The sequence below is a fragment of the Pseudomonas delhiensis genome (assembly GCF_900187975.1).
In the GTDB taxonomy this organism is placed as follows: Bacteria; Pseudomonadota; Gammaproteobacteria; order Pseudomonadales; family Pseudomonadaceae; genus Pseudomonas; species Pseudomonas delhiensis.
Map to the genome: position 1 here is coordinate 1 of NZ_FZPC01000039.1, position 53,460 is coordinate 53,460.

General features: G+C 68.8%; 58 protein-coding genes (1 of these 58 only partly in view). 34 read left to right on the forward strand and 24 right to left on the reverse strand.

Going from position 1 to position 53,460, the window contains the following annotated elements:
* Positions 1–359: 359 nt before the first annotated feature.
* Both CHC02_RS26445 and CHC02_RS26450 read right to left on the reverse strand, forming a co-directional pair.
* Positions 360–551 (reverse strand): SEC-C metal-binding domain-containing protein, encoded by a 192-nt coding sequence (locus CHC02_RS26445; RefSeq protein ID WP_009620699.1) that lies wholly within the window; start codon positions 549–551, stop codon positions 360–362.
* 7 nt (positions 552–558) lie between these two features.
* Positions 559–1,044 (reverse strand): LEA/WHy family protein, encoded by a 486-nt coding sequence (locus CHC02_RS26450; RefSeq protein ID WP_089394366.1) that lies wholly within the window; start codon positions 1,042–1,044, stop codon positions 559–561.
* A 125-nt stretch (positions 1,045–1,169) separates the two neighbouring features.
* Between CHC02_RS26450 and CHC02_RS26455 the strand changes: the two genes are divergently transcribed.
* Positions 1,170–1,709 carry a hypothetical protein gene (locus CHC02_RS26455; protein ID WP_089394367.1) on the forward strand — a complete coding sequence of 180 codons (540 nt, stop codon included), beginning with the start codon at positions 1,170–1,172 and terminating at the stop codon, positions 1,707–1,709.
* Between the two features lie 6 nt (positions 1,710–1,715).
* On the opposite strand, the gene CHC02_RS26460 is transcribed toward CHC02_RS26455, so the two are convergent.
* The 3 genes from CHC02_RS26460 to CHC02_RS26470 form a co-directional block, all read right to left on the reverse strand.
* Positions 1,716–2,342, reverse strand: coding sequence for a trimeric intracellular cation channel family protein (locus tag CHC02_RS26460; RefSeq protein ID WP_089394368.1), 627 nt, complete (start codon positions 2,340–2,342; stop codon positions 1,716–1,718).
* 121 nt (positions 2,343–2,463) lie between these two features.
* The gene (locus CHC02_RS26465; protein WP_089394369.1) at positions 2,464–2,937 is read right to left on the reverse strand and encodes a YchJ family protein; all 474 of its coding nucleotides are present in this window, start codon (positions 2,935–2,937) and stop codon (positions 2,464–2,466) included.
* Positions 2,938–2,939: 2 nt separating this feature from the next.
* Positions 2,940–3,428 (reverse strand): DUF6231 family protein, encoded by a 489-nt coding sequence (locus CHC02_RS26470; protein WP_089394370.1) that lies wholly within the window; start codon positions 3,426–3,428, stop codon positions 2,940–2,942.
* 140 nt (positions 3,429–3,568) lie between these two features.
* On the opposite strand from CHC02_RS26470, the gene CHC02_RS26475 reads away from it, so the two are divergent.
* The 3 genes from CHC02_RS26475 (at position 3,569) to CHC02_RS26485 (ending at position 5,351) form a co-directional block, all read left to right on the forward strand.
* A complete protein-coding gene (locus CHC02_RS26475) occupies positions 3,569–4,195 on the forward strand; it encodes an OmpA family protein (protein ID WP_089394371.1) in 627 nt (208 codons plus the stop codon).
* A 123-nt stretch (positions 4,196–4,318) separates the two neighbouring features.
* Positions 4,319–4,594, forward strand: a complete 276-nt coding sequence (locus CHC02_RS26480; protein WP_089394372.1) for a DUF1145 domain-containing protein — start codon at positions 4,319–4,321, stop codon at positions 4,592–4,594.
* The gene (locus CHC02_RS26485) at positions 4,587–5,351 is read left to right on the forward strand and encodes a hypothetical protein (protein ID WP_089394373.1); all 765 of its coding nucleotides are present in this window, start codon (positions 4,587–4,589) and stop codon (positions 5,349–5,351) included. Before CHC02_RS26480 ends, CHC02_RS26485 begins: the two co-directional genes overlap by 8 nt.
* A gap of 37 nt (positions 5,352–5,388) precedes the next feature.
* Here CHC02_RS26485 and CHC02_RS26490 read toward each other — a convergent pair whose 3' ends face one another.
* Positions 5,389–5,853 carry a CopD family protein gene (locus tag CHC02_RS26490; protein ID WP_089394374.1) on the reverse strand — a complete coding sequence of 155 codons (465 nt, stop codon included), beginning with the start codon at positions 5,851–5,853 and terminating at the stop codon, positions 5,389–5,391.
* Between the two features lie 108 nt (positions 5,854–5,961).
* Here CHC02_RS26490 and dinG point away from each other — a divergent pair, with 108 nt between their 5' ends.
* From dinG to CHC02_RS26525, 6 genes are all read left to right on the forward strand, one after another.
* Positions 5,962–8,106 (forward strand): ATP-dependent DNA helicase DinG, encoded by a 2,145-nt coding sequence (gene dinG, locus CHC02_RS26495; RefSeq protein WP_089394375.1) that lies wholly within the window; start codon positions 5,962–5,964, stop codon positions 8,104–8,106.
* A gap of 86 nt (positions 8,107–8,192) precedes the next feature.
* Complete coding sequence (locus CHC02_RS26500; RefSeq protein ID WP_089394376.1) at positions 8,193–10,481, forward strand: beta-galactosidase; 2,289 nt, start codon at positions 8,193–8,195, stop codon at positions 10,479–10,481.
* Between the two features lie 107 nt (positions 10,482–10,588).
* A complete protein-coding gene (locus CHC02_RS26505; protein ID WP_089394377.1) occupies positions 10,589–11,734 on the forward strand; it encodes a serine hydrolase domain-containing protein in 1,146 nt (381 codons plus the stop codon).
* 265 nt (positions 11,735–11,999) lie between these two features.
* Positions 12,000–12,788 (forward strand): OmpA family protein, encoded by a 789-nt coding sequence (locus CHC02_RS26510; protein ID WP_089394378.1) that lies wholly within the window; start codon positions 12,000–12,002, stop codon positions 12,786–12,788.
* An 83-nt stretch (positions 12,789–12,871) separates the two neighbouring features.
* Entirely contained in the window at positions 12,872–13,519 is a 648-nt protein-coding gene (gene pdxH / locus CHC02_RS26515; RefSeq protein WP_089394379.1) for a pyridoxamine 5'-phosphate oxidase, read from the forward strand.
* A gap of 858 nt (positions 13,520–14,377) precedes the next feature.
* Positions 14,378–15,517 (forward strand): glycerate kinase, encoded by a 1,140-nt coding sequence (locus tag CHC02_RS26525; RefSeq protein ID WP_089394381.1) that lies wholly within the window; start codon positions 14,378–14,380, stop codon positions 15,515–15,517.
* Here CHC02_RS26525 and CHC02_RS26530 read toward each other — a convergent pair.
* Positions 15,502–15,738: a hypothetical protein gene (locus CHC02_RS26530; protein WP_089394382.1), complete on the reverse strand. Its 237-nt coding sequence runs from the start codon at positions 15,736–15,738 to the stop codon at positions 15,502–15,504. The genes CHC02_RS26525 and CHC02_RS26530 overlap by 16 nt on opposite strands.
* A gap of 185 nt (positions 15,739–15,923) precedes the next feature.
* Here CHC02_RS26530 and CHC02_RS26535 point away from each other — a divergent pair, with 185 nt between their 5' ends.
* The 9 genes from CHC02_RS26535 to CHC02_RS26575 all read left to right on the forward strand — a co-directional run bounded on the left by CHC02_RS26535 (position 15,924) and on the right by CHC02_RS26575 (position 24,571).
* Positions 15,924–16,388 carry an outer membrane lipoprotein gene (locus tag CHC02_RS26535; protein ID WP_009620666.1) on the forward strand — a complete coding sequence of 155 codons (465 nt, stop codon included), beginning with the start codon at positions 15,924–15,926 and terminating at the stop codon, positions 16,386–16,388.
* A gap of 208 nt (positions 16,389–16,596) precedes the next feature.
* Positions 16,597–19,392, forward strand: coding sequence for a monovalent cation/H+ antiporter subunit A (locus CHC02_RS26540; protein ID WP_089394383.1), 2,796 nt, complete (start codon positions 16,597–16,599; stop codon positions 19,390–19,392).
* Positions 19,392–19,724, forward strand: coding sequence for a Na+/H+ antiporter subunit C (locus CHC02_RS26545; protein WP_089394384.1), 333 nt, complete (start codon positions 19,392–19,394; stop codon positions 19,722–19,724). Before CHC02_RS26540 ends, CHC02_RS26545 begins: the two co-directional genes overlap by 1 nt.
* Positions 19,721–21,220 carry a monovalent cation/H+ antiporter subunit D gene (locus tag CHC02_RS26550; RefSeq protein ID WP_089394385.1) on the forward strand — a complete coding sequence of 500 codons (1,500 nt, stop codon included), beginning with the start codon at positions 19,721–19,723 and terminating at the stop codon, positions 21,218–21,220. The genes CHC02_RS26545 and CHC02_RS26550 overlap by 4 nt, the downstream gene beginning before the upstream one ends.
* Positions 21,217–21,717 (forward strand): Na+/H+ antiporter subunit E, encoded by a 501-nt coding sequence (locus CHC02_RS26555; RefSeq protein ID WP_089394386.1) that lies wholly within the window; start codon positions 21,217–21,219, stop codon positions 21,715–21,717. The genes CHC02_RS26550 and CHC02_RS26555 overlap by 4 nt, the downstream gene beginning before the upstream one ends.
* Positions 21,702–21,971, forward strand: coding sequence for a K+/H+ antiporter subunit F (locus tag CHC02_RS26560; protein WP_089394387.1), 270 nt, complete (start codon positions 21,702–21,704; stop codon positions 21,969–21,971). Before CHC02_RS26555 ends, CHC02_RS26560 begins: the two co-directional genes overlap by 16 nt.
* Entirely contained in the window at positions 21,968–22,294 is a 327-nt protein-coding gene (locus CHC02_RS26565; protein WP_089394388.1) for a Na+/H+ antiporter subunit G, read from the forward strand. The genes CHC02_RS26560 and CHC02_RS26565 overlap by 4 nt, the downstream gene beginning before the upstream one ends.
* A gap of 257 nt (positions 22,295–22,551) precedes the next feature.
* Complete coding sequence (locus tag CHC02_RS26570) at positions 22,552–23,454, forward strand: DMT family transporter (RefSeq protein WP_089394389.1); 903 nt, start codon at positions 22,552–22,554, stop codon at positions 23,452–23,454.
* Positions 23,455–23,473: 19 nt separating this feature from the next.
* Positions 23,474–24,571, forward strand: coding sequence for a PLP-dependent cysteine synthase family protein (locus CHC02_RS26575; protein ID WP_089394390.1), 1,098 nt, complete (start codon positions 23,474–23,476; stop codon positions 24,569–24,571).
* 9 nt (positions 24,572–24,580) lie between these two features.
* Here the strand turns inward: CHC02_RS26575 and CHC02_RS26580 are convergent, their stop codons facing one another.
* Positions 24,581–25,249, reverse strand: a complete 669-nt coding sequence (locus CHC02_RS26580) for a COG3650 family protein (protein ID WP_089394391.1) — start codon at positions 25,247–25,249, stop codon at positions 24,581–24,583.
* A 97-nt stretch (positions 25,250–25,346) separates the two neighbouring features.
* Here CHC02_RS26580 and CHC02_RS26585 point away from each other — a divergent pair, with 97 nt between their 5' ends.
* The gene (locus CHC02_RS26585; RefSeq protein ID WP_089394392.1) at positions 25,347–25,745 is read left to right on the forward strand and encodes a DUF488 domain-containing protein; all 399 of its coding nucleotides are present in this window, start codon (positions 25,347–25,349) and stop codon (positions 25,743–25,745) included.
* Positions 25,746–26,214: 469 nt separating this feature from the next.
* On the opposite strand, the gene CHC02_RS26590 is transcribed toward CHC02_RS26585, so the two are convergent.
* Positions 26,215–26,814 (reverse strand): short chain dehydrogenase, encoded by a 600-nt coding sequence (locus CHC02_RS26590; RefSeq protein WP_089394393.1) that lies wholly within the window; start codon positions 26,812–26,814, stop codon positions 26,215–26,217.
* Between the two features lie 102 nt (positions 26,815–26,916).
* Here CHC02_RS26590 and CHC02_RS26595 point away from each other — a divergent pair, with 102 nt between their 5' ends.
* From CHC02_RS26595 to CHC02_RS26605, 3 genes are all read left to right on the forward strand, one after another.
* Positions 26,917–27,831, forward strand: a complete 915-nt coding sequence (locus CHC02_RS26595) for a LysR family transcriptional regulator (protein ID WP_089394394.1) — start codon at positions 26,917–26,919, stop codon at positions 27,829–27,831.
* Between the two features lie 125 nt (positions 27,832–27,956).
* Positions 27,957–28,439 carry an outer membrane lipoprotein gene (locus CHC02_RS26600; RefSeq protein ID WP_089394395.1) on the forward strand — a complete coding sequence of 161 codons (483 nt, stop codon included), beginning with the start codon at positions 27,957–27,959 and terminating at the stop codon, positions 28,437–28,439.
* A gap of 9 nt (positions 28,440–28,448) precedes the next feature.
* A complete protein-coding gene (locus CHC02_RS26605) occupies positions 28,449–28,907 on the forward strand; it encodes a sn-glycerol-3-phosphate transporter (RefSeq protein ID WP_089394396.1) in 459 nt (152 codons plus the stop codon).
* A gap of 13 nt (positions 28,908–28,920) precedes the next feature.
* Here the strand turns inward: CHC02_RS26605 and CHC02_RS26610 are convergent, their stop codons facing one another.
* Both CHC02_RS26610 and CHC02_RS26615 read right to left on the reverse strand, forming a co-directional pair.
* Positions 28,921–30,243, reverse strand: a complete 1,323-nt coding sequence (locus CHC02_RS26610) for an aspartate aminotransferase family protein (protein WP_089394397.1) — start codon at positions 30,241–30,243, stop codon at positions 28,921–28,923.
* The gene (locus CHC02_RS26615; protein ID WP_089394398.1) at positions 30,240–31,304 is read right to left on the reverse strand and encodes a phosphotransferase; all 1,065 of its coding nucleotides are present in this window, start codon (positions 31,302–31,304) and stop codon (positions 30,240–30,242) included. The genes CHC02_RS26610 and CHC02_RS26615 overlap by 4 nt, the downstream gene beginning before the upstream one ends.
* 146 nt (positions 31,305–31,450) lie before the next feature.
* Between CHC02_RS26615 and CHC02_RS26620 the strand changes: the two genes are divergently transcribed.
* Both CHC02_RS26620 and CHC02_RS26625 read left to right on the forward strand, forming a co-directional pair.
* Positions 31,451–32,185 carry an SDR family NAD(P)-dependent oxidoreductase gene (locus tag CHC02_RS26620; RefSeq protein ID WP_089394399.1) on the forward strand — a complete coding sequence of 245 codons (735 nt, stop codon included), beginning with the start codon at positions 31,451–31,453 and terminating at the stop codon, positions 32,183–32,185.
* A 62-nt stretch (positions 32,186–32,247) separates the two neighbouring features.
* Positions 32,248–32,943, forward strand: coding sequence for a GntR family transcriptional regulator (locus CHC02_RS26625; protein WP_089394400.1), 696 nt, complete (start codon positions 32,248–32,250; stop codon positions 32,941–32,943).
* A gap of 67 nt (positions 32,944–33,010) precedes the next feature.
* Here the strand turns inward: CHC02_RS26625 and CHC02_RS26630 are convergent, their stop codons facing one another.
* From CHC02_RS26630 to CHC02_RS26660, 7 genes are all read right to left on the reverse strand, one after another.
* Positions 33,011–33,397, reverse strand: coding sequence for a type II toxin-antitoxin system VapC family toxin (locus CHC02_RS26630; protein ID WP_089394401.1), 387 nt, complete (start codon positions 33,395–33,397; stop codon positions 33,011–33,013).
* Positions 33,394–33,639 (reverse strand): type II toxin-antitoxin system Phd/YefM family antitoxin, encoded by a 246-nt coding sequence (locus CHC02_RS26635; protein WP_089394402.1) that lies wholly within the window; start codon positions 33,637–33,639, stop codon positions 33,394–33,396. Before CHC02_RS26635 ends, CHC02_RS26630 begins: the two co-directional genes overlap by 4 nt.
* Positions 33,640–34,072: 433 nt before the next feature.
* Positions 34,073–34,774, reverse strand: coding sequence for an ATP-binding cassette domain-containing protein (locus CHC02_RS26640; RefSeq protein ID WP_089394403.1), 702 nt, complete (start codon positions 34,772–34,774; stop codon positions 34,073–34,075).
* A 3-nt stretch (positions 34,775–34,777) separates the two neighbouring features.
* Complete coding sequence (gene livG / locus CHC02_RS26645) at positions 34,778–35,545, reverse strand: high-affinity branched-chain amino acid ABC transporter ATP-binding protein LivG (protein WP_089394404.1); 768 nt, start codon at positions 35,543–35,545, stop codon at positions 34,778–34,780.
* Complete coding sequence (locus tag CHC02_RS26650) at positions 35,542–36,795, reverse strand: high-affinity branched-chain amino acid ABC transporter permease LivM (protein WP_089394405.1); 1,254 nt, start codon at positions 36,793–36,795, stop codon at positions 35,542–35,544. Before CHC02_RS26650 ends, livG begins: the two co-directional genes overlap by 4 nt.
* Complete coding sequence (livH, locus tag CHC02_RS26655) at positions 36,792–37,709, reverse strand: high-affinity branched-chain amino acid ABC transporter permease LivH (protein WP_089394406.1); 918 nt, start codon at positions 37,707–37,709, stop codon at positions 36,792–36,794. Before livH ends, CHC02_RS26650 begins: the two co-directional genes overlap by 4 nt.
* A gap of 118 nt (positions 37,710–37,827) precedes the next feature.
* Complete coding sequence (locus CHC02_RS26660; protein ID WP_089394407.1) at positions 37,828–38,949, reverse strand: branched-chain amino acid ABC transporter substrate-binding protein; 1,122 nt, start codon at positions 38,947–38,949, stop codon at positions 37,828–37,830.
* A 305-nt stretch (positions 38,950–39,254) separates the two neighbouring features.
* On the opposite strand from CHC02_RS26660, the gene CHC02_RS26665 reads away from it, so the two are divergent.
* The 4 genes from CHC02_RS26665 to CHC02_RS26680 all read left to right on the forward strand — a co-directional run bounded on the left by CHC02_RS26665 (position 39,255) and on the right by CHC02_RS26680 (position 41,062).
* Positions 39,255–39,572 (forward strand): DUF2288 domain-containing protein, encoded by a 318-nt coding sequence (locus tag CHC02_RS26665; protein ID WP_089394408.1) that lies wholly within the window; start codon positions 39,255–39,257, stop codon positions 39,570–39,572.
* Between the two features lie 65 nt (positions 39,573–39,637).
* Positions 39,638–40,003: a DUF5064 family protein gene (locus tag CHC02_RS26670; protein ID WP_089394409.1), complete on the forward strand. Its 366-nt coding sequence runs from the start codon at positions 39,638–39,640 to the stop codon at positions 40,001–40,003.
* A 283-nt stretch (positions 40,004–40,286) separates the two neighbouring features.
* The gene (locus CHC02_RS26675; RefSeq protein ID WP_089394410.1) at positions 40,287–40,787 is read left to right on the forward strand and encodes a DUF2778 domain-containing protein; all 501 of its coding nucleotides are present in this window, start codon (positions 40,287–40,289) and stop codon (positions 40,785–40,787) included.
* A complete protein-coding gene (locus CHC02_RS26680) occupies positions 40,784–41,062 on the forward strand; it encodes a hypothetical protein (RefSeq protein WP_089394411.1) in 279 nt (92 codons plus the stop codon). The genes CHC02_RS26675 and CHC02_RS26680 overlap by 4 nt, the downstream gene beginning before the upstream one ends.
* Positions 41,063–41,531: 469 nt before the next feature.
* Here the strand turns inward: CHC02_RS26680 and phnE are convergent, their stop codons facing one another.
* The 4 genes from phnE to CHC02_RS26700 are packed head-to-tail and all read right to left on the reverse strand — an operon-like array spanning position 41,532 to position 44,783.
* A complete protein-coding gene (gene phnE / locus CHC02_RS26685; protein WP_089394412.1) occupies positions 41,532–42,314 on the reverse strand; it encodes a phosphonate ABC transporter, permease protein PhnE in 783 nt (260 codons plus the stop codon).
* Positions 42,311–43,132: a PhnE/PtxC family ABC transporter permease gene (locus tag CHC02_RS26690; RefSeq protein WP_089394413.1), complete on the reverse strand. Its 822-nt coding sequence runs from the start codon at positions 43,130–43,132 to the stop codon at positions 42,311–42,313. The genes phnE and CHC02_RS26690 overlap by 4 nt, the downstream gene beginning before the upstream one ends.
* Complete coding sequence (locus CHC02_RS26695) at positions 43,126–43,929, reverse strand: phosphonate ABC transporter ATP-binding protein (RefSeq protein ID WP_089394414.1); 804 nt, start codon at positions 43,927–43,929, stop codon at positions 43,126–43,128. Before CHC02_RS26695 ends, CHC02_RS26690 begins: the two co-directional genes overlap by 7 nt.
* A complete protein-coding gene (locus tag CHC02_RS26700; protein WP_089394415.1) occupies positions 43,926–44,783 on the reverse strand; it encodes a putative selenate ABC transporter substrate-binding protein in 858 nt (285 codons plus the stop codon). Before CHC02_RS26700 ends, CHC02_RS26695 begins: the two co-directional genes overlap by 4 nt.
* A 170-nt stretch (positions 44,784–44,953) precedes the next feature.
* On the opposite strand from CHC02_RS26700, the gene CHC02_RS26705 reads away from it, so the two are divergent.
* From CHC02_RS26705 to CHC02_RS26715, 3 genes are all read left to right on the forward strand, one after another.
* On the forward strand, positions 44,954–45,841 hold the full coding sequence (locus CHC02_RS26705; protein ID WP_089394416.1) for an NAD(P)-dependent oxidoreductase: 888 nt from the start codon (positions 44,954–44,956) through the stop codon (positions 45,839–45,841).
* 10 nt (positions 45,842–45,851) lie between these two features.
* A complete protein-coding gene (locus tag CHC02_RS26710) occupies positions 45,852–46,643 on the forward strand; it encodes a hydroxypyruvate isomerase family protein (protein WP_089394417.1) in 792 nt (263 codons plus the stop codon).
* Positions 46,644–46,772: 129 nt separating this feature from the next.
* Positions 46,773–48,437, forward strand: coding sequence for a phosphoethanolamine transferase (locus tag CHC02_RS26715; RefSeq protein WP_089394418.1), 1,665 nt, complete (start codon positions 46,773–46,775; stop codon positions 48,435–48,437).
* A gap of 147 nt (positions 48,438–48,584) precedes the next feature.
* Here CHC02_RS26715 and CHC02_RS26720 read toward each other — a convergent pair whose 3' ends face one another.
* On the reverse strand, positions 48,585–49,034 hold the full coding sequence (locus CHC02_RS26720) for a universal stress protein (protein WP_009620619.1): 450 nt from the start codon (positions 49,032–49,034) through the stop codon (positions 48,585–48,587).
* A 422-nt stretch (positions 49,035–49,456) separates the two neighbouring features.
* Positions 49,457–52,312, reverse strand: coding sequence for an RNA polymerase-associated protein RapA (gene rapA, locus CHC02_RS26725; RefSeq protein ID WP_176450348.1), 2,856 nt, complete (start codon positions 52,310–52,312; stop codon positions 49,457–49,459).
* 225 nt (positions 52,313–52,537) lie between these two features.
* Here rapA and CHC02_RS26730 point away from each other — a divergent pair, with 225 nt between their 5' ends.
* Positions 52,538–52,831: an aspartate-semialdehyde dehydrogenase gene (locus tag CHC02_RS26730; protein ID WP_089394420.1), complete on the forward strand. Its 294-nt coding sequence runs from the start codon at positions 52,538–52,540 to the stop codon at positions 52,829–52,831.
* 44 nt (positions 52,832–52,875) lie between these two features.
* A protein-coding gene (locus CHC02_RS26735; RefSeq protein WP_089394421.1) for an alpha-ketoglutarate-dependent dioxygenase AlkB family protein crosses the window boundary here: on the forward strand, positions 52,876–53,460 show its 5' portion. 9 nt of this gene lie beyond the right edge of the window; the window shows 585 of its 594 coding nt (coding positions 1–585); the start codon lies at positions 52,876–52,878; its stop codon lies beyond the right edge, outside the window.

The window sequence follows — 53,460 nt, forward strand, 5'->3', positions numbered from 1 at the left end:
TGCAGGTTAGAAACTGTTACCCATGTGCCTGAACCGATTTGTCACCTATGTGGGTGAGTCGTACCGGCAAGCCTTTTTGGTTACTTTTGTGGCGATTGACAAAAGTGACTCGCCCGAGGGGGCGAAACGAGAGACCTCAACGCACTCGGAGCGGCGCGCTACACCCAAACCTGACATCTTTTTTGGGGCCCGCGTTCGCGGGAATGACAAGGTCAAGGGAGGAGCGAGAGGGCAAGGTTCGCGAGCAAGCTCGCTCCTGCAGGGGCTTTTGTTCCAGCCGGGTACGAAAACGCCGTTCCCCCCTTACGGAAGAAACGGCGTTCTCGCCTAGCCCACCCGCGCCAGGCGGGGCCAGCGCCTCAGGCGCCGTGGCACTTCTTGAACTTGGCGCCGCTGCCGCAGGGGCAGGGATCGTTGCGGCCAACGTCCTTCAGCGGGTTGCGCACCGGCTCGTGGCTGTGGTTGCAGTGCGGGCCGTGCACGTGGTGGTGATGGTCATGATCATGGTCGTGGTTGCAGTCGGGACCATGCACATGGGGTTCCTGGCTCATGGGTGCCTCACTCCGGGATGAAATCGCCGGGGATTATCTCGCCATTGCGCGCGATATGCACGGTGCGGCCGAACAGCAGGCCGGTCTTCACGTCACCTTCGAGGCTGTAGCGGATCGGCTTGTCCGGGTCTTCCAGCAGCTTGACGATGTACTTCATGTGCCGCCAGAGGTTGGTCTGCACCGGCACCTCGAAGAACTGCCGGCCGTTGGCGGGCACGGTGAACCAGACGCTGGATTCGCCTTCGGCCAGGTCGACGTCGTTGAGCTTGACCTTGTAGGCCAGGCCGCGCACCGGCAGGCTGAAGTCGTTCGGGTTGTCGATACGGAAGTGCAGTGTGAATTGTTGTTCGAGCAGGCGGGCCTTCACCACGTCCACTTTCATCAGCTTCACGTCGGGGTTTTCGAAATTGCCGGTCATCCAGCTGCAGCCGGAGAGAAGCGCGAAAATCCAGACTAGGCTGATAATTCTTATCGTTTGCGCCTGATAATTCATGTCAGTCCCCCAAGACGCCCCAGTGTACCAAGCGGCTGCTTGGCCGCAAGTTGTTGTTACGTTAAAAGAAGTTGTCCCATACTGGGCCGGCCCCCGGCAGACGGGCGAACACAGGAGTGTGATGGATGAGCCGTTACGAAATCGTCTTTTCCGGTCAGACGCTTCCAGGTGCCGATCCGGAAGCGGTGAAGGCCAACCTGGCCAAGCTGTTCCAGGCCGATGCGCAACGCATCGCCCTGCTGTTTTCCGGCCGCCGCCTGGTGCTGAAGAATAACCTCGACGCGGCCGCTGCCGACAAGTACCGCGGCGCTCTGGAACGGGCCGGCGCGCGGGTCGAGGTGGTGGACATGGCCCCCGCGGTGGAAGAGATCGAGCTGGCGCCGCCGCCGGCCGAGCCCACAGCGGCACCGGCCGCGGCCACCCCGGGGCGCCTGAAGGTGGCCCCGCGCGACGAATACATGGCGGCTTTCGCCGAGGTGGACGCACCGGACTTCGGCCTGGCCCCGGTGGGCGCGGACCTGCAGGACGACAGGGCCGAGCCGCGGGCGCCGCAGGTCGACCTCAGCCAGTTCAGCCTGGCCCCGGTGGGCAGCGACATGGGCCAGGCCAGGCCGGACCCCGCTGCGCCCGCGCCCGACACCAGCCACCTGAAGCTGGCCGACTGAGCGCGCTCAGCCGTTCTGCTGGGGGTCGTCCTTGTAGACGAACTTGGGCATTTCCCAGTGGAAACGGATCGCCAGCAGGCGGAACAGGAAGCCGGCGAACAGGGTGATCAGCATGGCCTGCTCGTTGGGCAGCTCCAGCTGGATGCAGATCAGGTAGCACCAGGCGCTGGCGAAGGACACGCTGGCGTACAGCTCGCGGCGGAAGATCAGCGGCACGTCGTTGCAGAAGATGTCGCGCAGGATGCCGCCGAACACCCCGGTGATCACCCCGCTGACCGCAGCGATCAGCAGGCTGTGGCCCACCTCCAGGCCGACCTGGCAGCCGATCAGGGTGAAGGCCACCAGGCCAATGGCGTCGAGCACCAGGAACAGCGAGCGCAGGTGGCGCATCAGCGGCGCGATGAACACCGTGACCAGCGCAGCGCCTGCGGTGAGCGCCAGGTATTCCGGGTGGCGCACCCAGGTCAGCGGGTAGTGCCCCAGCAGCATGTCGCGCATCGAGCCGCCGCCCAGCGCGGTGACGCAGGCCACCAGCACCACGCCGAACAGGTCCATGCTGCGGCGCCCGGCGGAAAGCGCGCCGGTCATGGCCTCGGCGGTGATGGCGATGATGTAGAGAACGGTCAGCAGCATGGCGGGGCCCGCGAAAAAGCGCGCATTCTAGCCGAAGGGGAACATGCACCCAATGGGCGCACGCCGTGTCGTTCGTTGGTAGGGCGTACAACCGTTCGCGATCGTACGCCCTACGCTCCCTTCAGCCGATCCACGGCCCGCAGCATTTCTTCAGCTTGCCGCCGGCGCCGCACGGGCAGGGATCGTTGCGCCCGAGCTTGAGCGGCACCGTGGGGTCGAGGAAATACCAGTGGCCGTCGCGCTGGACGAAGCCGGAGCACTCGCGGTGGCTGTGTTCGCCGTTGGCGTCGTGCCAGCGCGCGATGAAGGTCACCCGCGCGTGCTCCGGCGTGCCGCCGAGCACCTCGTGGCCTTCCACCTCCAGGCCCAGCCAGGTGCTGCCCAGGCTCCAGGCGCGGATGGCGTCCAGGTCCAGGCCGGCCTGCTGGGCCGGCAGCGTGGTGTCGCGCAGGTAGTCCACCAGGCCCAGGGCGTAGGCGCTGTAGCGCGAGCGCATCAGCGCCTCGGCGGTGGCCGCCGGCTGGCCGGCGTGCAGGCGGCCGCAGCAGTCCGCCAGGGACAGGCCGCTTCCGCAGGGGCAGCTGGGCTCGGTCATGGTCACCACCAGTACTTGCCGAAGTTTTCCGGGTTGGCCCAGAACTTGGCGTTCAGCCAATCCGGGACCTGCTTGTATTCACGCAGATCGTAGGTGAACAGCGTGAGTGTCTGATCGTCGCGCTGGAAGCGTTCGCTGGCCTGCATGCCCAGGGCATAGAAGTCGATCTCGGCGACGCCGGCCTCGGCCAGGTCGACCAGCACGGCGACGCGGCTGCTGTTGAGGTTGCGGATGCCGCCGACCAGTTGCAGCGCCGCGCGGCGCTCCAGGTGTTCCAGGCAGTCGGCCAGCAGCGCCAGGTCGTAGCGCTGCGCCGCCAGTTCCGCCGGCAGGGCGCCCGCGGCGGCGCCGTGCACCTGGCAGCCGGGGTGGGCCTGGCGGAAGGCTTCCACGGCGGGGATGCCCTGGGCGCCTACCAGCAGCAGGCGTTGCGGGGCGTAGCGGTCGAGCAGGGCGGCCAGCGCCTGCTGGGGCGTGCGATCGGAAATCATCGGTGTGCGCAAACTCTCGTTCGGAATGCGCAGAGACTAGCCTGTGAACCCCTTCATGGCCTAGTGCTGGCGTATTCGTGCATCGCCGTCTTTACTCGGTAATTGTCGGTTCAGACCCATCTCACAGGAGAGACTGATATATGAGCATCAAAAGGACCGCTTTACCCCTGCTGCTGGTAAGCACTCTGCTCACCGGTTGCGCAGGGTTGCAGAAGTCCGACTGGCCGACCTGCGCTTTGGTCGGCGGTGTAGGGGGCGCTGGCCTGGGCTCCATCGAGAGCAGTGCCTGGGCGGGCTGGGGCGCGCTGATCGGCGGCGTGCTCGGCGCGTCCTACTGCTGGGTTCATGGCGAAGGCGAGAAGGTGGTCGAAGCGCCGCCGCCCGCACCGGCTCCCGAACCGGCTCCGTTGCCGAAGGAAGAGACCATCGTGGTCAGGGACCTGCACTTCGCCTTCGACTCGTCGAAGATCGACAACCGTGACAAGGACAAGCTCGACACCATCGCCACCCGCCTGAAAGGCGAGGCTTCCACCACCACGCTGGACATTTCCGGCCACACCGACAGCGTCGGTACCGATGCCTACAACCAGAAACTGTCCGAACGCCGCGCCCACGCGGTGGCCGACTACCTGGTCGATGCCGGCGTGTCCGCCAGCAGCATCAAGTCGGTGGAAGGCTACGGCGAAAGCAAACCGGTCGCCGACAACAAGACCAAGGAAGGCCGCGCGGAAAACCGTCGCGTGGAAATCCTGATCAAGCGCCAGTGACATCCGGCGTGCGTTGAAGCGAAGGGGGCCGTTGGGCCCCCTTCGTGTTTGCGCGGCAGGCTATGGCATCGTCACCCGCCTCCGGGGTATGGTGCCGGCACAAGAAATCGGGGGAGCATCTTCATGAAGGCTTTCGTAGGGCTGGGCAAGGTCGTTGCCCTGTTGTTCTGGCTGGCGGTGCTGGCCAATCTGCTGCATCCCTTCGCCCATCCGTTCGCGACCCTGCTGCAGGTCGCCGGGGGCCTGGTCCTGCTGATCCACATCGTCGAACTGCTGGCGCTGGGTTCACGCCTGAAAGGGCGCGCGCACCCCTGGCTGGACCGCATCCAGGTCCTGCTGTTCGGCGTCTTCCATTTTCTTTCGCTGCCGGCACCGGCCAAGGAGGGCAGCCATGCGTAAGCTGTTGCTGGGCCTGATGCTGCTGGCGCCGATCGAGGCCGCCAGCGCGGCCTCCGTGCAGGTGGAGGCCAACACCGTGCTGCGCCTGCCGGTGAAGGGCGAGTCCCTGAGCCTGGAGCGCGTCCGCGTGGCGGAGGGCGGCGCGCTGCTGATCCCGTCGCGGGTGAAGGTGCTGCGCATCGACGAACTCGACCTGCAGAAGAATGCCCGCCTGGGCGTGTTCCCCGGCGAGCAGCCGCTGCGCATCGAGGTCCTCCACGGCACCCTGGCCGATGGCAGCGTGATCGCCGCCCAGGGCGCTTCCGGCAGTTTCCACCGCCCGGCCAGCCCGGGGCGCACCCTGACCCTGCGCCTGCAGGACGTGCAGGTGGAGAACCTGATGGTCGACGTACGGGGCGGCGTCGGTGCGCCGGGCTACGACGGCCTCGACGGCGCCAGCGCGCGCAGCGGTGGCTGCCTGTGGGGTGGCGCGCAGCAGGGCGGCGACGGCCAGGACGCCGGCGATGGCCAGACCGGCGGCGCCGGCGGCGTGGTGCGCCTGGAAGTACCCCGGCAATTCCCCGTGGAACAGGTGAAGGTGCGCCTGGAAGGCGGCGCCGGCGGTGCCCCGGGCAAGCCGGGCAAGGCCGGCGCGCGCAGCGGCGAGAAGGGTTGCCTGCTGTACTCGGTGGACGGCGGCAAGGCCGGCCATGACGGTGGTGCCGGCAAGCCCGGCCCCAGTGGCGCCCAGGGCCGCCTGGACGTGGTGCGTTTCTGATTGAAACCGGCGCGGGCCCTGCGGCCCGCGCCAATGCTCACCAGTGCGGGCGCGCGGCGACTATCGCCACCAGCGCCAGGCCCAGCAGCAGGTTGCTGCCCACGGTGCGGCGGATGCGCCCCAGCACCGCGCCGCCGGCGGGCCAGTCGGCCGCCTCGATGGCGCGGCGCAGCTCCGGCAACTGCAGCGCCTGCACCCGCAGGAACAGCGCCAGCATGGCCACGTACAGCCCCATCATCACCTGCACGTAGCGCGGCGCGCCGGCCACGCCGTTGAAGCTCAGCTGCAACATGCCGATACCGGTTACCGGCAGCACCAGCACCGCCACCCAGACCCACACGAAGAAGCGCCGGAACACCTCGCTCCACAGCTTCAGCCGCGCCGGCGCATCCAGCGCGGCGACGGCCGCCGGGCGCAGGATCACCCAGGCGAAGAACATGCCCCCGACCCAGACCAGGGCGGCCAGGACGTGCAGGGCGTAGACGGGGGCAAAGGCGGTCATTCGGCGATCTCCGCTGGCGGTTGGAAATAAGCGCGCTATGATAGCGGCCCAATCGAACCACTGAAAATTTATCCAGCATCGGAATGTGTTCCGATGCCCGGGAACTCCATGCTCAGCAACGAACTCAAGGCCACCATCCAGGGCGCCTACACGCGCTTCCTGGAAGCCAAGGAACTCAAGCCGCGCTATGGCCAGCGCCTGATGATCGCCGAAGTGGCCAAGGTCCTGGGCACCATCCAGGCCGACGAGGAAGGCCACCGCACCGGCGAGGCCGCGGTGGTCGCCGTGGAAGCCGGCACCGGCACCGGCAAGACCGTGGCCTACAGCCTGGCCGCCATCGCCTGCGCCAAGGCCGCCGGCAAGCGCCTGGTGGTCGCCACCGCCACCGTGGCGCTGCAGGAGCAGATCGTCCACAAGGACCTGCCCGACCTGCTGCGCAACAGCGGCCTGGCCTTCAGCTTCGCCCTGGCCAAGGGCCGCGGCCGCTACCTGTGCCTGTCCAAGCTCGACCACCTGCTGCAGGAGGGCCAGGCGCAGAACGCCACCGCCCAGTTGTTCGAGGAAGAGGGCTTCCGCATCGACGTCGACGAGAGCGGCACCAAGCTGTTCAACCAGATGATCGAGCGCCTGGCCGGCAACCGCTGGGACGGCGACCGCGACTCCTGGCCGGAGGCCATCGAGGACGCCCATTGGGCGCAACTGACCACCGACCATAGCCAGTGCACCAACCGCCACTGCCCGAACTTCCAGCAGTGCGCCTTCTACAAGGCGCGCGAGGGCATGACCAAGGTCGACGTCATCGTCACCAACCACGACCTGGTGCTGGCCGACCTGGCCCTGGGCGGCGGCGCCATCCTGCCGGACCCGCGCGAGACCATCTACGTCTTCGACGAAGGCCACCACCTGCCGGACAAGGCCATCGGCCACTTCGCCCACTTCACCCGCCTGCGCGCCACCGCCGACTGGCTGGGGCAGGTGGAGAAGAACCTCACCAAGCTGCTGGCGCAGAACCCGCTGCCCGGCGACCTCGGCCGGCTGATCGAGCAGGTGCCGGAGCTGGCCCGTGAGCTGCGCACCCACCAGCAGTTCATGTTCACCGCCTGCGAGGAGATCGGCGACTTCCGCGCCGGCGAGGACATGGAAGGCCGCGAACGGCCGCGCCACCGCTTCGAGGGCGGGGTGGTCCCCGAGCACATCCGCGAGATGGGCATCGAGCTGAAGAAGGGCTTCGCCAAGCTCACCGACCTCTTCACCCGCCTCACCGAACTGCTCAAGCAGGCCATGGACGGCGAGGGCACCGCCGGCGTCGCCAGCTACCAGGCCGAGGAATGGTACCCGCTGTTCGGCAGCCTGCTGTCGCGCGCCCAGGGCAACTGGGAACTGTGGACCGCCTTCACCTGCGAAGACCCTGAAGACAGCCCGCCCATGGCGCGCTGGCTGACCCTGGCCGAAAGCGGCACTTTCTACGACATCGAGGCCAACGCCAGCCCGATCCTCGCCGCCGAAACCCTGCGCCGCAACCTGTGGAACGTCGCCTACGGCGTGCTGGTGACCTCCGCCACCCTGACCGCCCTGGGCACCTTCGACCGCTACCGCATGCGCGCCGGCCTGCCGCGCGCGGCGGTCACCGCCGTGGTGCCCAGCCCCTTCCACCATGCCGAGGCCGGCGTGCTGCGGGTGCCGGACCTGAAGGCCGACCCGCGCGACGCCGCCGCCCACACCGCGGCCATCGTCCGCGAGCTGCCGGCCATGGTCGAGGGCGCGCGCGGCACCCTGGTGCTGTTCGCCTCGCGCAAGCAGATGCAGGAAGTCTTCGACGGCCTGGAGCGCGACTGGCGCAAGCGCGTGCTCATCCAGGGCAACCTGTCCAAGCAGGAGACCCTCAACAAGCACAAGGCCCGCGTGGACGACGGCGAGCCCAGCGTGCTCTTCGGCCTGGCCAGCTTCGCCGAGGGCGTCGACCTGCCGGGGGCCTACTGCGAGCACGTGGTGATCGCCAAGATCCCCTTCGCAGTGCCGGACGACCCGGTGGAGGCGGCGCTGTCGGAGTGGATCGAGGCGCGCGGCGGCAACCCCTTCATGGAGATCGCCGTGCCCGACGCCTCGCTGCGCCTGGTGCAGGCCTGCGGGCGCCTGCTGCGCACCGAGCAGGACCGCGGCACCATCACCCTGCTGGACCGCCGGGTGGTGACGCAGCGCTACGGCAAGGCCATCCTCAACGCCCTGCCGCCGTTCCGCCGCGAGATCGCGTAGGGCGCGGCACCCGGTACAGGGGGCGGCGCGCCGTCCCCGCTCGCAAACCCCGGCGGCGCCCGGCGCCGCCCCAAGGACAAGGTTGCATGCGTTCACTCCGTTGGCATCTGCCCCTGCTGTTCAGCCTGAGCCTCGCCAGCGCCCCGCTGTGGGCCGCGCCCAGCGACGACACCCTGTTCAACTTCGTCAAGCCGATGGCCGTGGTGCACGTCGGCCTGCAGGACGCCGACCTGCCCAGCGCCACCGCCGAGGCCACGCCCGAGGGCGAGATCCTGCGGCGGGTGAAGTTCCACCCGGCGGCCCGCCCCACGCTCACCCTCAAGCCCGCCAGCGGCAGCTGGGACTGGTCCCGGGCCGACGCCATGAGCCTGCGCATCCAGAGCGCCATGGACTGGGCGCTGACCCTGGAGATCGACATCGACAACCTCGACGGCACGCCCGGCCTGCACGCCAGCGTCGCGCTGCCCCCGGGCCCGGCGCAGACCCTGCTGGTGCCGCTGCAGGCCACCGCGCCGCAGCTGTTCGGCATGCGCGCCGGAGTGCCGATGCCGATGACCCTGGACGGCCAGCGCGTCATCGTCGCCCCGGTGGTCACCGGCGAGCTGCAACGCAACAAGGTCGGCGCGGTGCGCATCTACCTGAACGGCCCGAAGGCGGCCCAGGACATCCTCGTCGGCCGCTTCGGCACCCGTTCCGGCGGCGACGAGCCGCGCCGGGCCTACACCGGCATCATCGACGCCTACGGCCAGTCCACCCGCAGCGACTGGCCGGAGAAGGTGAAGAGCGTCGAGCAACTGGCCAACGCCTGGAAGGCCGAAGGCGAGCAACTGAAGAAATGGCAGGCCCACGCGCAGCCCACCGACACCTTCGGCGGCCTGCTGGAAGGCCCGGACTTCCAGGCCACCGGCTTCTTCCGCACCGAGAAGCGCAACGGCCGCTGGTGGCTGGTGACGCCGGACGGGCACCCGTACTGGTCCCTGGGCGTGAACACGGTGAACAGCGAAAGCAGCCAGACCTACGTCGAGGGCCGCGAATACATGTTCACCGAGCTGCCCCGCGACGGCGAGCCGCTGGCCGACTTCTACGGCCAGAGCGACGACCGCGACGGCGTCGGCGCACAGCAGGGCAGGGCCTTCGGCCACGGCCGCTGGTACGACTTCTACGCCGCCAACCGCTACCGCGCCACCGGCGGGCTGAGCGGCCAGCAGGCCGCCGACGCCTGGCTGGAGCGCACCCTGGCGCGCCTCGGCGCCTGGGGCTTCAACGGCCTGGGCAACTGGAGCCAGCCGGCCTTCGCCGGCGCCTCGCGCATCCCCTACAGCCTGCCGCTGGCCATCGGCGGCGACTACGCCACCGTCAGCACCGGCTACGACTGGTGGGGCGCCATGCCCGACCCCTTCGACCCGAAATTCGCCATGGCCGCCGAACGCGCCATCGCCATCGCCACCCGCGACCACCGCGAAGACCCCTGGCTGCTCGGCTACTACGCCGACAACGAGCTGGCCTGGGCCGGGCAGGGCCGCGACCCGCGCAACCACTACGCCCTGGCCTTCGGCGCGCTGGCGCTGTCTACCGACAGCCCGGCCAAGCGCGCCTTCATCAAGCAGCTCAAGGACAAGTACCACGAGCACGAGGCCCTGGCCGAAGCCTGGGGCGTCGAGCTGGGCGCCTGGGAAGACCTGGACGCGCCGGGCTACCAGGCCCCCGCGGTGCAGGCGGAACACCCGGCCATCGAGCAGGACTACAGCGCCTTCCTGCGCCTGTACGCCGACCAGTACTTCAGGACCCTGCGCGACTCCCTGAGCTGGCACGACCCCAACCACCTGCTGCTGGGCGGGCGCTTCTCGGTGAACACCCCGGAGGCCCTGGCCTCCTGCGCGCAGTATTGCGACCTGCTGAGCTTCAACCTCTACGCGCCGACGCCGCAGCAGGGCTATGACGCCGCCTACGTGCGCAGCCTCGACAAGCCGGTGCTGATCAGCGAGTTCCACTTCGGCTCGCGCGACCGCGGCCCGTTCTGGGGCGGCGTCTCCGAGGTGTACAACGAGCAGCAGCGCGGCGAGCGCTACCAGCAGTTCCTCGCCGCCGCGGTGAAGGACCCGCAGATCGTCGGCGCGCACTGGTTCCAGTACCTCGACCAGCCCGCCAGCGGCCGCCTGCTCGACGGCGAGAACGGCCACATCGGCCTGGTCGGCATCACCGACCTGCCGTTCGCCGGCTTCATCGACGCGGTGCGCAAGGGCAACCAGCAGGTGATGAAGGCCATGCTGGAAGAGGCCCGCGCCGCCGCCAAGGCGGCGCCCGAGGCACCTGTGCCGCGGGTCGACCCGGACGCCACCGCCAGCGCCGCGCAGCAGGCGCCGGCGGTGCAATAGAACGGCATTCGCCGCGGCCATGATGGCCGCGGCCCTACCCAGGTCGGGTTCACAAGCCGGCGGGGGGCTGGAAGAATGCGCCTTTCGCCCACAGCCCGGAGTGCCCCATGCCCCTGCAAGGCCATTGCGACAGCCGCTTCACCCCCGTAGCCGACGCCTTCGCCGCGCTCTTCGAGGACCCGCAGGAGCGGGGCGCCGCGCTGTGCATCCAGGTCGGCGGCGAGACCCTGGTGGACCTCTGGGCCGGCAACGCCGGCAAGGACGAGGGCCAGGCCTGGCAGGCCGACACCCTTCTCAACCTGTTCTCCTGCACCAAGACCTTCGCCGCCGTGGCCGCCCTGCAACTGGTGGGCGAGGGCCGCCTGGAGCTGGACGCCCCGGTGGCGCGCTACTGGCCGGAGTTCGCCGCCGCCGGCAAGCAGGCCATCACCGTGCGCCAGTTGCTCTGCCACCGCGCCGGGCTGCCGGCGCTGCACGAGATGCTGCCCGCCGAGGCGCTGTACGACTGGCGGGCGATGACCGCCGCGCTGGCCGCCGACACACCCTGGTGGGCGCCGGGCAGCGAGCATGGCTACGCGCCCATCACCTATGGCTGGCTGATCGGCGAGGTGATCCGCCGGGTGGATGGCCGCGAGCCCGGCGCCGCCATCGTCGAGCGCACCGCCAGGCCCCTGGGGCTGGACTTCCACATCGGCCTGGACGATGCCGAGTTCCCCCGCGTGGCGCACATCGCCCGGGCCAAGGGCAACCTCGGCGACGCCGCGGCGCAGCGCCTGCTGCGCACCCTGATGAGCGAGCCGACCGCCCTGAGCACCCGCGCCTTCACCAACCCGCCGTCGATCCTCACCAGCACCAACAAGCCCGAGTGGCGGCGCATGCAGCAGCCGGCAGCCAACGGCCACGGCAATGCCCGCGCCCTGGCCGGCTTCTACGACGGCCTGCTGCAGGGCAGGCTGCTGGATGCCGCGCTACTCGCCGAGCTGACCTGCGAGCACGCCCGCGGCGAGGACCGCACCCTGCTCACCAGCACCCGCTTCGGCCTGGGCTGCATGCTCGACCAGCCGGAGCTGGCCAACGCCACCTACGGCCTCGGCCCGCAGGCCTTCGGCCACCCCGGCGCCGGTGGCTCGGTGGGCTTCGCCGACCCCGAGCGCGGCCTGGCCTTCGGCTTCGTCACCAACACCCTCGGCCCCTACGTGCTGATGGACCCGCGCGCGCAGAAACTGGCGCGCATCGCCGGCGACTGCCTGTGAAAGCCGCAGGCCAGGCGCCCCGCGGCGCCTGGCCGACGAAGCGGCGGAACCTTCCGTCGCGGCTCCGCTCGAATGGCGACTTCATGGGGAAATACCGCCGGCGTTGGCCGCGGTTTTCCCCCGCTGATAGGGTCGGGGTTTCACCGCTCGTCAGTTGAAGAGCAAAATACCTATTTCCCTTAGTAAGTTATGTTCGAATCCTGATTCGCGACATTAACTTGTGTCCGCCCCTGTTGCCCCAAGACCGTCCAATGGAAGTCCGCCCATGAGACTGCTCAAGCTTTCCACCCTGTCCCTCTGCGTCGCCCTGGGCGCCTGCAGCCACTTCCAGTCCCAGGACGCCGCCGCGCCGGCGCCCAGCCAGGCCAAGGCCGAGGGCGGCAGCCACTGGTGGTGGCCGTTCGGCGATTCCGCGGCCAGCGCCCGGGCCGAGGCCAAGGCTCCCGCCGAGGCGCCCCGTCCGGTGGTGGCCCAGGTGGATGCGGCCACCGACAAGTCGGCCGGCGGCCACTGGTGGTGGCCCTTCGGCGATTCCGCCTCGGCCCAGGCCAAGGCGGAAAACCCGGTGGCCGCGCCCAGCGCCCAGGACACCAAGGCCTGGCTGGACCAGTACGAAGCCTCGGTGCGCGCCGCCGTGGCCGGCAGCAAGTTCAGCGTCGAACGCCGCGACAACGCCCTGGTGCTGACCGCGCCGGTGGACGGCTCCTTCAATCCCAAGCGCCCGGAACTGCTGCTGCCGATCACCCTGGCGCCGCTGGCCAATGTCGCCAAGGTGGTCGAGAAGGACCAGCAGGCCGGCGTGTTCATCCTCGGCCACAGCGACAGCAGCGGCGACAAGGCGACCAACGACAAGGTCAGCCAGCAGCGCGCCGTGGCCATCGCCGCGATCTTCCGCCTCAGCGGCCTGGGCAACGACCGCCTGCGCTACAAGGGCGTCGGCGACGCACAGCCGATCGCCGACGAGAAGACCAAGGCCGGCCGCGCCAAGAACCGCCGCGTCGAAGTCATGCTGACCCCCCGCGGCGGCCTGCTGGCCCTGGCCCAAAGCAACTGAAGCCACGTGGCGCTTGTCGCCGGTCAAGCAATCCCGCTTTCCACTGGTTAAGCTATGGCACTGGCTTTCCTGAGGAGACGACGATGGCCCAGACCCTGGCCGACATGCGCCGCGAATACACCCGGGACGGACTCTGCGAGACCCAGGCGCCCGCAGAGCCCTTCGTCCTGTTCCAGCAATGGTTCGAGGACGCGGTGAAGACCGAGCAGTTGCCGGTCGAACCCAACGCCATGACCCTGGCCACGGTGGACGCCGACGGCCAGCCGCATTGCCGCGTGCTCCTGCTCAAGGGGCTGGACGACCGCGGCTTCACCTTCTTCAGCAACTACGACAGCGCCAAGGGCGAGCAGCTTGCGGCCAACCCGCGCGCGGCCATGACCTTCTTCTGGCCGGCGCTGGAGCGCCAGGTGCGCATCGAGGGCCGCGTGGAGAAGGTCTCGGTGGAAGAGTCCGACGCCTACTACCGGGTGCGTCCGCTGGGCAGCCGCCTGGGCGCCTGGGCCTCGCCGCAGAGCCGGGTGATCAGCGGCCGCGAGGAACTGGAGCGGATGCTGGCGGAGACCGAGAAGCGCTTCATGGACGTCGCCCCGCACTGCCCGGACCACTGGGGCGGCTACCGTCTGCTGCCGCAGCGCCTCGAGTTCTGGCAGGGCCGCCCGAGCCGCCTGCACGACCGCCTGAACTACCGCCTGGTGGACGGCGCCTGGCAACGCGAGCGCCTGGCGCCCTGAGCCCCGCACGGCACTTTTCGTAGGATGGGTATCGCTTCGCTCAACGCCATCCTACGCTGGCTCGTACAAAGCTCCGCGCCCTCCTATGTAGGAGCGCGCCCTGCGCGCGAATCGCGGGCAGGGCCCGCTCCTACAATTTGCCGTGAAGCACGGGCTCTCCGTAGGAGCGGACTCTGTCCGCGATTTGGCGGATAACGCCGTAGGCGTTATGCGCCCTACGAACTATCGCGAACACGGGGAACCAGGGTTCGCGAGCAAGAACTAGGCGTCCCCCTCGATCCTACGAAAAGCAAAAGCGCTTTTGCTCTGGCGTTTGGACTTCCAGAGAAACAACCGAGCGCACCGGAACGCCCCTTCAGAAGGCCGAGCGAAACCGGCGCTCAGGAGGTCATGCGACATGGATGTCGCGAGAGCCCCGATCAGCACAGGGACGTGCTGTCGGGGCGGGCCTCCGTGGCGGGGGAATTCGTGAGGGTAGCCCGGCTTCATCGGGCCCGTATGGCGGGGCAAGCCTTCTTGGTTACTTCTTTGGCGTTTGAAAGAAGTGACTCGCCCGAGGGGGCGAAACGAGAGACATCAACGCACTCGGAGCGGCGCGCTACACCCAAACCCAATAGACAGTTGCTCCTACAGGCGTAGGGCGTACAACCGTTCGCGGTTGTACGCCGTTACACCCATTCCATCATCGACACCATGGTCGAGCCGAACCCGCAGTCCGCCCCGGTTCCCGGCATGAGTCCGAGTGGGATACGGCCAAGGTCAAGCAGCGGATAACCGCGAACGGTTATTCGCCCTACAGGGAAACCGTTGGTAATGCGGTGTAGGATGCCTCCTCTCGCCCTGCCCACGGACCGCTCCATGAAACTCGTCATCGCCCCCGACTCCTTCAAGGAAAGCCTGTCCGCCCCCGAGGTCGCCGCTGCCATCGCCCGAGGCTGGTCGCGGGCGCGGCCGCTCGACGAGATCCTGCTGCGGCCCATGGCCGACGGCGGAGAGGGCACCGTGGATGCGGTGCTGGCGGCCACCGGCGGCGAACGCCGCGAATGCGAGGTGCGCGGGCCGCTGGGGGCGCCGGTGCGGGCCCATTGGGGCTGGCTGGAGGAGGGCACCGCGGTGATCGAGATGGCCGCCGCCAGTGGCCTGCACTGGGTGGCGCCGGCGCAGCGCGATGCGACGCGCACCACCAGCTACGGCACCGGCGAACTGATCCGCGCGGCGCTGGATGCCGGGGCGCGCAAGATCATCCTCGGGCTCGGCGGCAGCGCCACCAACGATGGCGGCATGGGCCTGCTGCAGGCCCTGGGCGTGCGTTTCCTCGCCACGAGCGGCGAGCCCCTGGGCGACGGCGGCGCGGCCCTGGCCGAACTGCACGAGATCGACCTGGCGGGCCTCGATCCGCGCTTGGCCGAGGTCGAGGTGGAAGTCGCCGCCGACGTGAACAACCCGCTGTGTGGCGAGCACGGCGCCTCGGCGGTGTTCGGCCCGCAGAAGGGCGCCAGCCCCGAGCAGGTCCGCCAGCTCGACGCCGCGTTGGCGCGTTACGCCGAAGTCGCCGCGCGCACCCTGGGCCAGGACCACAGCCTGTTCCCCGGCGTCGGCGCGGCGGGCGGCCTGGGCTTTGCCGCGCGGGCCTTCCTCAAGGCGCGCTTCCGTCCCGGCGTGGAACTGGTGGCAGAAGTTTCCGGCCTGGCCGGGGCGCTGCATGGCGCCAACCTGGCGATCACCGGCGAAGGCCGCCTGGACGAGCAGAGCCTGCATGGCAAGACGCCGATCGGCGTGGCCCGGGCGGCGCACGCCGCGGGCGTCCCGCTGATCGCCCTGGCCGGCAGCCTGGGGCCGGGTTACGGGCGCCTGCACGAGGCCGGCATCGCCGCGGCCTTCAGCCTGGTGCCGGGGCCCGTCAGCCTGGCCGAGGCCATGGCGGGCGCCGCGGAGGAACTTGAGGCGCGCGCCGAGGAACTGGCGCGCCTGTGGAGCCTGGCTCAGCCGGCGCGGTAGTCGTCGGCGGCGCGCTGCAGCCATGCCGGCAGGTCGCTGCGCGACACGCCTTCGTCACGGGCCAGTTGCAGGCAGTGCAGCAGGTATTCGCGCTTTTGCGGGTCGTCGCCGGCCAGCGACAGCGCCAGGTCGCGGTCCATCCAGCGGCGGATGCGCACGAACAGCCACCAGTGGAAGTACAGGCCGGCGGCGGTGGTGACGACGATGATGAAGTAGTCCATGGGGCCTTCCTCGCGGGGATGCTGACCTTACCCCAGGCGGAACGGAGGATGAACGTGCGCTTTTGCCGCAGCTGTAGGAAGAAGCTGTACGGTGGCTGAATCGAACGAAAACTTTGATTTGGCCGGCGTGACAGCAAGGGGCGCGGCAGAGTCTAATATTCACATATCTATCCGGAGGTTTCCGTATGCGTAAATCCGCCTTCCTGCTCGCCGGTTTCACTGCAGTGGCCCTGGCCCTCGGCGGCTGCCAGTCCAGCCTGACCGGCGACACCTACAGCCGTGACGAGGCCCGCACCGTGCAGAACGTACGCTGGGGCACCATCGAAGCCCTGCGCCCGGTGAAGATCGAGGGCACCAAGACGCCGATCGGCGCCGCGGCGGGCGCCGCCGTGGGCGGTATCGGCGGCAGCGCCATCGGTGGCGGCAAGGGCAGCTACGTGACCGCCATCATCGGCGCCGTGGCCGGCGGCCTGCTGGGCGCGGCCACCGAGGAAGGCCTGACGCGCACCCAGGGCGTGGAGATCACCGTGCGTGAAGACGACGGCAGCTCCCGCGCCTATGTGCAGGAAGTCGACCAGGGGGCCATCTTCCGCGTCGGCGAGCGCGTGCGCATCCTGACCGTCAACGGCACCAGCCGCGTTTCCCACTGATCGCTCCGCCCGTCCGGGCGGCAACGGCTCCTGGCGCGCGACCCCGGTTTCCGGTGTCGCGCGCTATCGTTTCCGGACACCGCCTTTCCCGTTCCCAGCCTTTCGTAATAGTTCTATCCAAGACGCGCGTTCGATAGATATGGATAATCGCTCGGCTCCACGGCTTTCCTGGTAAGTCAGCCGTGTCTGAAAGATTAAGGAGAAGGTCATGATGCTGGCGCTGTTGATCGCGCTGCCTTTCCTGGGCTGTTGCCTGCCGGTGTTGTTCGAGCGCCTGGGCCGCAATGCCTGCGCCGCGGCGGCGGCCGTCGCCCCGTTGCTGGGCCTGGGGCTGCTGTTCGCCCAGCGCGGCGTGCTCGGCGGCGAACGGCTGCTGGCGCGCTACGACTGGCTGCCGGAACTGGGCCTGAACCTCAGCCTGCGCCTGGACGGCCTGGGCTTCCTGTTCGCCCTGCTGATCCTCGGCATCGGCCTGCTGGTGATCCTCTACGCCCGCTACTACCTCTCCGAGCGCGAGCCCACCGGGCGCTTCTACGGCTTCCTGCTGCTGTTCATGGGCGCCATGCTCGGCGTGGTGCTCAGCGAGAACCTGCTGCTGATGCTGGTGTTCTGGGAACTCACCAGCCTGTCGTCGTTCCTCCTGATCGGCTTCTGGAACCACCGCTCGGACGCCCGCCGCGGCGCGCGCATGGCCCTGGCGGTCACCGGTGGCGGGGGCCTGGCGCTGCTCGCCGGCATCCTGCTGATCGGCCAGGTGGTGGGCAGCTTCGAGCTGAGCGACGTGCTCGCCGCGCGCGGGGTGCTGCAGGCCAGCGCGCTGTTCCCGCTGATCCTGGTGCTGGTGCTGCTGGGCGTGTTCACCAAGTCGGCGCAGTTCCCCTTCCACTTCTGGCTGCCGCACGCCATGGCGGCGCCCACGCCGGTGTCGGCCTACCTGCACTCGGCGACCATGGTGAAGGCCGGCGTGTTCCTGCTGGCGCGCCTGTACCCGGCGCTGGCCGGCAACGACCTGTGGTTCTACCTGGTGGGCCTGACGGGCCTGGCGACGCTGCTGCTGGGCGCCTTCCTGGCGCTGTTCCAGAACGACCTCAAGGGCCTGCTGGCCTACTCGACCATCAGCCACCTGGGCCTGATCACCCTGCTGTTCGGCCTGGACTCGCCCATGGCCAACGTCGCGGCGATCTTCCACGTCATCAACCACGCCACCTTCAAGGCCTCGCTGTTCATGGCCGCGGGGATCATCGACCACGAGACCGGCAGCCGCGACATGCGCCGCATCAACGGGCTGTGGAAGTACATGCCGCACACCGCGGTGCTGGCCATGGTGGCCTCGGCGTCCATGGCCGGGGTGCCGCTGCTCAACGGCTTCCTCAGCAAGGAGATGTTCTTCGGCGAGACCCTCTCGCAGAACATGGCTGGCGCCTTCAACTGGCTGATCCCGACCCTGGCCACCGTCGCCACGCTGTTCTCGGTGAGCTACTCGGTGCGCTTCATCCACGACGTGTTCTTCAACGGCGAGCCGGTCGACCTGCCGAAGACGCCTCACGAGCCGCCGCGCTACATGAAGGTGCCGGTGGAGATACTGGTGGGCCTGTGCCTGCTGGTCGGCATGGCCCCGGCCTGGACGGTGGCGCCGCTGCTGGCCGCGGCCGCCTCGGCGAGCCTGAACGGCGCGCTGCCGGCCTACAGCCTGGCGATCTGGCACGGTTTCAACGCGCCGCTGGCGATGAGCCTGATCGCCCTGGTCGGCGGCATCGCCCTGTACCTGCAGCGCCGGCCGCTGTTCGCCTGGTTCGCCGGCCTGCCGGCGGTGGACGCCAAGGAGGTGTTCGAGACGCAGGTGCAACGGCTGGCGGGCTTCGCCGGCGGCCTCACCGCCCTGCTGGAGAACGGTTCGCTGCAACGCTACGTGCTCTGGCTGCTGCTGGCCGCGCTGGTGGTGGTCTGCACCGGCCTGGCGGGCCTGCCCGCGCTGGCCGGCAGCCGCGCCTTCGTCGAGGTCGACCCGGTCACCGCGCTGTGCCTGGCGCTGCTGGCCCTGGCCGGGCCGCTGACCGCGGTCTTCCACCGCCAGCGCCTGGTGGCGCTGGTGGTGCTGAGCATCGCCGGGCTGCTGGTGGCCCTGGCCTTCGCGCGCTTCGCCGCGCCGGACCTGGCGCTGACGCAACTGGCGGTGGAAGTGGTGACCATGGTGCTGCTGATGCTCGCGCTCTACTACCTGCCGCAGCGCACGCCGAAGGAAAGCAGCAGCCTGCGCGGCCTGCGCGACTTCCTGGTGGCCCTCGCCTGCGGGGTGATGGTGGCGCTGCTGGCCTACGCGGTGTTCAGCCGGCCCTACGACAGCATCGCCGGCTACTACCTGCAGCACAGCGTTTCCGGGGGCGGCGGGCACAACGTGGTGAACGTCATCCTCGTGGACTTCCGCGGCTTCGACACCCTGGGCGAGATCAGCGTGCTGGCCATCGCCGCGGTGGGCATCTTCGCCCTGCTCGACGGCCTGCGCCTGCCGCGCCGCGCGCGCGACGCCGAGGGCCTGGCCTGGTCGGCCGACGCCCACCCGCCGATCCTCGCCACCCTGGCCCGGCTGCTGCTGCCGCTGGCGCTGCTGGTGGCGGTGTTCATCTTCCTGCGCGGGCACAACCTGCCGGGCGGCGGCTTCATCGCCGGGCTGGTCACCGCGGTGGCGCTGATCCTCCAGTACATCGCCTGCGGCAGCCGCTGGGTGCGTACCCGCCTGCCGCTGAGCTATTCACGCGGGGCGGGGCTGGGGGTGTTCGTCGCTGGCCTCACCGGCCTGGGCAGCTGGGCCTTCGGCTATCCGTTCCTGACCTCGTCCTTCGGCCACTTCCAGCTGCCGCTGGTGGGCGAGTTCGAGCTGGCCACGGCCATGCTCTTCGACCTGGGCGTCTACCTCACGGTGGTGGGCGCGACCCTGTTGATCCTCGCCGGCCTCGGCGAGCTGAACGCGCCGCCCGAGCCGGCGCCGGCCAAGGAGGCCCGCTGATGGAAGCGCTGTTCGCCATCACCCTCGGCCTGCTCACCGCCAGTGGCGTGTACCTGCTGCTGCGCGCGCGCACCTTCCCGGTGGTGCTGGGCCTGACCCTGATCTCCTACGCGGTGAACCTGTTCCTCTTCGCCATGGGCCGCCTGGCCGGCGAGCCGGCGGTGCTGGGCCAGGTGGCCCATCCCGGCGACCCGATCCCGCAGGCGCTGGTGCTGACCGCCATCGTCATCGGCTTCGCCATGACCGCCTTCGTCATCGTCCTGGCCCTGCGCGGGCTGGCCGAGACCGGTGACGACCACGTCGACGGCAAGGCGCGGGAGGCGGGCGAATGAACCATCTGCTGATCGCCCCGATCCTGCTGCCGCTGTTCGCCGGCTGCCTGCTGCTGCTCGTCGGGCACGCCTCGCGCGCCGCGCGGGGGCTTTCGCTGCTGGCCACCCTGGCGCTGTTGCCGCTGAGCGCGCTGCTGTTGCAACAGGCCGCCGGTGGCCAGGTGCAGTTCTACGCCCTGGGCAACTGGCAGCCGCCGTTCGGCATCATCCTGGTGCTCGACCGCCTGAGCGCGCTGATGCTGCTGGCCAACGCGCTGCTGGCCAGCTTCGCGCTGCTGTACGCGCTGCGCGGCGACGACCGCCGCGGCAAGCACTTCCACGCGCTGTTCCAGTTCCAGTTGCTGGGCCTCAACGGCGCCTTCCTCACCGGCGACCTGTTCAACCTCTTCGTGTTCTTCGAGATCCTGCTGATCGCCTCCTACGCGCTGCTGCTGCACGGCGGCGGGGCAGGGCGGGTGCGCGCCGGGGTGCACTACGTGGTGCTCAACCTGGTGGGCTCGGCGTTCTTCCTGATCGCCGTGGGCGTGCTCTACGGCGTGACCGGCACCCTGAACATGGCCGACATGGCTGGCCGCGTGGCCCAGCTGGGTATGGCCGATGCGCCCCTGGTGCGCGCCGCGGCGCTGCTGTTGCTGGTGGTGTTCGGCCTCAAGGCGGCGCTGCTGCCGCTGTACTTCTGGCTGCCGCGCGCCTACGCCGAGGCCAGTGCACCGGTGGCGGCGCTGTTCTCGATCATGACCAAGGTGGGCATCTACTCCATCCTGCGGGTGTACACGCTGATCTTCGGCGACCACGCCGGCGAGCTGGCCAACCTGGCCCAGGCCTGGCTGTGGCCGCTGGCCCTGGCGGGCATCCTGGCCGGCACCTTCGGGGCGCTGGCGGCCACCCGCCTGCAGGGCCTGCTGGCCTACCTGGTGGTGGTGTCCGCCGGCACCCAGCTGGCGGTGCTGGCGCTGGGCTCGGCGCAGTCCCTGGCGGCGCTGCTGTTCTACCTGCTGCACAGCACCTGGGTGGTGGGCGGGCTGTTCCTGCTCGCCGACCTGATCGCCCGCCAGCGCGGCGACAAGGCCGGCCTGCTGGTGCAGGGCCCGGCGCTGCTGCAGCCGCAGCTGCTGGGCGCGTTGTTCTTCGTCGGCGCCATCGCGGTGGCCGGCCTGCCGCCGTTCTCCGGCTTCTTCGCCAAGCTACTGATCCTGCGTTCGGCCAGCGGCGGCGAGGCCCTGGCGCTGTGGGCCATCGTTCTGAGCAGCGGCCTGCTGGTCACCGTGACCCTCAGCCGCGCCGGCAGCACGCTGTTCTGGAACACCGGGCGCAGCGTCCTCGGCAGCGCCGAGCGTGATCCGCTGCGCCTGCTGGCTGCGGTGGCGCTGCTGGCCTCGGCGGTGCTCCTGGTGCTGTTCGCCAAGCCGCTGCAGGCCTACCTGCAGGCCACGGCGGAACAGTTGCTGGACGTCGACCTCTACCGCCGGGCGATCCTGGCCGGAGGTGGCGCATGATCCGCCGCCTGCTGCCGCATCCGCTGCTCAGCCTGTGCCTGCTGCTGGGCTGGGTGCTGCTGGTCGACGACTTCTCCTTCGGCCACTGGCTGCTCGGCGCCGTGCTCGGCCTGGCGTTGCCGCTGCTGTGCCGCGACATGCTGCTGGCGCCGCTGCGCATCCAGCGCCCGGGCCTGCTGCTGCGCTTCATCGGCCTGGTGCTGTACGACATCGTCATGGCCAACCTGCAGGTCGCGCGCCTGGTGCTGGGGCCCACCGGCAAGCTGCAGCCGGGCTTCGTCGAGGTGCCGCTGGACCTGCGTGAGGACCTGCCCATCGCCATCCTCGCCAGCGTCATCACCCTGACCCCCGGCACGGTCTCCGCCGACCTCAGCGCCGACCGCCGCAGCCTGCTGGTGCACGGCCTCGACGTGCCCGACGCGCAGGCCCTGGTGGCGGACATCAAGGCGCGCTACGAGGCGCCGCTGAAGGAGGTGTTCGAATGCTCGCCTACGTGATCCCGCTGTGCCTGGCGCTGATCGCCCTGGCCCTGCTGCTGACGGTGGCGCGCCTGGTGCGCGGGCCGAGCGCGGCCGACCGCATCCTGGCGCTGGACACCCTGTCGGTGGAGGCCATCGCGCTGATCCTGCTGTTCGGCATCTGGCGCGGCAGCGGCCTGTACTTCGAGGCGGCGCTGCTGATCGCGGTGATGGGCTTCGTCAGCACCGTGGCGCTGTGCAAGTTCCTGCTGCGCGGAGACATCATCGAATGAACCTGTTCGTGGAAATCCTTGTCAGCGCGCTGCTGCTGGGCGGCAGCCTGTTCGCCCTGCTCGGCGCCGTGGGCCTGTACCGCCTGCCGGACTTCTACACGCGCCTGCACGCGCCGACCAAGGCCTCGACCCTCGGCGTGGGCGGCGTGGCGCTGGGTTCGCTGCTGTATTTCAGCAGCGGCGGCGGCGTGAGCCTGCACGAGGTGCTGATCACCCTGTTCCTGTTCATCACCGCGCCGGTCAGCGCCCACCTGCTGGCCAAGGCCGCCATGCAGGCGCGCCTGCCGCGCACGCCGGGTACCCGCGGGGAGCCTTGGGAGTAGGACCACTCCTTGGGGGGAGCGGATTTATCCGCGATCATCCGTCGCTGTGAACGGGGCAGGTGAATGCGTAGGGCGTTCGCGGTTATCCGCCGCTGGCCCGAGCACCGAGGCCGAGGGCAACGGCGGATAACGCCGTAGGCGTTATGCGCCCTACGGAGAGCCTTGGCGGGGCCATTACAGTTTTCCTCCGGCGCTGTGCCTGTCGGCCACCCGTGGCGCGCTTCTATACTGCGGGGATTCATTTCTCGGAGCGTCCCGTGCAGCAGTCCCGGCCCTTCGCCCTGGCATGCCTGGTCCTGGCCATGGCGCTGTGGGGCAGTTCCTTCATCGCCCTGAAGCTGGCCTTCGCCGAATGGCCGGCGATGTGGGTGATCTTCGCCCGCATGGCCATCGGCAGCCTGATCTTCCTCGCCGCCTGGCGTTGGCGCGGGCGCATGGAGTACCGGCGCGGCGACTGGAAGTACCTGGTGGGCCTGGCGGTGTGCGAGCCGTGCCTGTACTTCGTCTGCGAATCCTTCGCCCTGCAGTACACCAGCGCCGCCCAGGCCGGGATGATCACCGCGCTGCTGCCGTTGCTGGTGGCGGTCGGCGCCTTCCTCCTGCTGCACGAGCGGGTGGCGCGCAACACCTGGGCCGGCTTCGCCCTGGCGGTGCTCGGCGCGCTCTGGCTGACCCTCGCCGGCGAGCCCGACCAGCACGCGCCGCAGCCGCTGCTGGGCAACTTCTTCGAGCTGCTGGCGATGGTCTGCGCCACCGGCTACACGCTGCTGCTCAAGCACCTGTCGGCGCGCTACTCGCCCTTCATCCTGACCGCCATGCAGGCCTTCATCGGCTCGGTGTTCTTCCTGCCGCTGGCGGCCGTCGGCTCGGGCCTGCCGCCGGCGCCCAGCGGCCAGGGGCTGTTCGCCCTGGTGTACCTGGGCAGCGTGGTCACCGTCGGCGCCTACGGCCTCTACAACTTCGGCGTCAGCCGGCTGCCGGCGAGCCAGGCCACCGGCTTCATCAACCTGATCCCGGTGTTCACCCTGGTGTTCGCCTGGCTGCTGCTGGGCGAGCGCCTCAACGGCCAGCAGCTGCTGGCCGCCGCCCTGGTGTTCGCCGGCGTCGCCCTCAGCCAGTGGCGCAGCGCCACGCCCGCGCCCGCCGGGGTGCTCGACTGACCGAACGAGGAACCGCCCCATGTCCATCGACATCCGTGACTGGACCCGCGAAGCCATCCGCATCATCGAGGCGGACTTCCAGCGCAGCGCCGACACCCACCTGATCCCCCTGGAGGCGCCGGGCCTGCCCGGCATCGACCTGTACTTCAAGGACGAGTCCAGCCACCCCACCGGCAGCCTCAAGCACCGCCTGGCGCGCTCGCTGTTCCTCTACGCGCTGTGCAACGGCTGGCTGAAGCCGGGGGCGCCGGTGATCGAGGCCTCCAGCGGCTCCACGGCGATTTCCGAGGCCTATTTCGCGCGCCTGCTGGGGCTGCCCTTCATCGCGGTGGTGCCGGCCAGCACCTCGAAGGAGAAGATCGCCCAGATCGCCTTCTACGGCGGCCGCAGCCACCTGGTGGACGACCCCACGCAGATCTACGCCGAATCCGAGCGCCTGGCCCGCGAGAGCGGCGGCCACTTCATGGACCAGTTCACCTACGCCGAGCGCGCCACCGACTGGCGGGCGAACAACAACATCGCCGAATCGATCTTCCAGCAACTGCGCCACGAGCGCTTCCCCGAGCCGGCCTGGCTGGTCTCCAGCCCCGGCACCGGCGGCACCCTGGCCACCCTCGGGCGCTTCGCCCGCTACCGCCGGCACCAGACCCGCGTGCTCTGCGCCGACGCCGAGCGCTCGGTGTTCTTCGACGCCTACCGCACCGGCGACCGCAGCCTGACCCTGGACTGCGGCTCGCGCATCGAGGGCATCGGCCGGCCGCGGGTGGAGGCTTCCTTCCTGCCGGCGGTGCTCGATGCCATGGTCAAGGTGCCCGACGCCTGGTCGCTGGCGGCCATGCATTACCTGGCGCAGCGCCTGGGGCGGCGCGTCGGCGGCTCCAGCGGGACCAACCTGGTGGGCGCGCTGCTGGCGGCGCAGGGCATGATCGCGCGCGGCGAATCCGGCTCGGTGGTGGCGATCCTCTGCGACGGCGGCGAACGCTATGCCACCAGCTACTACGACCCGTTGTGGCTGATCCAGCAGGGCTTCCAGCTGGAGCCGCTGATCGACGCGGTGCGCGCCTGCGTGGAGCAGGGCAGCGCGCTGCCCGAGGCGCTGCCGGCGCTGGGGTTGTGACGGGCCGGCCTACTCCTGGTAGGCTGCGCCGGGGTAGGCGCAGCCGCGCATGACCTTGTCGTCCAGGCGCAGCTCGGCGGTGAGGCTGCTCACCGCGCCGCTCATGCCGTTGACGCAGCGCGCCGGGGCCACCCACAGCTCGAGCTTCTCGCCATTGGCCTCGGTGGAATAGCTGCTGCTGCCGCCGGGTACGCTTTCCACCACGTAGGGCAGCACCTGGTCTGCCTGGCCGGGGCGCTGCAGCAGCAGGCCCTGGGCGTTGACCATCACGCTCCAGCCCGGCTCGTTGCCGCCGGCCTGGACGATGGTCTGGCGGAAGTTGGGGTCGTCGCAGCCATGGCCCTCGTTCTGCAGGCGGTACAGCGAGCGCACCTCGAACTTGCCGTCGGTGTTGCTGGCCTGGCCGCCGGAGTAGGCGCCGCGCGCGTCGATGAACAGCTTGCCGGCGCCATCGGCGAACAGGTCGCGGGACTCGCGGGCCACGGCGCTGTCGGGGCCGTCCACCAGGTTGAACTGGCGCTGCTCGTTGCACGGCCGCAGCACCAGGCCGCCGTCCTGGCGGGTGACCTCGCCCTGGACCCGCGTCGGCGCATCCTGGCGGGTGGGCTCGGGCTTCCACACCTGGCAGGCGGCGAACAGGGGCAGCAGGGCATAGAGGAATAGGCGGGCTGGACGCATGAGGTAGGGCTCCCGGAAAAATGCGCCCACGTTACCGAGCCGGGAGCACCCGCTCAAGGGCTACAGTGGTAGGGACTGTCGCAAAAGGAGGCATCCGATGATTCGTTACAAGCGGGCCTACGAGGCCCCGGCCGCGGAAGACGGCTACCGGGTACTGGTGGACCGGCTCTGGCCGCGGGGCATCAGCAAGGAGGAATTGCACCTGGACGAATGGCTCAAGGCGGTGGCGCCGTCCAACGAACTGCGCCAGCGCTTCCACCACGATCCCAGCCTGTTCGACGAATTCCGCCGCGCCTACCACGCCGAGCTGGCGGCGCACCCGGAGCACTGGTGGAAGCTGCTGGGCATCGCCGGCAAGGGCGACCTGACGCTGCTCTACGCGGCGAAGGACACCGAGCACAACAACGCGCGGGTGCTGGCGGAGTTCCTCGAGGACGAGATGGAAAGGGTGGGGGAGGGGAGTTCGCCGGTGTGCTATGCGGGGAAGAAGGAGTGAGGGGGGGCGGGCTTCTTGCAGGAGCGAGGGGGACGCCTAGTTCTTGCTCGCGAATGGAGTTCTACCGGGTAGCATCGGTGCGCACTCTCAAGAGCGCCCTCTCCCTAACCCTCGGCTGCGCGCCCCGCCCTGAAGGGAGAGGGGACCGTTGGGCAGGGCTGGATGTTCTGGCGTTAGCCGGCAACACCGCAGGTTTCCAGCTGAAACCATTCCTTTTCTCAGCACGGACAAGCCCCCTCTCCCTGAAGGGAGAGGGGGCCGTTGGGTAGGGCTGGATGTTCTGGCGTTAGCCGGCAACACCGCAGGTTTCCAGCTGAAACCATTCCTTTTCTCGGCACGGACAAGCCCCCTCTCCCTTCAGGGAGAGGGTTGGGGAGAGGGGACGGCGTCATCCCGAAACACCGTAGTCACCAGGTAATTCCGTTCGCGAGCAAGCTCGCTCCTACGAAAAGCCAGCCGCCCCCGTCGCTCACCAAACCTTGTAGACCCGCCCCGTCTCCGCCCCCTCCACACTCCGCGCGAAGCCCAGCGCCGCGTCCGCCGCCGGCACCGGCTTGAAGCCGCGGAAGAAGGGCCCGTAGCCCTCCATGGACTCCACCAGCACGTTCGGGCTCACCGCGTTGATCCGCTGCCCGCGGGGCAGTTCGATGGCGGCGCTGCGCACGAAGCCTTCCACCGCCGCGTTGACCATCGTGGCCGAGCTGCCCTGGCGGATCGGCTCCTCGCTGAGGATGCCGGTGGTCAGGGTGAAGGAGGCGCCGTCGTTGGCGTAGTGGCTGCCGATCAGCACCAGGTTGACCTGGCCCATCAGCTTGTCCCGCAGGCCGACGGCGTACTCGGCTTCGCCCATCTCGGCGAGTGGGCCGAAGTGCACCTTGCCGGCGGCGCTGACCAGGGCGTCGAAGGGGCCGACCTGCTCGAACAGGGCGCGGATCGAGGCGCTGTCGGTGATGTCCACGCGCAGGTCGCCGCTGCTGCGGCCGACGCGGACGATCTCATGGCGCTGGCCCAGTTCGCTGGCCACGGCCTGGCCGAGGGTACCGCTGGCGCCGACGAGGATGATCTTCATGCTGACTCCGGGAACGGGTGGGTGACGGAGCCAGTCTAGGGACGTATTTTGTTTGGATAACCAGGCCAATCGGCAACCTGCCGTTTTCATGGGGAAACAATCATGGGCGAGCTGGAAGACCTCTCGGCCTTCGCCGTGCTGCTGGAATGCGGCAGCTTCACCCGCGCCGCCGAGCGCTTGGGGTGCAGCAAGGGGCAGTTGTCCAAGCGCATCAGCGCCCTGGAGCAGGCCCTGGGCGTGACCCTGCTGCACCGCACCACGAGGCGCCTGGCGCTGACCGCCGCCGGCCAGGCCCTGCTGCCCGAGGCCCAGGCGCTCAACGCCCAGGCAGCGCGGGCGCGGCAGGCGGTGGCGCGGCTGCAGGAGGAAGCGCGCGGCACGGTGCGCATGAGCGTGCCGGTGTCCCTGGGCGAGACTTTCTTCGATGCCTGGCTGGTGGAGTTCTCCCGCAGCCACCCGGGCATCCGCCTGGAGCTGGACCTGGCCAACGAGCGCCGTGACCTGGTGGCCGAGGGCTTCGACCTGGCTATCCGCTCCGGCCTCGCCGGCGACGAGCGCCTGGTGGCGCGCCCGCTGTTCGCCCTGCAGGAGCTGACCTGCGCCACGCCGGACTATCTCGCCGGCCACGGCGAACCGCGCAGCCCGGCCGAGCTGGCGCGGCACAACTGCCTGCTCAACACCCACTACCCGGACCCCGACCAGTGGCTGTACCAGCGCGAGCACGAGCTGTTCCGCGTGGAGGTCGGCGGGGTGCTGGCGAGCAACCACTACACCCTGCTGAAGAAGGCCGCGCTGGCCGGCGTCGGCGTCGCCCGGCTGCCGTCCTACATGCTCCAGGACGAATTGGCCGACGGCCGCCTGCGCTGGCTGCTGTGCGACTACCAGACGCGCAGCACGCCGGTGTTCCTGGTGCATCCGTACCAGGGCGGGTTGCCACGGCGCACGCAGCTGCTGGTGGACTACCTGCTGGCCTGGTTCGAGCGCGCGCGCCAGCGCCTGCTGCGCTTGCAGGGCTGAAACCGGCGCCGTTCAACTTCGTTCAGTTTCGTTCAGCGAAGGTTCAGACGGGGTTCAGGAGAGGTTCAGGGGGTGGTCGATAGGCTTTGCCCATTCCCTTGGCAACCCTCCGCGAGTCTCCGTCCATGAAAGCTTCGACTCTGAAAAGCCCCCGCTCCCTGCTGCTGGCCGCCTTCGTCGGCAGTGCCCTGGCGCTTTCCGGCTGTGCCTCCGACCTGTCCGGCAGCAGCTATTCCCGCGCCGACGCCCGCGCGGTGCAGACCGTGCGCATGGGCACCGTGGAGTCGCTGCGGGCGGTGCGGATCGAAGGCACCAAGACGCCTATCGGCACCCTGGCCGGCGCCGCCGTCGGCGGCATCGCCGGCAGTGGCATCGGGGGCGGCCGTGGCGCGGCCATCGCCACCCTCCTCGGCGGGGTGGCCGGCGGCGCCGCCGGCTCGGCCATCGAGGAGGGCGTCACCCGCGCCCAGGGCGTGGAAATCGTGGTCCGCGAGGACGATGGCATCTCCCGCGCCTACGTGCAGGCCGTGGACCCTGCGCAGGTGTTCCGCGTCGGCGACCGCGTGCGCGTCATGAGCGTCAACGGCGCCAGCCGCGTCACGCTCTGAGGTGTCGTCATGAAAAAGCCGATCATTGCGCTCGTCGCGCTGCTGCTGGCGCCCCTCGCCTGGGCGGGCGAGGGTGACTCCTGGTACCTGCAGACCAGCGTCATCACCCGGCACTGGAACCACGACCCGGAGCACAACAACCACCAGGACCTGGTCGGCCTGGAGCGCAACCGCGCCGACGGCTGGGTGTGGGGCGGGGCGACCTTCCGCAACTCGTTCCGCCAGCGCTCCAACTATGCATACGCCGGCAAGCGCTTCGACCTGGACGGCTCGCCGTTCTACTTCAAGGTCACCGGCGGCGCGCTGCAGGGCTACCACGGCGAGTACCGCGACAAGATCCCGCTGAACCGCTACGGCGTGGCGCCGGCCGTCATTCCCTCGGTCGGCGCGCAGGCCGGCCGCTTCGCCAGCGAGTTCGTGGTGCTGGGCAACTCGGCCGGGATGATCAACGTCGGGGTGCACCTGTAGCGGTGCGCCCCGCTCAGCCGGCGACCTCGCCCAGGGCCGCGTCCAGCGTCTCGATCAGCAGGTCGGCATGCGCCTGCTGGAAGGCCAGCAGCGGGCGGATCTTGAGGATGTTCTCCTGCGGGCCGGCGGCGCTGATCAGCACGCCGCGCTCGCGCATGGCGTTGACCACCCGGCGCGTCTGGGCGGCGGCCGGGGCCTTGGTCGCGCGGTCAGCGACCAGCTCGACGCCGAGGAACAGGCCGGCGCCGCGCACGTCGCCGATCAGCTCATGGCGCCGGGCCAGGCGCTGGAAGCCTTCGCGCAGGTAGCTGCCGAGCCGTTCCGAGCGTTGCTGCAGGCCCTCGTCGCGGATCACGTCGAGCACCGCCTGGCCAGCGGCGCAGCTCACCGGGTTGCCGCCGAAGGTGTTGAAGTAGCGCACGCTGCGGCCGAAGCTCTCCAGCACCTGCGGGCGCGCCACCACGCCGGCGATGGGCTGGCCGTTGCCCATGGGCTTGCCCAGGGTGACCAGGTCCGGCTGCACGCCATGGCGCTGGAAGCCCCACATGTGCTCGCCGGTGCGGGCGAAGCCGGATTGCACTTCGTCGGCGATGTACAGCAGGCCTTCGGCGCGGGCTACGGCCACGGCTTCGGCGAGCAGGCCCGCGGGGCCGGCGAACACGCCGTCGCTGGCGAAGATGCCGTCCACCAGCAGCGCGGCGGGCTTGATGCCGTGGGCGCGCAGGTCGGCGATGGCGGCGCGCACGTCCTCGGCGAGCAGGCGGGCGACGTTCTCCGCGCCCAGGCGGTAGGCGTCCGGCGCGCGCACGGTGCGCGCATGGGCGGGCAGGGTGATGCCGCTGCCCAGCGCCGGCGAGAGTTCGGAGATGTCGCCGGTGACGCCATGGTAGGCGAAGCGGGTGACGATCACCCCGCTGCCGCCGGTGTGGTGGCGGGCGATGCGCAGGGCCAGGTCGTTGGCCTCGCTGCCGGTGCAGGTGAACATCACCTGGGACAGTTCGGCGGGGAAGGTGCCGAGCAGGTCCTCGGCGTAGTCGAGGATGCCTTCCTGCAGGTAGCGGGTGTGGGTGTTCAGCACCGCCGCCTGGCGGGCGATGGCCTCGACCACCCGCGGGTGGCAGTGGCCGACCGAGGCGACGTTGTTGTAGGCGTCCAGGTACTGCCGGCCCTGCTCGTCGTAGAGCCACACGCCCTCGCCGCGCACGGTGTGCAGCGGCCGTTCGTAGAACAGCCGGTAGGCCGGGCCGAGCAGGCGCTCGCGGCGCTCGATCAGGCTGCGTTCCTTGTCGCTCAGGCGCTCGGCGTCGGCCGGGCTGTAGCCGTTGGTCATGGTCATGCGGGGGACTCCTCGTGGCAGGCGCGGGCGATGCGCTCGCGCGCCTCGGATCGGGACAGCCCGGCCAGGCCCTGCAGGCTGGCGCGGGCCTGGCGGGCGTTGCGCAGGATGTAGTCGCGGTTCTCCGGGTGCAGGCTGGCGCGCCAGGCGGTGATGCCCAGGGTGAGCACCAGGCGGGTGGCCATGAGGTCGCAGAGGATGTCCAGCTCGGCTTCCTGCAGCGGGTTGCGGGCGTGGTAGGCGGCGATGAATTCCAGGGCCGGGGCGAGCACGTCGCCCTCGCTGCCCAACTGGTAGGCGGCGGCCACGCCGAGGTCGTTGACCAGCGGGGCGTGGACCATGTCGCCGAAGTCGAGGATGTTGCGCAGCCGCTCGGGGTGCGCGGCGTCGACTATCACGTTGTGCGGGTTGAGGTCGTTGTGGATCACCTGGGCGCGCAGCGTCGGCAGGCGCGGCAGGGCGTGTTCCTCGAAGTTGTCCAGGGCGCGCTCGACCAGCTCGCGCAGGCTGGCTTCCTCGATGTGGCGCAGCAGCGGGCGCAGGCGCTGGGCGTGCTGCAGGTCCCAGAGCAACTCGTGGCCGGAGGCGGGGTGCTGGTAGCCGTGCAGGGCCAGGTCCAGGCGCGCCAGTGCCTCGCCCAGGTTGCGCCGCAGGGCCGGCGAGCGCTGCGGGACACGGTGCAGCGGCAGGCCTTCGACGAAGGACATCAGCCGCGCCAGCATGCGCTGGCCGTCCACTTCCACCCAGGTCTGGTACTGGCCGTCGAGGGCCGGGTAGACGCGCTGCACCGGCAGGTTCGGGTCGGCCTGCTGCACCCGCAGCAGGGCGCGGTTCTGGAAGTCCACCACCTGCGGGTCCTCCAGCGGGTGGGACAGCTTGAGCAGGCGGCTGGCGCTGTCGTGGGCGCCGACCTGGAAGTTCAGGTCGCGCTCGCCGGCCAGGCGTTGCAGCGGGCCCTGCAGGCCGAAGAGGTCGCGGGCGATGGCCGCGGCCTGTTCCGCGGTGACCTGGGCGGGCGCGGCTTCCAGCAGGGGGTCGTGGGCGAGGGCGATCAGCGGCATGCGCTTGGACTCCGGTTCTTGTCGTTCTGGGTTGTGCTGGCGGCCATTAGATCACAAATAAAATATGATGCATCATATTTTCAATGCGCATCGTTTGAGCCATGATCCAGCCTACTCCCTCGAGCCCGAAACGGACGGATACCCGCATGAGCGAACCCAGGACCCTGCTGCTCACCGGCGCCAGCCGCGGCATCGGCCACGCCACCGTGAAGCACTTCAACGCCGCCGGCTGGCGGGTGTTCACCGCCTCGCGCCAGGACTGGGTGGCCGAATGCCCCTGGGCCGAGGGGCTGCTCAACCACATCCACCTGGACCTGGAGGACATCGCCAGCGTCGAGGCCACCCTGCCGGCGATCCGCGAGAAGCTCGGCGGGCGCCTGGACGCCCTGGTGAACAACGCCGGCATCTCGCCCAAGGGCCCGGAGGGGCAGCGCATGGGCGTGCTGGAAAGCGACTACGGCACCTGGCTGAAGGTGTTCAACGTCAACCTGTTCTCCACCGCGCTGCTGGCCCGCGGGCTGTTCGAGGAACTGAAGGCGGCCCAGGGCAGCATCATCAACGTCACTTCCATCGCCGGCTCCCGGGTGCACCCTTTCGCCGGCGTGGCCTATGCCTCGTCCAAGGCGGCGCTGGCGGCGCTGACCCGCGAGATGGCGTACGACTTCGGCCGCCATGGCGTGCGGGTGAACGCCATCGCGCCGGGGGAGATCGATACCTCGATCCTGTCCTCGGGCACCGAACTGATCGTCGAGCGCGACATTCCCATGCACCGCCTGGGCAAGCCGGAGGAGGTGGCCTCGCTGATCCACTTCCTCTGCACCCAGGGGGCGTCCTACGTGAACGGCGCGGAGATCCACGTCAACGGCGGCCAGCACGTCTGAGCGGGTGGCTGGCAATTCGCCGGCCAGCACCGCATCATCGCGCCCGGACCCACGAGGAAGCCATGAACTACCCCATCGACGGCCTCAACCATGCCTACCTGGGCAGCGGTGTCTACGCGCTGCTGCGCGAGGCGCTGATCACCGGGCGCTTCCAGCCCGACGACCGCCTGCGCATCCGCGACCTGGCGCAGCAACTGGGCACCAGCGTGACGCCGGTGCGCGACGCCATCCTGCAACTGGCCAAGGAGCAGGCGCTGGTGCTCCGCACGCCGCGAGACATCCGCGTGCCGGTGCTGAGCCGCGAGCAGTACCTGGAAATCCGCAGCATCCGCGTGGCCCTGGAGGGCCTGGCCGCCGAGACCGCGGCCGGCTGCGTCACGCCCGAACAGCTGGCGATGCTGGAGAAGAACATCCGCGACAACCTCGCGGCCATCCATGCCGACGACCTGGTGGCGGCGCTCAAGCTCAACCAGGCCTTCCACTTCGCCCTCGCCGAGATCGCCGGCATGCCGCTGCTCAAGGGCTTCCTCGACAGCCTGTGGATGCGCACCGGGCCGCTGATCGCGCGGACCTACGGCAGCTTCAACGAGCGCATGGCGGTGGAGCACCACTGGGAAGTGCTGCATGCCCTGCGCAAGGGCGATGGCGCCGCGGCCCGCGCGGCCATCTGCGCCGACCTCACCGATGGCAGCCAGAAGATGCTGGAGTTTCTTGCCCAGCGGGAAGGGGACGAGGCGCGGGCGAGCCAGGTTTCCTGAGCAAAGAAAAACGCCCCCCGAAGGGGGCGCTCGAGGTGTTGAAGAAAGCAGTGGGTTCGTCCTGCTGTCAGACCTTTCGAACCGGGCCGGGATACTGCGCAACCAGGGCATCGGACGTCAGCAGGGTGATGCCTTCGACCCTGGCCTGGGCGACCAGGATGCGGTCGAACGGGTCCTTGTGGATCGGCGGCAGGCTGTCGGTTTCCACTGCATGCCCGCTGCCAATGGGCAGTTCGCCATAGCCGTTGTCCAGCAGGCCCCTGCGCAGGAGCCGTGGGTCCACCTGGAAGTCATTGCGGCCCAGGCCCCGTTTTATGGCTATTTCCCACAGGCTGGCCGGGCTGAAGAACAGCTCGTTCTCCGGCGCCTCGATCAAGGCGCGGGTTTCCACCGACAGGCGCTCCGGCTCGCTGGCTGCCCACAGCAGCAGATGGGTATCCAGCAGCAGTTTCATGCGTCGTCGCCGAAAAGCTGCTCGATTTCAGCCTGGCCCATGCGGTCGAAATCGTCCGGGACGCTGAATTGGCCGGCCATGAAACCCAGTCGCTTCGATTGACCCGCGTCCGGCGCGTCCAGCGGAACGACCTTGACCATGGGCTTGCCCGCCTTGGCTATCACGAAGGATTCGCCTTTGGCGGCCTGCTCGACGAGCCGGGACAGATGGGTCTTGGCTTCGTGGATGTTGACGGTTTGCATGGCAGGACTCGCTGGACTAAGTCCTGTTAGTCTAGTCCAGTGCGAGTTGCGCCACAAGTCGATGTTGAGAGCTGCTGCATCGGCCCCCGCGTGGGTGAGCAGGCGGGGTCGGCCTGCGGCCTGGCTGCGGTCGTTCTGCAATACGGTGCCTCTTTCCATGCTTGGCCTCCTTGAGTGGGAGGTTCCAGGCTAGGAAGAATGCGGGCCGCTGGATGTAGGAGCGAGCTTGCTCGCGAACGGTGTTTTCCGGCAATTGCGGAGCCTTGGGCTGACGCCATTTCTGTCCCCTGCGCGGTTGTCGAAAACAGGGGAGGGGCTGCAAAGCCAGGTTTCCTCATGATGGAGTTCCGGTTCGCGGGCAAGCTCGCTGCTGCCAGGCCGACGGGCAAAGAAAAACGGCCCCGAAGGGCCGTTTTGCATTACCGCCAGGGGCTCAACCGCCCAGGTAGGCGTCGCGTACCTTGGGGTTGACCAGCAGGTTGGCGCCGGTGTCCTGCATCACGATCCGGCCGTTCTCCAGCACGTAGCCGCGGTCGGCGAGCCGCAGCGCCTGGTTGGCGTTCTGCTCGACGAGGAAGACGGTCACGCCTTCGCTGCGCAGCTGTTCGATGATGTCGAAGATCTGCTGGATGATGATCGGCGCCAGGCCCAGGGACGGCTCGTCGAGCAGCAGCAGCTTGGGCTTGCTCATCAGCGCGCGGCCGATGGCGAGCATCTGCTGCTCGCCGCCGGACATGGTGCCGCCGCGCTGGCTGAAGCGCTCCTTCAGGCGCGGGAACAGGCCCAGGACGCGGTCCATCTGCTCCTGGTAGTCGCCCTTGCTGGTGAAGAAGCCGCCCATGGCCAGGTTTTCCTCGACGGTCAGGCGGGCGAACACCCGGCGGCCTTCGGGGACCACCGCGATGCTCTTGCGCATGATGTGCGAGGATTCCTGGCCGACCAGTTCCTCGCCGAGGTACCTGATGCTGCCGGAGGCCGCCCGCGGCGAGCCGCAGAGGGTCATCAGCAGGGTCGACTTGCCGGCGCCGTTGGCGCCGATCAGGGTGACGATCTCGCCCTGCTGCACCTCCAGGCTGACCTCGTGCAGGGCCTGAATCTTGCCGTAGAAGGTGGAGACCTTGTCGAACTTCAGCATGGCTCAGGCCTCCCCCAGATAGGCTTTGATCACGTCCGGGTTGTCGCGGATCTGCTCCGGGGTACCGTCGGCCAGGGGCGTGCCCTGGTTGATCACGTAGATGTGGTCGGAAATGCTCATCACCAGCTTCATGTCGTGCTCGATCAGCAGCACGGTCACGCCGTGCTCGGCGCGCAGCATGGCGATCAGCGCCTTGAGGTCCTCGGTCTCGCGCGGGTTGAGGCCGGCCGCCGGCTCGTCGAGCATCAGCAGTTGCGGGCGCGTCATCATGCAGCGGGCGATTTCCAGGCGGCGCTGCTGGCCGTAGGCCAGGGTGCCGGCCGGGCGGTTGGCCACGTCCTTCAGGTTGACCACTTCCAGCCAGTGCGCCGCATAGTCCAGCGCCTCGGCCTCGGCACGGCGGAACGCCGGGGTCTTCAGCAGGCCGGCGAAGAAGTTGGTGTTGATGTGCCGGTGCTGGGCCACCAGCAGGTTCTCCACCGCGGTCATTTCCTTGAACAGGCGGACGTTCTGGAAGGTGCGCACCACGCCGCGGTGGGCGATCTTGTGCCCCGGCAGGCCCTGGATGGGCTCGCCGCGCAGCAGGATCTGGCCACCGGTGGGCTGGTAGAAGCCGGTCAGGCAGTTGAACACGGTGGTCTTGCCGGCGCCGTTGGGGCCGATCATCGAGACCACCTGCTTTTCCTCGACCTCGAGCGCGACGCTGTTGACGGCCAGCAGGCCGCCGAAGCGCATGGTCAGGCCGGATACTTCAAGAATCGGTCGACTCATTTACGCAACTCCAGGTGCGGGCGCTGCATCGGCAGCAGGCCCTGCGGACGCCAGATCATCATCAGCACCATGATGGCGCCGAACATCAACATGCGGTATTCGCTGAACTCGCGCATCAGCTCGGGCAGCAGGATCATCACCACGGCGGCGAGGATCACGCCCAGCTGCGAGCCCATGCCGCCGAGGACGACGATGGCGAGGATGGTCGCCGACTCGATGAAGGTGAACGACTCCGGAGTCACCAGGCCCTGGCGCGCGGCGAAGAAGCTGCCGGCGAAACCGGCGAAGCAGGCGCCCAGGGTGAAGGCCGAGAGCTTGATGATGGTCGGGTTCAGGCCCAGCGCGCGGCAGGCGATCTCGTCCTCGCGCAGCGCTTCCCAGGCGCGGCCCAGGGGCATGCGCAGCAGGCGGTTGATGACGAACAGCACCAGCAGCACCAGCAGTAGCGCCACCAGGTAGAGGAACACGACCTTGTAGTTCGAGTTGTAGGCGATGCCGAAGAACTCGTGGAAGGTCTGCATGCCCTCGGGGGCGCGGCGCTCGAAGGTCAGGCCGAGCAGGCTGGGCTTCTCGATGCCGCTGATGCCGTTGGGGCCGCCGGTGAGGTCGGTGAAGTTGCGCAGCAGCACGCGGATGATCTCGCCGAAGCCCAGGGTCACGATCGCCAGGTAGTCGCCGCGCAGGCGCAGCACCGGGAAACCGAGCAGGAAGCCGAACAGCGCGGCCATCGCCCCGGCGATCGGCAGGCAGGTCCAGAAGCCCAGGCCGTAGTAGTGGGAGAGCAAGGCATAGCTGTAGGCGCCCACGGCGTAGAAGCCGACGTAGCCCAGGTCCAGCAGGCCGGCCAGGCCCACCACGATGTTCAGGCCCAGGCCCAGCAGCACGTAGATCAGCACCAGGGTGGCGATGTCCACCGCGCCGCGCGAGCCCCAGAAGGGCCAGACCAGGGCGACCAGGATCATCAGGACGATCACCTGGCGCTGCACCGAGGGCCGCGTCAGGGAGCGGTACAGGAAGTTGTTCTCGCCCAGGTGCAGGGTACGGCCGCGGCTGAGGCTGAAGCGGTCGCGCACCAGTTGCCAGACGAACATGCCCACGGCGCACGCGGCGATGATCCACAGGGTGGTCGGGCTGACGCCTTCCAGCTGCAGGCCGATGCCGATGACGCTGAGTTTCACCCCGAGGATCGGGTAGGCCACCGCCAGTACCAGCAGGGCGCTGAAGAAGGCCGTCTTGAGTCGCTTGTTCATACCTTCTCCACCTCCGGACGACCGAGCAGGCCGGTGGGGCGGAACAGCAGCACCAGCACCAGCAGGCTGAAGGCCACCACGTCCTTGTACTGGTTGCCGAACACGTCGGCGCCGAAGGCTTCGGCCACGCCCAGCACCAGGCCGCCGAGCATGGCGCCCGGGATGCTGCCGATGCCGCCGAGCACCGCGGCGGTGAAGGCCTTGATGCCGGCGAGGAAGCCGATGTTCGGGTTGATCACGCCGTACTGCATGCCCAGCAGCACCGCGGCCACGGCGGCCAGGGTGGCGCCGATGACGAAGGTCAGGGCGATGATGTTGTTGGTGTTGATCCCCAGCAGGTTGGCCATCTTGATGTCCTCGGCGCAGGCGCGGCAGGCGCGGCCCAGTCGGGAACGGGAGATGAACATGCTCAGGCCGTACATGGCCAGCAGGGTGACGACGAAGATCAGCACCTGCATGTACGAGATGGTCACGCCCGCGTCGCCGCCGAAGACGAAGTTGCCCGGCAGCAGGTTGGGGATGGCCTTGTCCTTGGAATCCTGGGCGAGCAGGACCTCGTTCTGCAGGAAGATCGACATGCCGATGGCGGAGATCAGCGGGATCAGCCGGTTGCTGCCGCGCAGCGGGCGGTAGGCGATCCGTTCGATGCTGTAGCCGTAGGCACTGGTGACGATGATGGCGGCGGCGAAGGTGCAGAAGATGACGATCGGCAGGCTGACGATCCCCATCATGGCCAGGCCGGTGATCACGATGAAGGCTACGTACGAGCCGATCATGTAGACCTCGCCATGGGCGAAGTTGATCATGCCGATGATGCCATAGACCATGGTGTAGCCGATGGCGATCAGGGCATAGGTGCTGCCAACGGTCAGGCCGTTGATCAGCTGTTGCAGGTAGTGATAGAGCTCAGGCATCACCTAACTCCTCGGGCGTCGCGTGAAGCGGCGCTTGTGGCGCGACGGACCCCCGGAATACGCGGAATAAACAAAGCCCACTGCTGGTGCAGTGGGCTCTGGACTCAGGCGGCAGACCTTATTTGACTTCGGTCTTGGTGCCGTCCTTGTGCCACTGGTAGACCACGAAGTTGAAGTTCTTCAGGTCGCCCTTCTCGTCGAAGGCCAGGGCACCGGTGGGGGTGTCGAAGGTATTGGCGCGCAGGGCGGCGGCGACCTTGTCGGTGTCCTCGCTGCCGGCTTTCTTGATGCCTTCGGCGATGACCTGCACGGCGGCGTAGGCCGGGAACACGAACGGGCCGCTCGGGTCCTGGTTCTTGGCCTTGAAGGCGGCGACCAGGGCCTGGTTCTTCGGATCCTGGTCGAAGGATTTCGGCAGGGTCACGTAGAGGCCTTCGGAAGCCGGGCCGGCAATCGCGGAAATTTCCTTGTTGCCGACGCCTTCCGGCCCCATGAAGCCGACCTTCAGGCCCTTCTCGGAGGTCTGGCGCAGCAGCAGGCCCAGTTCCGGGTGGTAGCCGCCGTAGTAGACGAAGTCGACGTTGGCCTGCTTGAGCTTGGCGATCAGCGAGGAGAAGTCCTTGTCGCCGGCGTTGATGCCTTCGAAGATGGCGACCTTCACGCCGGCGTCTTCCAGGGTCTTCTTGACCGCGGTGGCGATGCCTTCGCCGTACTGCTGCTTGTCGTGGATGACGGCGACGATCTTCGGCTTGACGTGCTCGGCGATGAACTTGCCGGCGGTCGGGCCCTGCATGTTGTCCAGGCCGATGGTGCGGAAGATCAGCTTGTAGCCGCGGCTGGTGATGTCCGGGCTGGTGGAGGCCGGGGAGATCATCAGGACGCCTTCGTCCTCGTAGATGTCCGATGCCGGTTGAGTGGAGCTGGAGCACAGGTGGCCGACGACGAACTTGACGCCATCGTTGACGATCTTGTTGGCGACCGCCACGGCCTGCTTCGGATCGCAGGCGTCATCGTAGACCACGCCTTCGAGCTGCTTGCCGTCGACGCCGCCGGCCTTGTTGATCTGTTCGATGGCCATCTTGGCGCCGACGAACTCCATCTCCCCGTACTGGGCGACCGCGCCGGTCACCGGACCGGCCAGGGCGATCTTGATGGTATCGGCGGCCATCGAATAGCTGGCGACGCCGGCCAGGGCCATGGCGGTCAACAGTTGGGAAAGACGTTGAGTACCCTTTTTCATAATGCTCCACTCATTCTTGTGTTTTCGTTCTTGTGGTTCGTGGCCGCGGTTCGCCGGGTTCTGCGCCCGGGGCGGAATCCGCCGGCAACTGTACCGGTACAGTGTAGAGTGCCGCTTCGCCGCTTGAAAAGCGGGTGGCGGCGGGGCGTTTCGACCCATGTCGCAAAGACGAAACAAACGTATAGAAAAACGGCGTTGTGCCAGTACCCCTCCTTTGGTCCACCCGCCCCCGCGCGGCTCCCGGGAAACTTGCCTGGCGCCGGCCGGGCGGTATCATGGCGCCGCCTGATTTCCCGGTGAGTACCATGACTGAACAAACTAGCACCCTCTATGCCAAGCTGCTCGGCGAGACCGCGATGATTTCCTGGCAGGAGCTGCAGCCGTTCTTCGCCCGCGGCGCCCTGTTGCAGGTGGCCGAGGCCGTCGATCTGGTGGAGGCCGCGCAGGCCGTGGCCGAGGACGACCGCCAGAAAGTCGCCGCCTGGTTGGCTAGCGGCGGCCTGGCCAAGGTCGACGAGGCCCGCGCCCGCGACTTCCTCGAGCGCGACCCGCAGCTGTGGGCGGTGGTGGTGGCGCCCTGGGTGCTGGTCCAGGAGCGTGCGGAAAAAAGCCGCCTGCATTGATCCGGGGCCCCTTGCGTTGCCTGAAGGCGAGCTAGACTTGCGAAACCACTGCAAGGAGTTACGTCATGTTCGAGCCTGGTCACCTGCATCTCCACGCCCTGCCGGGCCTTGACCAGCAGGCGCTGGATATCAACCTGTACTACGAGATTCGCCACGACGCCGAGAAGGGCGCCTACGTCCATTTCACCATGGACGGCAGCATCGACGGCAACGCCTTCAGGGAAGAGTTCGACATGCCCAAGGACCAGGCCTTCAACTTCGCCAGCGACGCCACCCGCATCGCCCAGAAGCACGGCCTGCACCCGCGCTTCGGGCCCATCGTGCGCATCCACAAGGAATACGACGCGATGTTCGAGGACATCCGCGTCAAGCTGGGGACCCACCCGGGCGACCCGGTGGACCTGGACAAGGTGCTCCATGGCGGCGAGTGAACCCTGATACGAAGAAGCCCGGTAGATGCCGGGCTTTTTCATGCGTGTGAAGCGGAGGTTTCTGTCGCAGGGGCAAGAGAAACCCGGCAGCCTTGCATTATGGCCAGTGCTGGGCTTCTTCATTTCCGGACAGCGATGGCTACCCAAGTGACGATCGTTTCGCCTGAAAGAACAGCAGGCTCCTACATCCCTTGACGTATTCGGGCGATTCTTTCCTCAGGTCTGTACGACCAACCTAGGCATCACTCTTCCCACCGCCGTGGTTTTCCGGAAGTGGGAGCGGATGGATTGCTCAGGTGATGCAGGCACGCCCGTTTATTGCTCGTTCGAACTCAATGGCAAGTTCTTCAGTGATCTGGAGTGTGGTGGGGTGGGGCGATTTCCGGCCTTTTCCGGTGACGGCGCGACTCGCAACGACCCGAGATTCGTTTCCCGGGTGGACGAAGGCCCTCTGCCCAGGGGGCGTTACTACATATTCGATCGCCAGTCCGGTGGACGTCTCGGCTGGCTATACAACAAGGCAAGCCGTGTATTCGGCGTCGATCAGGAGCGCTGGTTTTCGCTCTACAGGGATGACGAGGTGATTGATGACTGGACGTTTGTCCGGCACATCCGTCGAGGCAGTTTCAGATTGCATCCGATAGGCCCTGGCGCACTTAGCAAGGGGGGTGTGGTGTTGCAATACCAGGTTCAGTTCGATTGGCTATCGGCGGCTTTGAAATGTACTTTGCCGATGGTGCTTGCCGATGGAAGTCGTGCCTATGGCGTGCTGCAGGTAAGATGAAAAAGACAGCTCTCGTCCTTCTGTATATCGCTGCTACTGCAGGCTTCACTTATTTCTTCGCGCCCTTTGTGGGGGGCATCCTGTATCGCCCGTTGCCCGTGAAGGCATTGGATTGGGCAAGCGGTGCGCTGGGCCTGCATGGGATGGAGAGCTTCGTGAACCTCCATGCCACCGCGGCCTTTGCCGTGTCTCTGCTATTGGCCATGTTCGCCATGCGATATGTGAGACGCATTGCCCATCTGCTGTATCTGCTCTGGAAATACCGCTCCCGCTGATACGCCACTTCGATGGTTGGAGTGCCGGGGTCCGCTTTTCGTAGGAGCGAGCTTGCTCGCGAACAAACGCGGTGCCATGCGGTTCGCGAGCAAGCTCGCTCCTACGAAGAGCTCCTCGGCGCGAACAGAAAATAACGTAGAAGCAGCTGTCTTCTGGGCTCCGTCGTTCGCGGGAGTGACTGGATCGAAATTCGCGTCTCCCATGTCGCCCCATTGTAGGAGCGGGCCCTGCCCGCGAATCGCGCGCAGGGCGCGCTCCTACAGGTGGGACAGCGGTGGCGGGGTAGGATCTCATTCGCGAATCGCACCGATATTTCCGGCTATCGCGAAAAAGTTCGGTGGGAATGCCATGTCTCACAGCAACCTGTAGGAGCGGACTCCGTCCGCGATTGGATTCATTGGCGACGCCGGACTATCCCGGCGTCGACCCATCTCCAATGCCATCGACAAACCTACTCACCGGCGCGGCTCAGGCGCTGACCCAGCGCTGCCGCGCCCAGGCGCTGAGGCTGTCGACGCCCAGCACCAGCACCAGCATGGCGAGGATCACCGTGGCTGCCTGGGCCTGCTGGAACAGGCTGAGGCTGAAGTAGAGCATCTGCCCCAGGCCGCCGGCGCCGACGAAGCCGAGCACGCTGGCCATGCGGATGTTGTTCTCCCAGCGGTAGAGGATGTAGGCCACCAGTTGCGGCCAGACCGCCGGCAGGGTGCCGTAGGCGAAGGCCGCGACCCGCCCGCTGCCGCCCAGGCTCAGGGCCTCGGCAGGCTCCGCCGGGGTGTTTTCCAGGGCCTCGGCGAACAGCCGGCCGAGCACGCCGCCGGTGTGCAGGGCCAGGGCCAGGGTGCCGGCATTGGGGCCCAGGCCTGCGGCCAGCACCATCAGAGCGCCCCACACCAGTTCCGGCACGGCGCGCAGGGCGTTGAGGACGAAGCGCGCCAGGCTCTGCGCGGCGGCGCCGAAGCGGCCGGCGGCCGGCAGGGCGAAGAGCATGCCCAGCAGCGCCGCGAGCAGCGTGCCCAGGGCCGACATGGCGAGGGTTTCCAGGGCGCCGCGGCCCACCGCCCGCAGGTGCGTGGCGGACAGGTCCGGCGGGAAGAAGTCGCGGGCGTAGCCGAGCATCTGGCGCAGGCCTTCGCCGCTGAGCAGGCCGTCGCTGTCGATCTGCAGGTAGACGAAGGAGGCCGCCACCGCGACCAGGATCGCCAGGCTCCAGCCCAGGCTGCGCAGCAGGCCTGCGCGGGCGCGGTTCATTCCAGCCTCCGGCGCAGGAAGCGGCTGAGCTGGTCGGCGCCCAGCACCAGCAGCAGGAAGGTCAGCAGGATGCTGGCCACCTCGCCGCCGGCGAACATGCGCAGCGACAGGTCGACCTGCTGGCCGAGCCCGCCGGCGCCGACGAAGCCCATGACCACCGAGGCGCGGATGGCGCACTCCCAGCGGTACACGGTGTAGGAAATCATCTCGCTAGCCGCCTGGGGCAGCAGGCCGTAGGCGAAGGCGCCCAGGCGCGAGCCGCCGCCCAGCAGCAGGGCGCGGGTGGGGCGCGGGTCCACCGACTCGAAGATTTCCGCGTAGACCTTGCCGAGCATGCCGCCGTAGGTGATGGCGATGGCCATGACACCCGCCGTTGGGCCCAGGCCGACGGCGCGGACGAACAGCAGCGCCCAGACGATCTCCGGGATGCTGCGCAGCACGATCAGCAGCAGCCGCACCGGCCAGCGCAGGGCGCGCGCCCACCAGGCCGGCAGGCCGCCGCGGGGCAGGGCGGACAGCGACAGCGCGCGGGTGGCCAGCAGGGCCGCGGGGAAGGCGATCAGCCAGGCCAGGGCCATGCCGGCGGTGGCGATGGCCAGGGTTTCCAGGGTGGCGCGGCCGAGGACGGCGAGGAACTCGGCGTCGTGGGCCGGCGGCCAGAAGCCGGCGAGGAAGCCGGCCATGGTGCGGGCGTTGTCGCCAGTGAACAGGCCGGGGATGTCCAGCTCGCTCAGGCGCACGCCGGGCCACAGCAGGGCCAGGGCCAGCAGGGTCAGCAGCAGCCGCGGCAGGGCGGCGGGGTCGCGGGGTTTCAGCATCGCGGGATCTGCACCACGTGCAGCGGCTCGACCGGCGCCGGGGCATCCACGCTCAACTGCTCGTTGGCGTAGAGCTGCTGCAGGTCGTCCGGGCTCACGCTGGCGGCCGGCTTGTCGAAGGCGATGCGGCCGTCGCGGATGCCGACGATGCGTGGGAAGTGCGCCAGGGCCAGGTCCACCGCATGCAGGCTGGCCAGCAGCGTCAGACCGCGGCTGTCGGCCTCGCGGGTGAGCAGGTCGAGGGTGTGCCCGGCGAGCACCGGGTCCATCGCCGAGACCGGTTCGTCGGCCAGCAGCAGTTGCGGCTGCTGGTACAGCGCGCGGGCGATGCCGACGCGCTGCAGCTGGCCGCCGGAAAGCTGGTCGCAGCGCTGGAACAGCTTGTCGCCCAGGTCCAGGCTGCGCAGGGCGTCGCGGGCGCCGTCGATGTCCAGCGGGTAGAGCAGGCTGGCCAGGCTCTTCCACAGCGGCCACTGGCCGAGGCGCCCGGCCAGCACGGCGTTGACCACCCGTTGCCGCGGCGGTAGCGGCGGCGCCTGGTGGATCAGGCCGATGCGCGCGCGCAGCTGCTGGCGGGCCCGGCCGCCCAGGCGCCAGGGCTGGCTGCCGAGCAGTTCGATCTCGCCATGGCTGGGTTTCAGGGCGGTGGCCAGCACGCGCAGCAGGGTGGTCTTGCCGGCGCCCGAGGGGCCGATGATGGCCACCCGCTCGCCGGCCTCGATGCGCAGGTCGATGCCGGCGAGGGCGCGCTGGCCATTGGCGTGGAGGTGCTCCACGCCGGTCAGGCGCAGGCTCACTTCAACAGGCCGGCGGCGCGGGCCGACTCCTCGATGCCCTTGTAGTTCTCCGGCTTGGTCTCGACGAAGCGGCTGGCCGCCTGCAGGTCGAGGATGGCCTTGTCGCGCGGCTTGCTCGGGTCCAGGTCGAGGAAGGCCTGCTTGATCTTCTCGGCCAGGGCCGGGTCGAGGTTGCCGCGCACGGTCCAGTTGTAGTCGTAGTAGGTCGGGGTGGTGGCGAAGACCTTCACCTTGTCGGTGTCGACCTTGCCGGCGTCCACCAGCTTCTGCCAGACCGAGGCGTTGAGCACGCCGGCGTCCACCTTGCCGGCCTGGACCCAGGCCACGGTGGCGTCGTGGGCGCCGGAGTAGGCCACGCGGGAGAAGAACTGCTCGGGCACTATGCCGTCCTTCTGCATGAAGTAGCGCGGCATCAGGCTGCCGGAGGTGGAGGACACCGAGCCGAAGGCGAAGGTCTTGCCCTTGAGGTCCTGCAGCGACTTCACGCTGGCGTCGGCGGTGATGAATTTGCTGGTGAACTGCTGGTCCTGCTCGCGCTGCACCAGCGGGATGGCGTTGCCGGTCTTCAGCCGCGCCTGGACGAAGGTGAAGCCACCCAGCCAGGCCATGTCCAGGCGGTCGGCGGCCAGCGCCTCGACCACCCCGGCATAGTCGGACACCGGGATGAACTTCACCGGCATGCCCAGGCGTTCCTGCAGGTATTCGCCCAGCGGCTTGAACTTGCGCAGCAACTCGGTGGGGGCTTCGTCGGGGATCGCCGAGACCTTCAGTTCCTTGAGGGTTTCGGCCTGGGTGAAGCTGGCGGAAAGGGACAGCGCAAAGCAGGCGGCGAGCGCCAGGGTGCGTTTCAGCATGGGAGCAGTCTCCGGTTCAATAGCGGAAAAAGCCTGGGAAGTATAGTGGCGATCTGCCTGTGCGCACCCGGCCCTGGATGCGCACGCTTGCCGGCAGGCTCGGCGTGGGCCGTGGCGGGGGTTAAGATGGCCGCCCCCGTGCCCGCCATTTTGCCTGACAGGAGTCGTCCATGTCTGCCTTGCCTTCCATCGCCTTCGCCGGCCTCGGCCTGATGGGCGTGCCCATGAGCCGCCGGTTGCTCGCCGCCGGCTACCCGCTGAGCGTGTGGAACCGTTCCGCCGCCAAGCGCGAGCTGCTGGCCGGGGAGGGCGCCCGCGCGGTGGCCAGCCCCGCGCAGCTATGCGTGGGAGCCGAGATCGTCATGCTGTGCCTGGCCGATACCGCCGCCGTGCGCGAGGTGGTGTTCGGCCCCGGCGGCATCGTCGAAGGGGCGAAGCCCGGCCAACTGCTGGTGGACTTCTCCAGCCTGGAGCCGGCCGCCACCCGCGAGATGGCCGCCGAGCTGGAGGCGCGCAGCGGCATGCGCTGGGTCGACGCGCCGGTTTCCGGCGGCACGCCGGGCGCCGAGGCCGGCACCCTGGCGATCATGGCCGGCGGCCGGGTGGACGACATCGAGCGCATCCGCCCCGTCCTCGCGCACCTCGGCCAGCGCCTGACGCGCATGGGCGAGGTCGGCGCCGGCCAGGTGACCAAGGTGTGCAACCAGATGATCGTCGCCTGCAACGCCCTGGTGATCGCCGAAGTGGTGGCCCTGGCGGAGAGCGCCGGGGTCGACGCCAGCCTGATCGCCCCTGCCCTGGCCGGCGGCTTCGCCGACTCCAGGCCCTTGCAGATCCTCGCCCCGCAGATGGCCGAGAGCCGCTTCGAGCCCATCAAGTGGCACGTGCGCACCCTGCTCAAGGACCTGGACACCGCGGTGAAGCTGTCCCGCGAACAGGGCTCGGCCACGCCCATGAGCGGCCTGGCCGCGCAACTGATGCGCCTGCACGGCAGCCAGGGCCACCTGGAGCGCGACCCGGCCACCCTGGTCGAGCAGTACCGCCAACCCCGCGATTGAGGACGCCGCCATGCCGATCTGCGCCAACCTGTCCCTGCTGTTCACCGAGCTGCCGCTGCTGGAGCGCGTGCGCGCGGCCGCCGAGGCCGGTTTTGCCGGGGTGGAGATCCAGTTCCTCTATGAGGTGCCTGCCGAGGCACTGCAAGCTGAACTGCAGCGCAGCGGAATGCCGCTGGTGCTGTTCAACCTGCCGGCCGGCGACCTGATGCAGGGCGGCGCCGGGCTGGCCGCGGTGCCGGGGCGCGAGGCGCAGTTCGCCGCCGGGCTGCGCCAGGCCCTGGACTACGCCGAGGTGCTGCGCCCGCAGAAGATCAACGTGCTGGCCGGGCGCCTGGCCGGGGGCGTCGAACGCGAGCAGGCGCTGGCGCTGCTCGCCGAACACCTGGGGCAGGCCGCCGAGGCCTTCGCCGGGCGCGGCATCGCGGTGCTGATGGAGGCGATCAACCTGCACGACATGCCCGGTTTCCTGCTCAACACTCCGCAGCACCTGCTGGACATGCTGGCGCGCGTCGGCCACCCGAACCTGGCGGCGCAGCTGGACTTCTACCACATGGCGCGCATGGGCCTGGACCTGGCGGAATGCGTGCGCCAGCTGCAAGGGCATATCGGCCACGTGCAGTTCGCCGACGCCCCGGGGCGCGGCGAGCCGGGCAGCGGCGAACTGGACTTCGCGCCGGCGCTGGCGGCGCTGCGGGCCCAGGGCTACGACGGCTGGCTGGGCGCCGAATACCGTCCGCAGGGCGTCACCGCCGCCGGCCTGGGCTGGCTGCCGGCCTGGCGGGAGCGCCTGCGCCCGGCCTGAGCCGACAAACGTTGTATCGATTCAGTGGCGAATTTGACACTTTTTTGACTAACTGATCAGTAGATTCGGCCCGCCCGCCGGGGACGGCGGGCTTTTCCGTTTTCCGCTGTACCGTCAAGGAGTGCCTCGATGTCCGAGGGCAACCGTCGCCTGCTACCCACGATCAGTTCCAACCGCCTGGTGCTGCTGTTTTCCCTGGCCCTGGTGCTGTTCTACAACCTCGCCACCTGGAAGGCGCTGGACGGCCTGGTGCCGTTGCAGGGGGCGTACCGCATCGCCTTCTTCGCGTCCTTCGGCGTCTTCCTCTGGGCCGCCTTCACCCTGCTGCTGACCCTGGTGTCCTTCCGCCCGCTGCTCAAGCCGGCGCTGACCCTGGTGGCGCTGTGCTCGGCGGCGGCCGCCTACTTCATGAACAGCTACGGCATCGCCATCGATACGGTGATGGTGCAGAACGTCTTCGAGACCAACCCGGGCGAGGCCGAGGCGCTGTTCAGCGGCCGGCTGGTGGCCTACCTGCTACTGCTCGGGGCGTTGCCGTCGGCGCTGGTCTGGGCGCTGCCGGTGGCCTACAAGCCCTTCCTGCGCGGGCTGCTGAACAAGGTGCTGGTGGTGTTCGCCTGCGTGGCCGCGGTGGCGGTCATGGTGGGCGGCTTCTATTCCACCTATGCACCCATCTTCCGCGAGGAAGACAAGCTGACCCACTTCATCAACCCGACCAACTACATCTACGCCGTGAGCAAGTACGGCAAGCAGCGCCTGGGCATCAAGAAGGCCGAGCTGGTGGTGCAGAAGATCGGCGAGGACGCGGTGCAGGGCGCCAAGGCCTCGCAGCGGGCGAAGAAGTCGCTGTTCGTCTTCGTGGTCGGCGAGACCGCGCGGGCCGACCACTTCTCCCTCAACGGCTACGCCCGGCAGACCAACCCGGAACTGGCGAAGCTGGACATCCTCAACTTCACCCAGGTGCACTCCTGCGGCACCTCCACCGCGGTGTCGGTGCCCTGCATGTTCTCCAAATTCCCCCGCGAGGACTACAGCGACAAGAAGGGCAAGACCTACGAGAGCCTGCTGGACGTGCTGCAGCGCGCCGGCCTGCAGGTGCTCTGGCTGGACAACAACAGCGACTGCAAGGGCACCTGCCTGCGCGTGCCGCACCGCGACATCCCGAAGAACCAGCCCGGCCCCTTCTGCGACGGCAACCGCTGCCTGGACGAGGCCCTGCTGCAGGACCTGCAGGCATACATCGACGGTCTGAAGGACAACGCCATCATCGTCCTGCACGCCGACGGCAGCCACGGCCCGGAGTACTACGACCGCTATCCGGCGGACATGGAGCGCTTCAAGCCGGTGTGCCGCACCAACCAACTGGGCAGCTGCTCGAAGGACGAGCTGGTGAACGTCTACGACAACACCATCCTCTACACCGACTTCTTCCTGGCGAAGGTCATCGAGCTGCTGAACAAGAACAGCGACAGGTACGACACCTCGATGCTCTACGTCTCCGACCACGGTGAGTCGCTGGGCGAGAACGGCGTGTACCTGCACGCCGCGCCCTATGCCATCGCCCCGGCGGCGCAGACCCACGTGCCCATGGTGATGTGGTTCGGGCCCTCGACCCTGCGCGACCTGGACATCGACCGCGGCTGCCTGGCCGGCAAGCGCGACGAGCAGGGCCTGAGCCACGACAACCTGTTCCACTCGGTGCTCGGCCTGATGGACGTGCGCACCAGCCTGTACCAGCCCGGCCTGGACATCTTCCACTCCTGCCGCGGCAATGCGGTGGCGGCGGGCGAATGACGCCGATGCTTTCGTAGGAGCGAGCTTGCTCGCGAACAGAGTCCGCAGCGGGGCTCGTTCGCGAGCAAGCTCGCTCCTACAGGGCGTTCCAGGTGAAAAAAAGGCCGTGCGAGGCGCCCCGCACGGCCTTTTTCATTGGGGTTGGACTTACTTGTCGCGGACCAGCAGCACCGGGCGGTTGCTGACGCGCAGCAGGCCCTCGGCCACGCTGCCCAGCATCAGCCGGCGCACGCCGCGGCGGCCATGGGTGCCCATGACGATCACATCGGCCTTGGCGTCCTCGGCCTCCAGTTCGATGCGCTCGGCGACTTCCTCGCTGGCGCGCTCCTGGCAAACCCGGTCGAATTTCGCCTTCACCTTGTCGCCCACCTGCTCGCGGGCCTTGGCCAGCACGTCGTCGGCGGCCTTCAGCGCGGCTTCGCGCAGCGGCTCGGGGTTGTAGTAGACGGCATAGTCGGGCAGATGGCGCAGCGGGCTGTCGACGATGGTGATGACACGCAGCTCGCCACCGGTCAGTTGGGCCAGCTTGACCGCCTCGCCCAGTGCGCGGTCCGAAACCGGGCTGCCGTCCACTGCTACCAGAATGCGCTCGTACATGATGTGTCCCTCAATGAGTGGCTTGGTGGGAAAACTCTAGCTCTCCCCGGGGTGGATTCCCTTGCGCAGCGTCAATAGTAGACCCTGAGGGCGGATATGCCGGCGGTGGGAGGGGAATGCCTGAGCTGTAGGAGCGGGCCCTGCCCGCGATTTCGCGCGCAGGGCGCGCTCCTACATGGGAATGGCGTGAGTGGGGCAGCGTAGGAGCGGATCTCATCCGCGAATCGCGCCGGATCGTCCGGCTATCGCGGACAAGGTCCGCTCCTACGGGGGAGGCATACCGTGCTTCCCTGCAACCTGTAGGAGCGGGCCCTGCCCGCGAAATCGCGGACGGAGTCCGCTCCTACGGGGTGACGCCAATTGGGCAGGCATGAAAAAGGCCGCCGCGGTTTCCCGGGGCGGCCTCTTCGGCGTGGCTTGGATCAGCCGGCGACCAGCACGCGGATCGCCTCCAGGCGCAGCGAGGCCTTGTCCAGCAGGGCCAGGCTCTCGTCGCGCTGGGTGCGCAGGGCTTCCAGCTCGCTGTCGCGCACGCTGGGGTTGACCTGCTTGAGCGCGGTCAGGCGCGCCAGTTCCTCGTCCAGGCTCGCCACCAGTTGCTGGCGGGCCTTCTCCACGCGTTCGGCGTGGCGCGGGGCGATCTTGGCCTCGCCGACGGCGAACTGCTTGGCCAGCACGTCGCGCTGGGCCTGGACGAACTTGTTGGCGCTGGCGCGCGGTACGCTTTCCAGCTGCTCGTGCAGCGTCTCGAAGGCCACCCGGGCGGCCAGGTCGTTGCCGTTGGCGTCGAGCAGGCAGCGCAGCGCCACCGGCGGCAGGAAGCGGCCCAGCTGCAGCTTGCGCGGGGCCACCGCCTCGCTGACGAAGAGCATCTCCAGCAGCACGGTACCGGGCTTGAGCGCCTTGTTCTTGATGATCGCCACCGAGGTGTTGCCCAGCGAGCCGGACAGCACCAGGTCCATGCCGCCCTGGACCATGGGGTGTTCCCAGGTGAGGAACTGCATGTCCTCGCGGGCCAGGGCCTGGGCGCGGTCGTAGGTGATGGTCACGCCCTCGTCGTTGCCCAGGGGGAAGCTGGCGTCGAGCATCTTCTCGCTGGGCTTGAGGATCAGCGCGTTCTCGGAGTGGTCCTCGCTGTCGATGCCGTAGGTGTCGAACAGCTTCTCCATGTAGATCGGCAGGGCGAATTCGTCGTCCTGTTCCTCGATGGCCTCCACCAGCGCCTCGCCCTCGCCGGCGCCGCCGGAGTTCAGCTCCAGCAGGCGGTCGCGGCCGCTGTGCATCTCCGCCTCCAGGGCCAGGCGCGCGGCCTGGCCCTCCTCGAGCAGGGCTGCGAAGGCGTCGTCGTCGCCGCCTTCGAGCAGTTCCACCAGGCGCGGGCCGTAGCGGTGCTGCAGGGCGTTGCCGGTGGGGCAGGTGGCGAGGAAGGCGTTGAGCGCCTGGTGGTACCACTGGAACAGGCGCTCCTGCGGGCTGTTCTCCAGGTGCGGCACGTGGATCTGGATGGTGTGCTGCTGGCCGATGCGGTCCAGGCGGCCGATGCGCTGTTCCAGCTGGTCCGGGTGGGCCGGCAGGTCGAACAGCACCAGGTGGTGGGCGAACTGGAAGTTGCGGCCCTCGCTGCCGATTTCCGAGCAGATCAGCACCTGGGCGCCGAATTCCTCGTCGGCGAAGTAGGCCGCCGCGCGGTCGCGTTCGAGGATGCTCATGCCCTCGTGGAACACCGTGGCCGGGATGCCCGAGCGCAGGCGCAGGGCGTCTTCCAGGTCCAGGGCGGTCTCGGCGTGGGCGCAGATCACCAGCACCTTGAACTGCTTGAGCATCTTCAGGGTGTCGATCAGCCACTCCACGCGCGGGTCGAAGCGCCACCAGCGGGCGTTCTCGTCGGTGCTGTCGTCGAGCTGCGCCTGGAAGCTCACCTCCGGGTACAGGTCCGGGTGCTCGCCGACCGGCAGCTCCATGTACTCCACCGGGTTGGCCAGCGGGTAGCTGTGCAGCTGGCGCTCGGGGAAGCCCTGCACCGCGGCGCGGGTGTTGCGGAACAGCACGCGGCCGGTGCCGTGGCGGTCGAGCAGCTCGCGGACCAGTCGGGCGCGGGCGTCGTCGTCGCCACCCTCGACGGCGGCCAGCAGCTCGTCGCCGGCCGCGCCCAGGAAGCCGTGGATGGCCTCGCGCGCGGCGGGGGACAGGCGGCCGTGGTCGATCAGCTCCTGCACCGCCTCGGCGACCGGGCGGTACTGGCTGCTTTCGCGGCGGAAGGCCTCCAGGTCATGGAAGCGGTCCGGGTCGAGCAGGCGCAGGCGCGCGAAGTGGCTGTCCAGGCCGAGTTGTTCCGGGGTGGCGGTGAGCAGCAGCACGCCGGGGATGATCTGCGCCAGGGTTTCCACCAGTTGGTACTCGGGGCTGGCCTGCTCGGGGTGCCAGACCAGGTGGTGGGCCTCGTCGACCACCAGCAGGTCCCAGCCGGCGGCGCACAGGGCGTCCTGGGCGCGCTCGTCGCGCCTGATCCACTCCAGGGCCACCAGGGCCAACTGGCTGTCCTCGAAGGGGTTGCTGGCGTCGCTCTCGGCGAAGCGCTCGCGGTCGAACAGCGCCACTTCCAGGTTGAAGCGCCGGCGCATTTCCACCAGCCACTGGTGCTGCAGGTTCTCCGGCACCAGGATGAGCACGCGGCTGGCGCGGCCGGAGAGCAACTGGCGGTGGATCACCAGGCCGGCCTCGATGGTCTTGCCCAGGCCCACTTCGTCGGCCAGCAGTACGCGCGGGGCGATGCGGTCGGCGACTTCGCGGGCGATGTGCAACTGGTGCGCGATGGGCTGGGCGCGGGCGCCGCCCAGGCCCCAGAGCGAGGATTGCAGCAGGCGGGTGCGGTGCTCCAGGGTGTGGTAGCGCAGGGCGAACCAGGGCATGGGGTCGATCTGCCCGGCGAACAGGCGATCGCTGGCCAGGCGGAACTGGATGAAGTTGGACAGCTGGGTTTCCGGCAGGACCTTGGCGTCGTTGTGCGAGTTGATGCCGTGGTAGACCAGCAGGCCGTCGACCTCCTCGACCTCGCGGACGGTCATCTTCCAGCCTTCGAAGTGCGTCACCTCGTCGCCCGGGGCGAAGCGCACGCGGGTCAGCGGGGCGTTGCGCTCGGCGTACTGGCGGGTATCCCCGGTGGCCGGATAGAGTACGGTGAGCAGCCGTCCGTCGAGCGCCAGGATGGTTCCCAGCCCCAATTCTGCTTCACTGTCGCTGATCCAGCGTTGACCCGGTTGATACTGCGCCATGGACACCTCCCGCAAAAAGCCGGCTATGGTAACGGAACACGCGGCTTTCAGCGACGCCCGTTCGCCCGCGGCGGCCGGGCGGAGCCGCCGCCGGGGCGACGGGCCTGCGCCAGCCCCGCGCTGCCGGCCAGGCCGGGGTGGATGCGGATCGTTCCGTGAAGTGTAGCGAGGGCGCCGGCGCCTGCCGCCGCCAGCCGACAACCTGAAGCCCGCGAGGAGCCAGCGACAGCCATGATCCCGCCGATCCCCAGCGACGTGCTGCCGGTCACCGCGCAGCAGGACCCGGCGCGTACGCGCCCGGACGTCGCCCCGGTGGCGCCGGTGGCCCCGGCCGCCGACGATGCCGCCGTGGGCCTGGAGCGCCACCCGGCGGAGATGACGCCGCAGGAGGAATACTCGCAGCGGCAGCGGCGCCGCCGGCGGCAGGCGCAGGGCGAGGCCGCGCAGGCCGAGGGCGAAGAAGCCGTCGACGAAGGCCTGGGCGAGGCGCCGCGCAAGGGTATCTGGATCGACATCGAGGTCTGAGCGGCGTAGTAAGCTGTGCTTCTCGACCTGCTCCGGTTACCGCCATGCTGTTCGCCGACGCGCCCATCCACCTCGAACACGCCGAGCTGCGCCTGACCCCGCACTGGTGCGAGCCGGCCTGCGCCGCGGCCTGGTTCGCCGAACTGGTCGAGAACACCCCCTGGGAGCAGCCCTGCGTGCACCTGCACGGCCGCGACTACCCGGTGCCGCGCCTGGTGGCCTGGTACGGCGACGCCGAGGCCAGCTACCGCTACTCCGGCCTGGTGCACCGGCCTTTGCCCTGGACGCCGCTGCTGGCGGAAATCCGCGCGCGGGTGCAGGCCGAGGTCGGCCAGCGCCTGAACGGCGTGCTGCTCAACTATTACCGCGACGGCCGGGACTCCATGGGCTGGCACAGCGACGACGAACCGGAGCTCGGCCGCAACCCCCTGGTGGCCTCGCTGAACCTCGGCGGCACGCGGCGCTTCGACCTGCGCCGCAAGGGCCAAACGGCCATCGAGCATTCCCTGGCGCTGGATTCCGGCAGCCTGCTGGTCATGTCCGGCGCAACGCAGCATTATTGGCAGCATCAGGTGGCCAAGACGCAGCGCCCGGTCGCCCCCCGCCTGAACCTGACTTTCCGCCTGGTG

Coding starts and splice junctions, on each gene's coding strand:
- CHC02_RS26445 (WP_009620699.1), bottom strand. CDS start 551: ATGAGCCAGGAACCCCATGTGCATGGTCCCGACTGCAACCACGACCAT.
- CHC02_RS26450 (WP_089394366.1), bottom strand. CDS start 1,044: ATGAATTATCAGGCGCAAACGATAAGAATTATCAGCCTAGTCTGGATT.
- CHC02_RS26455 (WP_089394367.1), top strand. CDS start 1,170: ATGAGCCGTTACGAAATCGTCTTTTCCGGTCAGACGCTTCCAGGTGCC.
- CHC02_RS26460 (WP_089394368.1), bottom strand. CDS start 2,342: ATGCTGCTGACCGTTCTCTACATCATCGCCATCACCGCCGAGGCCATG.
- CHC02_RS26465 (WP_089394369.1), bottom strand. CDS start 2,937: ATGACCGAGCCCAGCTGCCCCTGCGGAAGCGGCCTGTCCCTGGCGGAC.
- CHC02_RS26470 (WP_089394370.1), bottom strand. CDS start 3,428: ATGATTTCCGATCGCACGCCCCAGCAGGCGCTGGCCGCCCTGCTCGAC.
- CHC02_RS26475 (WP_089394371.1), top strand. CDS start 3,569: ATGAGCATCAAAAGGACCGCTTTACCCCTGCTGCTGGTAAGCACTCTG.
- CHC02_RS26480 (WP_089394372.1), top strand. CDS start 4,319: ATGAAGGCTTTCGTAGGGCTGGGCAAGGTCGTTGCCCTGTTGTTCTGG.
- CHC02_RS26485 (WP_089394373.1), top strand. CDS start 4,587: ATGCGTAAGCTGTTGCTGGGCCTGATGCTGCTGGCGCCGATCGAGGCC.
- CHC02_RS26490 (WP_089394374.1), bottom strand. CDS start 5,853: ATGACCGCCTTTGCCCCCGTCTACGCCCTGCACGTCCTGGCCGCCCTG.
- dinG (WP_089394375.1), top strand. CDS start 5,962: ATGCTCAGCAACGAACTCAAGGCCACCATCCAGGGCGCCTACACGCGC.
- CHC02_RS26500 (WP_089394376.1), top strand. CDS start 8,193: ATGCGTTCACTCCGTTGGCATCTGCCCCTGCTGTTCAGCCTGAGCCTC.
- CHC02_RS26505 (WP_089394377.1), top strand. CDS start 10,589: ATGCCCCTGCAAGGCCATTGCGACAGCCGCTTCACCCCCGTAGCCGAC.
- CHC02_RS26510 (WP_089394378.1), top strand. CDS start 12,000: ATGAGACTGCTCAAGCTTTCCACCCTGTCCCTCTGCGTCGCCCTGGGC.
- pdxH (WP_089394379.1), top strand. CDS start 12,872: ATGGCCCAGACCCTGGCCGACATGCGCCGCGAATACACCCGGGACGGA.
- CHC02_RS26525 (WP_089394381.1), top strand. CDS start 14,378: ATGAAACTCGTCATCGCCCCCGACTCCTTCAAGGAAAGCCTGTCCGCC.
- CHC02_RS26530 (WP_089394382.1), bottom strand. CDS start 15,738: ATGGACTACTTCATCATCGTCGTCACCACCGCCGCCGGCCTGTACTTC.
- CHC02_RS26535 (WP_009620666.1), top strand. CDS start 15,924: ATGCGTAAATCCGCCTTCCTGCTCGCCGGTTTCACTGCAGTGGCCCTG.
- CHC02_RS26540 (WP_089394383.1), top strand. CDS start 16,597: ATGATGCTGGCGCTGTTGATCGCGCTGCCTTTCCTGGGCTGTTGCCTG.
- CHC02_RS26545 (WP_089394384.1), top strand. CDS start 19,392: ATGGAAGCGCTGTTCGCCATCACCCTCGGCCTGCTCACCGCCAGTGGC.
- CHC02_RS26550 (WP_089394385.1), top strand. CDS start 19,721: ATGAACCATCTGCTGATCGCCCCGATCCTGCTGCCGCTGTTCGCCGGC.
- CHC02_RS26555 (WP_089394386.1), top strand. CDS start 21,217: ATGATCCGCCGCCTGCTGCCGCATCCGCTGCTCAGCCTGTGCCTGCTG.
- CHC02_RS26560 (WP_089394387.1), top strand. CDS start 21,702: ATGCTCGCCTACGTGATCCCGCTGTGCCTGGCGCTGATCGCCCTGGCC.
- CHC02_RS26565 (WP_089394388.1), top strand. CDS start 21,968: ATGAACCTGTTCGTGGAAATCCTTGTCAGCGCGCTGCTGCTGGGCGGC.
- CHC02_RS26575 (WP_089394390.1), top strand. CDS start 23,474: ATGTCCATCGACATCCGTGACTGGACCCGCGAAGCCATCCGCATCATC.
- CHC02_RS26580 (WP_089394391.1), bottom strand. CDS start 25,249: ATGCGTCCAGCCCGCCTATTCCTCTATGCCCTGCTGCCCCTGTTCGCC.
- CHC02_RS26585 (WP_089394392.1), top strand. CDS start 25,347: ATGATTCGTTACAAGCGGGCCTACGAGGCCCCGGCCGCGGAAGACGGC.
- CHC02_RS26590 (WP_089394393.1), bottom strand. CDS start 26,814: ATGAAGATCATCCTCGTCGGCGCCAGCGGTACCCTCGGCCAGGCCGTG.
- CHC02_RS26595 (WP_089394394.1), top strand. CDS start 26,917: ATGGGCGAGCTGGAAGACCTCTCGGCCTTCGCCGTGCTGCTGGAATGC.
- CHC02_RS26600 (WP_089394395.1), top strand. CDS start 27,957: ATGAAAGCTTCGACTCTGAAAAGCCCCCGCTCCCTGCTGCTGGCCGCC.
- CHC02_RS26605 (WP_089394396.1), top strand. CDS start 28,449: ATGAAAAAGCCGATCATTGCGCTCGTCGCGCTGCTGCTGGCGCCCCTC.
- CHC02_RS26610 (WP_089394397.1), bottom strand. CDS start 30,243: ATGACCATGACCAACGGCTACAGCCCGGCCGACGCCGAGCGCCTGAGC.
- CHC02_RS26615 (WP_089394398.1), bottom strand. CDS start 31,304: ATGCCGCTGATCGCCCTCGCCCACGACCCCCTGCTGGAAGCCGCGCCC.
- CHC02_RS26620 (WP_089394399.1), top strand. CDS start 31,451: ATGAGCGAACCCAGGACCCTGCTGCTCACCGGCGCCAGCCGCGGCATC.
- CHC02_RS26625 (WP_089394400.1), top strand. CDS start 32,248: ATGAACTACCCCATCGACGGCCTCAACCATGCCTACCTGGGCAGCGGT.
- CHC02_RS26630 (WP_089394401.1), bottom strand. CDS start 33,397: ATGAAACTGCTGCTGGATACCCATCTGCTGCTGTGGGCAGCCAGCGAG.
- CHC02_RS26635 (WP_089394402.1), bottom strand. CDS start 33,639: ATGCAAACCGTCAACATCCACGAAGCCAAGACCCATCTGTCCCGGCTC.
- CHC02_RS26640 (WP_089394403.1), bottom strand. CDS start 34,774: ATGCTGAAGTTCGACAAGGTCTCCACCTTCTACGGCAAGATTCAGGCC.
- livG (WP_089394404.1), bottom strand. CDS start 35,545: ATGAGTCGACCGATTCTTGAAGTATCCGGCCTGACCATGCGCTTCGGC.
- CHC02_RS26650 (WP_089394405.1), bottom strand. CDS start 36,795: ATGAACAAGCGACTCAAGACGGCCTTCTTCAGCGCCCTGCTGGTACTG.
- livH (WP_089394406.1), bottom strand. CDS start 37,709: ATGCCTGAGCTCTATCACTACCTGCAACAGCTGATCAACGGCCTGACC.
- CHC02_RS26660 (WP_089394407.1), bottom strand. CDS start 38,949: ATGAAAAAGGGTACTCAACGTCTTTCCCAACTGTTGACCGCCATGGCC.
- CHC02_RS26665 (WP_089394408.1), top strand. CDS start 39,255: ATGACTGAACAAACTAGCACCCTCTATGCCAAGCTGCTCGGCGAGACC.
- CHC02_RS26670 (WP_089394409.1), top strand. CDS start 39,638: ATGTTCGAGCCTGGTCACCTGCATCTCCACGCCCTGCCGGGCCTTGAC.
- CHC02_RS26675 (WP_089394410.1), top strand. CDS start 40,287: ATGGATTGCTCAGGTGATGCAGGCACGCCCGTTTATTGCTCGTTCGAA.
- CHC02_RS26680 (WP_089394411.1), top strand. CDS start 40,784: ATGAAAAAGACAGCTCTCGTCCTTCTGTATATCGCTGCTACTGCAGGC.
- phnE (WP_089394412.1), bottom strand. CDS start 42,314: ATGAACCGCGCCCGCGCAGGCCTGCTGCGCAGCCTGGGCTGGAGCCTG.
- CHC02_RS26690 (WP_089394413.1), bottom strand. CDS start 43,132: ATGCTGAAACCCCGCGACCCCGCCGCCCTGCCGCGGCTGCTGCTGACC.
- CHC02_RS26700 (WP_089394415.1), bottom strand. CDS start 44,783: ATGCTGAAACGCACCCTGGCGCTCGCCGCCTGCTTTGCGCTGTCCCTT.
- CHC02_RS26705 (WP_089394416.1), top strand. CDS start 44,954: ATGTCTGCCTTGCCTTCCATCGCCTTCGCCGGCCTCGGCCTGATGGGC.
- CHC02_RS26710 (WP_089394417.1), top strand. CDS start 45,852: ATGCCGATCTGCGCCAACCTGTCCCTGCTGTTCACCGAGCTGCCGCTG.
- CHC02_RS26715 (WP_089394418.1), top strand. CDS start 46,773: ATGTCCGAGGGCAACCGTCGCCTGCTACCCACGATCAGTTCCAACCGC.
- CHC02_RS26720 (WP_009620619.1), bottom strand. CDS start 49,034: ATGTACGAGCGCATTCTGGTAGCAGTGGACGGCAGCCCGGTTTCGGAC.
- CHC02_RS26730 (WP_089394420.1), top strand. CDS start 52,538: ATGATCCCGCCGATCCCCAGCGACGTGCTGCCGGTCACCGCGCAGCAG.